Here is a 57,671-nt window from a genome sequence, read left to right on the forward strand (position 1 = left end):
TTCCATGTGCGTCGCAGTAGTCGATGCTGTCCTGGTCCTTGATTGAGCCTCCCGGCTGTACCACTGCGGTAATTCCTTCTTTCCCCGCAATCTCCACACAATCTGGAAAAGGGAAAAAAGCATCAGAGGCCATCACACTTCCTTTTAGGTCAAACCCGAAGGACTTTGCCTTTTCAATGGCCTGCTTTAAGGCATCCACCCTTGAGGTTTGCCCCACACCACTAGCAAAGAGCTGGTTGTCGTTGCTCAAAACGATAGTGTTGGATTTAGTATGCTTGCAAACCTTAAGCGCAAAGATCAAGGCCTGTTTTTCTTTATCACTAGGCGCCTTTTTGGTAGCCACCTTAAACTCACCCACTGTTTCTGTACGTAAATCCTTGTCCTGCTCCACGTAACCGTTGAGTAGGGTTTTTATCAGTTTTTTACCCTCCAGGTTGGTTTTTTGCTGAAGCAAAATCCTGTTTTTCTTTCCCTTAAGCAGCGTAAGCGCTTCTTCCTCGAAGCTTGGGGCGATTAGCACCTCGAAAAACAAGCCATGCATGGCCTCGGCAGCTGCAAGGCTCACCGGCTGGTTGGTGATCAACACACCTCCAAATGCAGAAAGGGTATCAGCCTGAAAGGCCTTTTCGTAGGCTTCCTCTACAGTCCCTCCAGTGGCTACGCCACAGGCATTGGTGTGTTTAAGTATGGCAAAGGCAGTTTCCCCTTCAAATTCCTCTATTAGGTTTACCGCAGCATCCACATCCACTAGGTTGTTAAAAGAGAGTTCTTTCCCGTTAAGCTGGGAAAACAAAGCCTCTATATCCCCGTAAAATGCAGCCTGCTGATGGGGGTTTTCCCCATACCGCAACACCTTGGATTGGTTTTCACTAACCTTGAGGGCAGGAATTTCCTCTTTTTCGTTAAAATATTGGAAAATCTTTGTGTCGTAATGAGAGGATACCTGGAAAGCCTGTGCTGCAAAATACCTTCGGTCTTCTATGGTGGAGCCCCCTTCGTTTTGTTCCAACCGTTCCTGCAATTCGCGGTACTGATCCTTGGATGCCACAATCAACACATCCTTGTAGTTTTTAGCAGCGGCACGAATGAGGGAAATTCCCCCTATATCAATTTTCTCTATCACCTCCTCCTCAGTACCTCCTGATGCCACCGTTTCCTCAAAAGGATACAAATCCACGATTACCAAATCAATGGCAGGGATTTGGTACTCCTTAGCTTGGGAAAGGTCATCTTGAAGATCCCTTCGATGGAGAATCCCACCAAACACCTTTGGGTGCAGGGTCTTGACCCTGCCGCCGAAGATGCTGGGGTATCCAGTAAGCTCTTCTACGGGGACCACACTGGCACCTCTAGACTCAATGAAGTGTTGGGTTCCTCCAGTGGAATAGATGGTAACCCCATGCTGCTGCAATAGGGAAATGATAGGCTCTAGATTGTCTTTATAAAAAACGGAAATAAGTGCCGATTGTATTTTTTTTATAGCCATTTTAGAGAAATCTTGAAGTGACGTTTTTGATGTAAAGCGCAAAGGTATAAAAAACGACTTATTTAAGCAGGTTTTCGATCACTTTTGGATAGTGTTTGTGTTCCAGTTCCTGAACCTTGGCTGCAATTTGCTCAGGAGTATCCCCGGGCGATAAATCCACCCTATCCTGAAAGATATGCTCTCCATCATCATAATGCTCGTTCACCCAATGTATAGTAATGCCTGATTGCTTCTCTCCGGACTCTTTTACGGCCTTATGCACATTAATGCCATACATGCCCTTTCCCCCAAATTTTGGAAGTAATGCCGGATGAATGTTTACAATTCCTCTAGGAAATCCTTGAACCAAATTATCCGGGATCTTCAACAGAAACCCGGCCAACACGATCAAATCAACCCGATTGATCATAAGCAAGGCCTTTACGGAACCGTTTTCTAGCTCCTTTTTATTAAAAGTAAAATGGGGGACCCCCAGTCGCTTTGCTCTTTCTATTACGCCTGCGTCTTCTTTGTTGGTGCCCACGGTAACTACCGAGGCTATTTTTGAGGAATTAAAATACTGGATGATCTTTTCGGCATTGGTACCGCTACCTGAGGCGAGTATGGCTATTCTTTTCAACGCTGTTTTTGGTTTTTTTTGTGTGGTAAAAATAACCATGATAATTCAGTAAACCATAAGGAGACGCGATAAGAACAGCGGCTGTTTGGGATTTGTGATGCCGAATGTCAACTTGGAAGGGTTTTAATTCCCTGAGACCGGAAAGAAAAAGAAGATCGCCAATTTATAAAGGTGGGGCTTTTCGCAAAAAATCAGGCCACTTCGTGGCAATGAAATCGGTGGGTTTGCAAGACTCACCTTAGCTTCAGGGCAGGCTACCCCTACCTGTGATACTGGGCAGGTTACTTCCGCTGAAAAGAAAAATATAAACACATAATTTTGAAAATTCCGAGAAGCACAGAAGCAGACTGTTTTTTCTACAAAAAAACCATACTAACTACCCCAGTAAGCATCAACACCTTGGACAAAGCACTTAGGCGGGTAAAATGGGCCTTGCGGTCAGCAATGTATATTTTATACATAAAAAACAGAAAAAAGAAACCCAATGCCCCGAAATAGTAAAACAAAAGGGAATCATTGATCTTAAAGGTCACCACTAAAATCGCACAAACAAAACATATGGCTATCAAAAAAATCACCTTTTTGGTGTTCCTGAAACCTATTACTATAGGCAAGGTTTTGCAGCCGTGTTTCCTGTCCCCCTGCCGGTCTTCTATATCCTTTATAATTTCCCTGATCAAGTTAATGAAAAAGGCAAAAATGGCATAAGTAAGCACCAAAAGCTCGGAGGTTTGATAGTAAATCCCCACAATCCAAATGGACAGGCCGGTAAGGGATGCAACGGTGAGATTACCGATAAAGGGAAGCCTTTTAAGGGAGTTGCTGTATAACCACAACAGAAAAGCCGCCACAAAGGTGATCGCACCGATCCTAGGATGCACCAAAACTCCTATGGCAATCCCCACAAAGTTCATGATGGTATGCAGAATCATCACCATCCTCCGTTTCATTTCCCTGCCTATCACCACCTTCTTTGGGCGGTTTACATAATCAATTTTCACATCGTAGTAATCATTGATCATATAGCCAGAGGCAGTAAGTATCACTGTGGAAATGATCAATAGATAGAGTTTTGGGTCCTGCCAAACCGGCAAACCCATCCTGGTCTCCCCTATCAGGAAAATAGCAGTCATCCACTGCGCAAAGGCAACCATCAACAGGTTGTTTGGCCGAATGATTTTTAAGAATCCCTTTACAGTAAAAATGGGGGAAGGTTTCACCTTATGCATACCCTAAAGTTAATACAAAGCGACCAATTCACATTAGGTATCCTACTAAAATTAATTCTCACTAAAAAGGATTTACAAAATTGAAAATCAGCCAAATACAACTAAAAGGAATCCATTATATCTTGAGAAACCACCCTATAAATTTCTGCAAACCCCTCATTATAGGACAGGAACTGATGATGGGATTCCAAGGTGCTAATGTCTCCCCGAGAAGCCGGCCCAGTCTGTGCCTGCCTCGCACCCATTTCCAGGCACTTACTCACCTGTTCTATAAGCAGGGGCTTTAGCATCTCCAAATCCAAACCCTGCCTATGCATCACTTCCTCAGCAATACGAACCATATGGTTGGTGAAATTGCTGGCAAAAACGGCTGCCACATGGATCGCCAATCTATCCCTGGAGTTCACTTCATGGCAAAAAGGAGAAAGCGTTTTTGCGAGTTTCTTTAGCCGCTGCATAACCTCCCTGTCTTCCGATTCTAGAAGAAACGGCACATCAGAAATATCCATTTTTCTGTGTTTGCTAAAGCTTTGCAGGGGGTAAAATATACCGGTATATTGGGCGGAACTATAGGAAAGCACATCCAATGGTACGGAACCGCTGGTATGTACCAGGATGGCTTTTTCCGGGAGGATTACGGCATCCGCCAAGTCCGGTATGGCTTCATCCGATACCGCCATTACAAAGATCTGGGCCTCACTTTCAGAAAAATCCAGCTCTTCGAGAGGGACTGTAGCATATAGCCTTTCGGATATGCTTTTGGCCTTGGCAAGCGTTCTTCCATATACCTCTGTAATGGTATGACCTGCATTTTCAAAGGCCTCTCCTAAATGCCAAGCCACATTTCCAGTTCCTATAATGGCAATTTTAAATTCCATATTCACCTAAAATGCGATCTTATGACCAAAGTTCCTGTCAATACCTATATCTCCTAGATTTATTCCAAGCCTTTATTTCTCATTTTCTGAAACTCATCATACCTTCTATAGATAGCCACCGTGAACCCAATAAGCATAATGATGGTCCCCACCCAAAGCACATTAATCATAGGTTTTACGGAGGCTTTCATGACCACATAATCCTTTTGATACGTGTTGTACTTAAAAACGAATTTGTTTTCCTCGGGTAAAATATTTTCTATTTCCACCTTGATGCCCAAATCATTGTCCACAGAAGGTATCTTTCCTACCTGGTTGCCTCTGATCAAGAATATAGGGGAAAGCTTCTTCTCCACATCATAGTCCATAATGGTTAAATTGGCCCTGACGGCAATATCGCCTTCTTGAAGCTCCACATCCTCCAATTCATTGACCACTTCTGCACCTTCGAAATAGGTAACAAAATCATTGATAAAAAACTGGTCCCCGGGACCTGCATTTTCAAACTGATCTTCCTTCCATTCGGGATCTTCGTAGTCGTTGATGGCCGATACGTGAGTATAGAGATCCCTTGTAAGATACCTCTTGGAATCGGGAGAGGAAATAAGTCCCATGGAAGGGTTTGGCTGGGACATGGGATACAAGGTGAATTTCAACTCATCTTCCTGGTAATACTCCACTTTAAAGTAGCTGTTTTCCTCCAAGACAATGTTTACAGTATCACCCCTGCTATAGAAAATTTTACCCCGCGCCTCAATATCCTTTAAGGCGATGGCTTTGTTCAGGCCATCTGTGGGTTCAAGTTTGTCTGCTTTTACATAGTCTGGAACCCCGGCCACTTTCTTATGCCTTCCTCGGTAAATCACCTCATAGTCCTTCATTTGGAGAGGTTTGTTAATCCAGAGAAGCACATTTTCCTTATTGAGATCGTCTTCCCAGTCTTTCTTGTAGGTCATACCAGACATGTTGATCGATATGGTATCGGAGTAGCCAGAGGAAAACATCACGCCTATGAGAATCATTCCAAGGCCGATATGGGCTAAGGAACCGCCTGTAAGTTTGAAGGTTCTCTTTTTCAGTAGTTTTATCAGAATAGTGGCATTGGCTATAACGGTAAATGCACCTGCCAACACCACCACCATGTAGTTGATATCGTAAACCTTACCCAAGGTGATAATCGCAGCTGCCACGACCAAGGAAATCACATAGGGAGTCACCAGGGAGTTTTTTAGGTCTTTTTTATCCATTTTATTCCACCAAAAAAATTGACCTATGCCGGTCAACAATGCCAAAGCTACAGCAAACCACAATTGAAACTTGGTATAAAACCCGACCTGATCGGCTGGAGGGGCCATATTGGAAATACCACCAAAGCTTTCGACAATAGCATTGTATACAGGTATGGATGTGGGTATGATCACCTGAAAAGCCATCAATCCAAGTGTGGTAGCACCGATAAAAATCCAAAACTCCCGAGAATAGACAGAAGCCTCCTTTTCAGAAGAGGGGATGTGTTTCCATTCTTTGACAGCAAGCACCACAGCCACCACCAGAAAAAACAGCATATAAATCAATAATTGCCCAGAAAGTCCCAAATCAGTAAAAGAGTGCACGGAAGAATCCCCCAATACCCCACTTCTCACCAAGAAGGTAGCATAAAGTACCAAAACAAAAGAGCTGATGACCAAAACGATGGAAGTCTTAAGGGCAGTACTACTTTTTTTATAGGTTATCATGGTATGAATGGAGGCCACCATGACCAACCAAGGCACATAAACGGCGTTTTCCACAGGATCCCAGTTCCAATAACCACCAAAGTTCAGTGTGACATAGGCCCAATAAGCACCCATTATGATTCCCATCCCAAGTACCATAGCGGAGAAGATCGCCCAAGGAAGGGCAGGTCTAACCCACTCTGCATATTTCTTCATGGCCAATCCCCCCATCAAAAAGGCAAAGGGCACCAAAGTGGAAGCATAGCCCAGGAACAATGTGGGTGGATGGATGACCATCCAGATGTTTTGGAGCAAGGGGTTTAAGCCGGTACCATCCTCTGGCACAAAATCGGGGTTGATTTGGAAAATGGGGGCTTCAGAAACATCCCTCAACAGCATAAAAGGTGAGCTTCCTATTTTCAGATCCCCAATCACCACTCCCAAAATCATGGAGACCAAAAAGGCCTGCACCAGAGAAAACACCACCATCACCGGTCCTTCCCAGAACTTATTGGTATGAATAAGCACCAAGCCAAGGACCACATTCCAGAAAAACCAAAGAATAAACGCCCCTTCTTGCCCCTCCCAGAAGCTGGAAATCATGTAGTGAACGGGCAGGGCTTTGGAAGAATGCGAGAAAGCATAAAAATATTCAAACCGGTGGTTATATATGATCTCAAACAAGGACACTGCCACCGCCACACAGGCAACGGCATGGATATAAAACACCGTCCTGCTGAAGTTCCTCCAGGAGGCTTTTTCCGAAAGGGGGGCTTTGATGTAGAAGTAATAGGAAATTGCGGTAATTATAGCTGTGACAAATGCCACTATGGCCATTAAGTGACCTAAATTACCCACGAAGGTATTAATCATTGTTTATGAGGTTTATCCGTAGATGAAATCGAGCATGACAAGCACGTCACACACCAGGACATCCCCCCGATAGCTATCGGGGTGTTGCGAGATTTCACCCCGACCTGAGGTGCGGGGCAAGTCATGACCGCTGAAAAGACAATTATAAACATATGAAATATCAAGAGTTAGATGCCTTTATATCTGTTTCCTGATATTTTGAGGGACATTTCATCAATATCTTATCCGCTACAAAAGTGTCCTCATCCTTGTAGGAACCAATCACCACCACTTGTTCTGATCTCACAAAATCTGCCGGCACCGGTTCGTTATAATATACTTCTTGCTCATAACCATCATTATCCACCATAATAAAGGTAAAAGAAGTTTTATCCTCATTTACCTTTAAACCTACTACGTTTCCGTGGTGGTCCTTTTTTAATTCACCCACCACATGTATAGCCTTTTCGTTCCCACTCACTGCCATTGCTTTGGCAGAGGAGAAATTCTCATAGGTACTGGCATCCCCAATGGAGGTAATGATGATGGTAATGGCAACGGCAATGATGCCCAAACCAATTATATGTCCTTTTTTCATTCTACTCTTGGTCTTTGAACTGTTCTTCTAACGCTGTAATCTTCCTGTCGGTATATACCACATAAACCAGAATTCCACCCAAAACAATTCCAATTATTCCAACTAATACATAGATTTTTCCTTCCGACCTCATTTTATCGGCCATTTCCACTTGTGTGTTCTGGTAATCCTCGCTCGTAATTCCAGTTTGATCCTGTGCTTTCAAACTCAGGCTGAGCATTAGCAAAAAACCCAAAATCCATTTTTCCATATTATTGATTGATCAATTTTTCTTCAAATTGCCTGGCTAACCTCCTGTACCTGACCCTAAGCGAGGCTATCCATGCGCCTAAAAGAGCCCATCCAAGAATTGCAGGGTAAAACACCTTCCTTAAATTACTATCCAAATCATAGGCATTGAAACCGGGGTTTCCCCCGCTACCCGGATGCAGGCTGTCTGTAAGCCTGGGAAGTATAAATATTAAAGGAATAAAAACCGCAAAAGCAAAAATGCTGTAAACTGCACTGATCCTGGCACGCTGGTAAATATCCGGTATGGAATTTCTAAGAACCAGATAAGCGAAATACATAAGGAGCCCTATTGCAGCCCCATTAAGTTTTGGGTCATTTGTCCAGAATCCCCCCCAAGTAAACCTGGCCCATAATGAACCCGTCACAATTCCCAACACCCCAAAGAGGATAGCGCCATTTGTACATTCCACAGAAATATCATCCTGCTTAAGGTCCCCTGATTTAAGAAATTTGACCGCATATATCACGGCTATAATCAGTAGAATGATCATCCCAAACCACATAGTGACGTGGAAGTAAAGGGCTCGGATTGTTTCGTTAAGTATAGGAAGCCTTGGCACATCCATCAATAGACCAGCCACCAAGGTATAGGCCAAAAGGAGTATGGCCAGGATTTTCCACCAATAAGCTCTCATAATTGTAGGAATTGGTAATCAGCATGCAAAAGTACGGCATAAATCACGATTTCTTCGCATTTATCGCTTTTATTTCAGGCCCATTAAGGAGGAGTGTAATAGCCTGCAACTTTTCGAGTAGGAACCTCGTTCCATTAACTTTTCCAGAGGTAAGGAAAAAGTATAAAGCCAACGGCAACTACAATAGCGTCTATGGCCAACAAGGTAATCAATTTGTCCAAACTGACACTCAAGTCAAGTCCGTCAATGCTGTTTTTTGATATTCTTATGGCCATTAATAGTATGGGAATCAAGATAGGGAAGCTTAGGATGGCCATAAGGGTTCCATTATTCCCTGCCTTACTGGCAATAGAAGAGACCATGGTAAGACAGGCTGAAAAACCAATTGCTCCCAACAAGAGGTTTAGCAAAAAAAGCCAAATATCCTGCACAGGGTTACCCATAATGATACCGAAAACCAAAAAGCCCAGCAAAGAAAGAAACAAGGTGAGAAAAGTGTTGTACACCACCTTCGATAAAATGATGGCCTCCGGGGAAGCTATCATATAATAGTAGAGAAGCCTTCCCTGATGCTCCTGAATGAAACTTTTGGCCACTGCATTAATTGCAGAAAACAGAAGTATGATCCAAAAAAGGGCATTCCAAGTAGTGACGGCTAAACTGCCTTGTCCCATCCCAAAACTTAGGTAGGTGATGAAGACCGCACTGACTACATAAAGCAGTATACCGTTAAGTGCATATTTTTGCCTCCACTCCAATAGGGCTTCCTTACGAATCAGTAGTAGCACTTCCTTCCACATGGGTTCAGTGGGTTAATCTATCCATTCGAACCCCAGATAAGGTACCAGCACCTCGGGCATTCGGATTCCTTTACTTTCCTGTCTGTTTTCTAAAATTGCTGCCACAATCCTTGGTAGGGCAAGGGCACTTCCGTTTAAGGTATGGGCCAGCACTGTCTTTTTATCCTCACCCTTAAACCTCAATTTCAGTCGGTTTGCCTGGTAGGTCTCAAAATTACTCACGGAACTAACTTCAAGCCACCTTGCCTGACCCGCAGCATATACTTCCAAATCGTAGGTAAGTGCCGAGGTGAACCCCATGTCTCCACCGCATAATTTCAGAACCCTATATGGCAATTCCAGTTTATCCAAAAGCCCCTTGACATAATTTTTCATTTCTTCCAATGTGTCATAAGAATGGTCTGGATGGGTGATCTGTACGATTTCTACTTTATCGAACTGATGAAGCCTGTTTAGGCCCCTCACATGTGCTCCCCAGTTTCCGGCCTCCCTACGGAAGCAGGGAGTATACCCCACGTTTTTGATTGGGAGTTCTCGCGCCTGAAGGATTTCATCCCGGTACATATTAGTGATAGGAACCTCTGCGGTAGGGATCAGATAGAGATTTTCCCCTTTACACTCATACATTTGACCTTCTTTGTCAGGCAATTGCCCTGTGCCATACCCACTGGCTTCGTTGACCAAGACAGGGGGCTGTACCTCCTGGTACCCCATCTCCAATGCCTGGTCCAAAAAGTAATTAACGAGGGCGCGTTGCAGCCTAGCACCTTTTCCCTTATAAACAGGAAACCCCGCCCCCGCAATTTTGGCACCTAATTCAAAATCGATGATGTCGTATTTTTTGATCAACTCCCAATGAGGCAAACCCTGACCTTCACTCAAACTCGGCAACTTCCCTACCTCTTCCATGATTTCGTTATCCTCAGCGGATCTTCCGGAGGGAACCGTGAAATGGGGAATATTAGGAATAGCGTACAAAAGTTGGGTAAGAGCCAGCTCTGCCTTATTGTAATTATCCTCTAAGTCCTTTACTTGAGCCTTTATGGCTGCGGTTCTTTCTTTGATAAGTTCGGCTTTTTCTTTTTGCCCTGACTTCATCAGCATCCCGATTTCTTTGGAAATTGCATTTGATTCCGCCTGCAACCCATCCCTTTCTAGTTGGATATTTTTCCTTTCATCGTCAATTTGGAGTACCTCCTTTAGGGTTTTTTCAGGTTCTTGGATGTTTCGCTTTTCCAGACCTTCCAGAGCAGTATCAAAATTTTCCCTAATAAAATTTACTTGGAGCATTTCAACGGTATGGTTTTTAAAGTGGAGTGCAAAGATAAGGAATAGTTCCCGTGGCCTGCATCACTTCTCCCTATAATTTGTCACGGCAAACATCAGGAAGAGATCTATCCCTTTATCAAGGTTTGGTTTTGCCTTTGTTCAAATGCAGTTAAGAAAATTCACTTTCATCCATAACAATTAGGCAAAAGTTTGCGTTTATGAGAATGTTACTGTAATATTGTAACGTCTTAGCCATCTAAATCCCATCCCTGGAGATTTTAGTGTCAGCAAATACCTTTTTATCCAATCAAGAGTTACACTACTGATTTCATCAAATAATCATTCGAAATTATCTTCATTTAGCTTTTTATGTACAACATAGAAGAATTAAGAGTTAGGCTGTTGTCTGAACTTAAAGAAATAGCCGAGGAGTTGGGCGTAAAAAATTTCAAGTCCTTGAAAAAGGATGAGCTTGTCTATGCCATTCTGGACCAGCAAGCCATCACCCCAGAGAAATCTCTTCCAAAGAAAAAACCAACTAAATCTGAGGTCCAAGAACCTGAATCTGGACCAGCTCCAGAAGGATCCCCTGATTCTGAGGACTCTAAGAAACAAAAAAACACGGAGGATGCTGAGAAATCAAAGTTCAAACGTCAAAATGTTACGGAAATCCCCAAAGAAAAAAAAGAGCCGGAGCTGACTGAGAATAAAAAGGACATAGAGGAAAAAAAGCCTGCAAGCAAACCCAAGACAGAAAGGTCTCCTACTGAAAAACAAACTGAGGCAAGTAACAAGGCTACTTCAACGGAAAAAAAAGAAGATTCGCGGGAGAAGGATGCGAAGGATACCAAACCAAAACCTAATCGCCCTGAAAGCCAGAAACAAGATCTAAAGAAAGACAAAAACGAAGAAGAAAACAGAACCAGGAGTTTCAGGCCAAGGAGAAGGGCAGTGGTCGAAATTGAGGACACCAAACCCAATCTCCCTCAGGAACAGGAAGCTGACTTACCTAAAAGGAAAAACCTCAAGGACTCTGAAGAGCCCTCCTCAGCATCCGGCAATCCCTCCCCTGATGCACAGCCATACATGTCCAAAAAGAAAGTAGCTGTCACTATTAAGGACTTTGATGGCATTATAGAAAATGTAGGGGTGTTGGAGATCATGTCAGATGGTTACGGTTTTTTGAGATCCCTGGATTACAACTACCTTGCTTCCCCAGATGATATCTACGTGTCCCCTTCACAGATTAAACTTTTCGGGTTAAAAACCGGAGATAATATCAAAGGACAAATAAGACCTCCAAAAGAGGGGGAAAAATATTTTGCACTTTTAAAGGTGATTACCGTAAACGGAAAAACCACTGATGAAATCAGGGACAGGATTCCTTTTGAATACCTTACTCCATTGTTCCCTGAGGAAAGACTGAAACTCACCACCAAACCCGACAATTATTCCACGAGGATAGTGGATTTATTTGCCCCCATCGGCAAGGGGCAAAGGGGAATGATAGTTGCCCAACCAAAAACTGGCAAAACAGTACTGCTGCAAAAAATCGCAAACGCCATCGCCGAAAATCACCCGGAAGTACACCTGATGATCCTTCTTATTGACGAAAGACCAGAGGAGGTGACCGACATGGCCAGGTCCGTAAAAGCAGAAGTGATCTCCTCCACCTTTGACGAGCAAGCCGAAAGGCATGTAAAAGTGGCCTCACTGGTACTTGAAAAAGCCAAAAGAATGGTAGAGTGTGGACATGATGTGGTGATATTACTGGATTCCATTACCAGGCTAGCCAGAGCCCACAATACGGTAGTACCTTCTTCGGGAAAAATCCTTTCCGGTGGTGTGGATGCAAATGCGCTTCATAAACCAAAGCGTTTCTTTGGAGCAGCAAGAAATGTGGAACACGGAGGATCTCTTACCATAATCGCTACGGCACTAGTAGAAACCGGTTCTAAAATGGACGAAGTAATCTTCGAAGAATTCAAGGGAACAGGCAACATGGAGCTTTCCTTGGACAGAAAACTCTCCAACAGGAGAATCTACCCTTCCATCGATGTACCAGGATCTGGCACCAGAAGAGAAGACCTGCTGATGGACAAAGAAGAAATGCAGAGGATTTGGATCCTTCGAAAACTAATGTCCGACATGACCTCCCAGGAAGCTATGGAATTTTTGCTGCAACGAATGCGGGGCACTAGAGACAACTCAGAGTTTCTCATCAGTATGAACGGATAAAAAAGACAAGACAATCAAAAACCCAAGTCATTCGCTTGGGTTTTTTTATGCGTTTTTTTAACTGTGAACAACTTTTTATTTAGGTATAAATTTTTAAACCCTTATTATTTGTATTTTGACACCTATTTAATGCATTTTGAACGATTAAAAAAATTGGTTCGGATGTGATTACGTAATTTTGAAGCAAATAAAGATTTTTATCCATATTTGCTATGACACACCGGATCATCAAAACAGCGAAACCTACTCCATTCAGTGCTATAATTATATTGTTTATTTGCAGTATTTTTTTATCCCAAATAGATGTTGCACATGCACAAACTTTTGCAAGCACAAAGAATGGAGATTGGCAAGACCCAAGCACATGGAGTGTTCCATCCAGTTGCAACCCAAATCCCAGCACAGGTTTTCCTCCTATATCCAAGGATTGGGGCTGTGGGGTGAAAGCCACTATTCTGCACGAAGTGACCTTTAACGGCAACGCTAACAATTTTGGCAATGGCGCATTCAATGAGGTGGAAATCAAAAATGGCGGAAACCTAACCTTTACAGGAAATATTACCGTGGAGGGCGGAGGTTCCATTCCAGTTTTTAAAATGGAAAATGGTGCATATCTCCAAATAAATGGAACTCTTACCCTTAATAGGGGCGTAAATATTGTTATCCCGAGTGGTGCTAAAATGGTGGTTAAAGACTTGGTTATTGGGGACAACAGGCCTACTATAACCGTGCAGGACGGAGGAGAACTTGTGGTTCTGAACTCCACTCAGCTAAGAGACAGAAGCACGCTGAACGTGGATGGTAAATTCGTTACGAAAGAGCTGCAGTTTACGTCTGGAGGAACCATAAATGGCAACGGCGGTAATTCTAGCATAGAAGTATTGGGAGATCTTGGTGTGACAAATGGTAAATTCAACTTGAGCAATGGAGCTAACCTTAAAGTCCAAGGAAAAACCGACGTAGGGCAAAGCGGGGAAATCAATTTAACACATACTTCCTCTGTCAATTTTGGGGATGATGTTCGAATCCCAAACGGAGCAAGTGTGAAAATGTCGAATAATAGCACCGTACTTATACAGGGGGACTTGGAGTTAGATGGTGGTGGACTATTTGAAATGAGAAACAATACAGAAAGTGTGATTACAGGAAACGTGACCTTTTCAAATGGAAAAATCAACACCTCCAACTTCGCAGAGATATTTGTGGGCGGTTTCCTATCTGCCTCAAATGGAGCCGAAGTAAATATGGGAAATAATTCCTCTGTAAACATATGCGATTATCAAAACTCAACCCAAGCCGATAGCCACCATATCAGGACTAGTCAAAACACCTACTTTGGACAAGGTTGTTTTACACTTCCTGTTGCCTGGGAAAAATTTGAGTCAAGTGTGGACAAGCAACAGAATATCATCCAACTGACTTGGACCACCACTAGTGAACGTGAAAACAGTCACTTCATCATAGAAAGATCTCCTAGCGGAGTAGACAAATTTGAAGAGGTTGGGGAGAAATTGGCAGCAGGCTGGTCATCAGAAACCCTATATTACAGCTTCAATGAAAGTCTGAACCAAGTAGCCAAATACGGTGGATCACAGGTTTTCTATCGAATAAAGCAGGTGGATTTCAATGGCCAATCTCAATACAGTCCAGTAATTAGGGTATCAATTCCTAAGGAAAAAACTGCAAAAAACCAATGGACCGTTTATCCAAACCCTACAAATGGCACTCAACTACACCTTGAAAGATTAAGTAAGGGTGAAACCAACAATGTGACTTTCTCGGCTAGGATAATCAATATCCCTAATTCCGAAAAATTAACTTCCAGTGACTTAAGTGTCTTGGAACTTCATTTAAAAGAAGAAATGAAGAAAGCACCAAAAGGCATATGCGTCATCGAATTGGTTTCAGGGGAGGAGATAAGCCATATCAAGGTATTGAAAAATTAATCTAGTGGATTAGGGAAAAAATTTTATATCATTAATCAGGGAAATTTATTGTATCCCATACTAGCCAAGATCTATATTTTCTATATTCAAAGATAAACTTTTACTATAAAAAGGGTCTTAGCAGACCATCCTCCCAATGTGAAAAACAAAGAGAGAAAAATAGTTTTTATATGAATTTCATTTTTTTATATTTGTATTACATTTATATTGATGCAAAATATATTCGCTCAGATGTTCCCTAGATTTCTTTTTTTGCTGATAGTCACTGGACTTACTTTCACTTATCCTCATTTGTTTGCGCAAGAATATATATTTGCAAAGGAACAGCAGGGATGTGATGGGGATTGGTATAATCCCAGTTGTTGGCAAATTAATTTGGAAAACTCTCCATCTGGGTGTACACCAAATGGGGATTTTCCAGCATTTAACCCGAGCGGTTGCCCCGTGAATGTCATCATAAATGACGACCTCACATTAGACCAATCTGTCACTCTTGGTGGCAGCTTCACTTCCATTGAGGTTAGAGATGGTGCTACTTTAACCTTTTCAGATAACCTAGACATAACCTCTGGAAACACAATTGAAATTATCACGGAAAATCACGGACAAGTAGAAATTAAAGGCATTGTGAACTTAGAGCAATCGACTAACCAAAACCCCAGAACAGTTTTAAAAATAAATGGAGATGGATCGGGAAGGGTTATTGTAAGCGAACTGGACCTGAACGGATTTAGTACACTAGAGGTAGCTGAAAAAGGCAATTTTATTTCGTATGATGAAATCCGTTATAATGGAAACAGCACCAAAATAGATGTCTATGGGAGCTTTAAGGCCAATAAACTAGATCTTCGAGGAGGAAATAACCAGTCCTTTAATGGATATGGAAATGCCCCAATCGTTATAGATGACGACGTTACTGTTGCTGGTAGTTCCGGCTTTAGTTTTGGAGGTGAAAGTAATATTGAATTTGGAGGAAACCTCAGAATAGATGGTAATGCAAAGGTAACCGTAGAAGAAAACGCACAGCTTTTCATTTGTGGCTCCATAATAGGAAAAGAGGTTGTGATAAAAGACAACGGGACAGTGGTGGAAAATGGATGCACCATACTTTCCATGGAAATTTTGGAGGTAGACCTGCAATACCTATCAGAATCAAATCACGTGAAAATTGAATGGACAATAGACAACATTCAGGATGAGGCTGAAATAATCTTGGAGAGAAGTCAAAATACCCATTTCGATGAAATGGAAGTTATTTTTTCTAAAAGGTTTCCTGAAACAAATAACATAATTTCAGGCACCTATACGGATACAAGATTGCCATTTAATACCAGTATGCTTTATTATAGAGTCAAGGCTCTCCCTAAAGATTCCGAAGATTGGATAGAAAGCGAAATCCAAAGAATCCCCGTTTCACAAGGAATAATGAAAACAGATACCTGGGCGCTAGCACCAAACCCCTCAGTAAACAGCTCTGCCAATCTAATTCTTATGGATGCCAAAAACTACACAGAAGGAGAACCAATTGGGGTTGAACTGACTACCAGTGAAGGAAAAAAAGTGCTTTCCATCCAAAGGAATTCCCTTCCTGCCATAAACGACTCCCTTAAATCGGCAATTTCCGGTCTTTCCCAATCTTATTTAATCGTACGGGTGAATTGGAGGGGCAGAAGTCAGGTTTTAAAATTGATCCTTTAGAAATAAGCCTCCAGTTTTATTTTAAAATTTCCCGTCAAAAATTTATATTTGGATTAACCCACCAAATACTTTTATGAAGCCAATAGACGTCCTGAAGGATTTTTACGGATTCAGCTCCTTCCGGGGAAACCAAGAAGCCGTTATTGCCAATGTTTTAGATGGCAAGGATACCATAGCCTTGATGCCAACAGGTGCCGGTAAATCGGTATGTTATCAAGTACCAGCAATGCTCCAATCGGGGGTAACTTTGGTAATATCACCTTTGATAGCTTTGATGAAAGACCAAGTGGATGGCCTTAACAACATCGGGATTTCGGCAGCATTCCTCAATTCCACACAGGCTCTCTATGAACAAAGAGCCATATCTGATAGGGTGCTATCGGGGGATATTAAGCTTCTTTACCTAGCCCCTGAAAGGCTGTTTTCAGAAAGCAACCAAACCTTGGACTTGTTGAAAAAATCCCAAATCTCTCTTGTTGCAATAGATGAAGCGCACTGTGTATCTCAATGGGGGCATGATTTTAGGCCAGAATACCTGAATATAGGAAAGCTGAGAGACGAGTTACAAAAGGTGCCTTTTTTGGCCCTGACTGCCACCGCGGATCAACTAACCAGAAAGGATATTGCCAACAAACTAAGGCTTCATGAACCAAAATGGTTTATTTCCTCCTTCGACAGACCCAACATCAGCTACAAGGTGGTTCAGAGAAGTGACGGTATCCATCAACTATTGGAATTTTTGGGCCAAAGAAGGAAGGAGACGGGAATCATTTACTGCTTGTCCAGAATGAATGTGGAAGAAACAGCTAAGGTGTTGCAAAATGAGGGGTTTCGAGCCTTGCCCTATCATGCTGGCCTCGAACGGGTCACAAGGCAGAAGCACCAAGAAGCATTTATTAAGGATGAAGTAAACATTATTGTAGCCACTATCGCCTTTGGAATGGGAATAGACAAATCCAACGTTCGTTTCGTGGTACATATGAATATGCCCCAAAACATCGAATCCTATTATCAGGAAACAGGAAGGGCAGGTAGGGATGGGCTGGCTAGTGAGGCCGTACTTTTCTTCAGTTTTGGGGACAATATCACCCTTTCTAGGATGATAGAAAAATCCGATAATCCCGCTTACATCAAAACCATGAAGACAAAATTGGCCACTATGGTGAGATTTTGTCAAACCCAACAGTGTAGGAGAAGGTTTCTGTTAAACTACTTCGACGAAAAAACCATAGAGGATTGTGGAAACTGTGATATCTGCCTTGACAAAGGCCATAAGGCCGATATGACCGTCTATTCACAAATGATGCTGTCTGCAATTGCAAGACTACAGGAAAGGTACGGATTGGGTTACGTGATTTTGATCCTCAGAGGCTCCAATGCGGCAAAAATAGCCGACAGGGACAAAGAATTATCTGTGTATGGAATAGGAAAAGATCAGCCTGAATCTTTTTGGAAAACCCTCGGCAATCAATTATTGGTAGAAGGTTATATTGAACCTAGGGACACGGAGTATCCCACTTATGCACTCACGGAATTGGCTTGGCAAAAACTAAAACAGAAAGATAAGATTTTTCTCTCCATGCAAAAGGTGGACCTAGGCGCCAAAAAATCCGAAGGGTATGACGCTAATCTCTTTGAAAGGTTAAAAAACTTAAGGTTTAGCCTTTCGAGAAAACTGAACCTTCCCCCCTACCTGGTATTCTCTGATGCCACTTTGACGGAGATGGCTAGGTATTACCCCTTGGACAAGACCTCCTTACTAGCGGTAAACGGTGTGGGCCAAACAAAAGCTGAAAACTACGGAGAGGACTTCCTTAAGGTGATCCATCAATATGTTGAGGAAAACGACATTCCTGTCACCAGTATCCGCGGTTCTTCGGAGGGGTCAGGAAGGTCCAGAACCCAAGACCATTTTGGAAAAGTGCGAAGTAAAGGCCTCGGGACCGCTACGGAAACCTTACGGCTTTTGAAAGAGGGCCTGAGCTTGGAGCAAATCGCAGAGAAACGGAAACTTGCCTCAACCACCATAGAATCCCATATCATAAAGCTGGTAGAAGCAGGTCTGATTTCCAGGACTTCCTTCATAGATCAGGGAAGCATTGATGAGATCATCAAGCAGCAAGAAATAAACCAGAATACATTCCTAAAACCCCTCAAAGAGCATTTTGGCGAAAAATATAGCTACTTTCAGTTAAGAATTGCCACTTGTAAAATTTGGAAAAGTGACGAAAAAGAGCATTCTGTTTAACCAAAAAAAGAAAAATATTAAACAAAATGGTAAAAAAATACCCCGATCGGGGTATTTTTTCTTATTCTCACATTGAATACCTTTGTTATGGGTGATTAAGCAACTTTTTCGACTTTTATTTTACAGCGAAAGCTATAAGGCCAAGACTCTCATTTTTTGGCCTTATTTTTTTGCTCAATCCCTTTAATTACTTCAACCAAGCAAGACTTATTTCGTCGGGAGTCTTCATCCTATCCGCAAGCCTCATATACCTTTGGGAAAGCCCTGCAAGATAATCTTGGGCCTTGGCAGCCACACCATTTAGGCCGGTTACCGTTTCCACTTTCCAAAGTTTTACCAGATGGTCTATAATTCTTGCATAATCCCATCCAGTATAAATGCCCACCTTTTGGGTAATTGCAGAAAACTGGTCAAAAATGGTTGGGTTCGGACCGCCTTTGCCCATCAAAACAGCAGGCATAACGATCTGCTTGCGCATCATTTTCTCGAAGGCCAGCATAGCACCCTCAGGGTCAATTTCAAAAACTCTCTGCATAAAAGATTTGTAGGCTTTCTCATGCCTAGCTTCATCACCAGCAATTTGTTTGCAGATCCTACCCAAAACAGTATCGCCAGCTTTGTCAGCCAACTTCCCTGTATTCACGTGGGAAATTTTAGTAGCCCTTTCCTGAAAAGAGGTATAGATAATAGCCTGATAGGGATCGCTTTCTGATCTTGGATCAAACCCATTATAAATTAATCTATGTATGGTTTGCTCCACTTGGCGCATATCCGCACGACCGGAAAGATAAAGATACTTGTTGAGAAGATCTCCATGTCTGTTTTCTTCCGCAGTCCATGCTCTGGTCCACCTTACCCACCCATTGGGACTGGTAAGGTTTTTATCCTCATTGACCCCCTCCAGCATATTGAAGTAAGTCTGATAACTGGGAAGAGCCTCTTCAGTGATCATGTTCCCAATAAGGGAGGTAATTATGGTATCTGGAATACCCTCTGCTCTTTCCCTAAGCAATTTCACCTGATCCAAAGCGTCAGGTTGAGCCATATCTGGTAAAAAGTCAGTTGGTTGCCAACAATCATCCGGATCCAAAAGCACAGTATCAACGGTGTTGCCTACAAATTCATTTAATTGGGAAATGACCTCCGCATTTTTTTCCAACTCGTAATTTATATTTTCTGAATTATTCATAACCAATTTTAGAAGTGATGATACTTAATCAGGTGTATTTCCCTAGGGTAATTTAGAAATCCACCACAAAAAGAAACCTTATTAATTAAGCCTACTATTATAACATCAAAAGTAAGCTTTAAATTCATTCCGATCCAGATCCACCTCTAAAAACAGGAATACCTGAAACAACTTAGCGTGGTTTCGTGACGGTTTGAATTTCAATATTCAAATTTAAAAGAAAAATCTGAAGTGTAAAGCCTAGTCACATCTTCTTTTGGCATCAGGGGCGGGAGTAGCCCCCACTATCTGGTTTCAAACTTGTCTTCCTTAAAAATAGGGGCCTTTTTGGGAGGTAGCATTAGGCTATTGTCCCAGGTAGGCACCACCTTCTGCACGTTTCGCTCATCCAGGGAAGTGGTTTCGATAAAGTACCAATTACTTCTTTGGTCAGTAGCCACGGCAATGAGTGTTGTCTCAGAAATGAGTATGCCCCCCGGAACCTTACTTTTGATGACTACGGGAACAAGGGCATGAATTTCTTCCTTTACCTTTACATGGTTTATTGGGAACCTTAATTCCAGCCCCTGAAAGACCTGACCCTTTTCAAGCTGGGTTTGCTGAATACCCTGAAGTATCCGTTTCATTGCAGGCCTACCTCCAGCTTTTTCCACCAAGGCGGGATAGGTAAAATCCAAGAGAACATCCTGATCATGATGCTTAAGTGCATATGCATAAATCTGCGCGGCGACCTTAATCTCTTCCTCCACTTGGGCAAGGCTTATGGAACCAGTGATAAGGATAATAATGAGCGAATGGGTAAAAATCTTGACCATATAAAAACAATTATTTTGGCTCTAAAATAGCCTATTCTTTGAAAATACACCTTACCTACCCACATAAAATTTTACTGCTCTATGGACAAAGCAGAAAAGGATATAAGTTCTCCATTTTCTAGGGTATAAACGATTTCAATAGGGTTGCAGCAAACCTCACAGTCTTCGATATATTCCTGATGCTGCACACTTGGGTCCAAAAGCATGGATATTTCTGAAAGGCAATAGGGGCAATGGAAAAAATGTGTCAACTCCATAATAGTAGGTTTCTTTGGTTTAGGCAATTTAAATATCATAATTTAATCAATGATTGCTAAGGCAACAGATGAGTTTAGCCATGGTTACGCAAACCGTTGGGTTGCGGAGGAGCGAATGGATGGTCTAAATATGCGAATAAATGAAGGAAAGGTAAAACAAAAGGTTGTCCAGCTGCAAAAAAAAATAGGGGCCATCACCATACTGATCAGTAATCCCCCATCTGTGCATCAGTAGCTCAAAATGCATTCTTCATTGGTAGAAAAAACAAACTTTTGCAACACCTATTTGTTTTCTTCCATGCCAAATTACCTATGCAATCATTTGTAGCAGGAGTGCCTTGGAGGGATGAGCGTGACCTTAGGACTCTCGTAGAAAACCGGACCACTTACACGCTGCAAGATTGTGAACTGAACATTTTTGAGACTCACCAGAGGGCCTCTGCGGTGAATTTAAGTTTTGGGGACTTGGTACTGACCACTATGTTAAAAGGGGAAAAGATCATGCATCATGCTGGAAAAATCTTATCAGCGATTGGCTAACAATAATGGAATAACCCACCTGTTAAGTTACATCAAAGAAAATATCCGCGAAACCTTCAACTTGGAGCAAATAAGTGAAAAGGCCTGCATGAGCAAGGCGCATTTTTGCAGGATGGTCAAGCAGGAACTAGGCATTACCCCCATGGTTTATATATTACAGGAAAGACTTACCCTGGCCAAAAAACACCTTCAAATGGGGAAGTACCAAATCCAGGAAGTTTGCTACCTCTCAGGCTTTAACAATCCCACCTAATTTTATCCGATCTTTCAAACAAGAATACGGAAAAACGCCCAAGGTATTTAAGGAGAGTTGGGGATGACCCTAAAAGAAGATTTATTATCTGTCCTAAGGGTCATCCCCATCTCCAATAAAACAATCAAAAAGAGAGAAGTACCTTTTTAAGCTATTTGGTTGTCACCAATTCGTAATGTTCAAGGCTTTGATAGAAATCTTCAATCACAGCGTCACGGTCGAAATTTTCCCACAAAAGGATTTTCCTGGAGTTTTCCGGTCTTTCCACCCATTGATTATCAATAAGTATAGGTGCGGAAATGGAGCGGCTCTCACCCCAATCGGGATTTTTTAGGATGGCTGCCGCCACCATGTCGAATAAGGCCCTTGAGGGTGGGTCACCGTGATAATCTATGTGTTCGAAAAGATTTACCGCATAATCTCCAAAAGTGTGGAATTCCCCACCATGGCGGCCAACTATCGGATCCTCTATCTTAGGTCCTTTTCCTGGCATGGTAGTGTTGATATCTTCTTGAGTGACCCTCACCGCGTCGGTACCACTAGGCTCTCCATACCTTACCGTCACCATCTCAAAGGGCACTTTGGTGTTTAATACATAATTCATGGAGACAGTGTCATTATCCTGATTGTACTCACCAGGTTTAGGGTAATTGGATCCCAACCAAACCACCCGCATTTTTTCAGAAATTCCAGGGTCCTTTTCCAAGGCCAGTGCAACGTTGGTCAATTTTCCTACTGCAAGCAGAATTAACTCCTCTTCATGATTCCTGTTGGCATGATCAATGATAAAATCCACCCCATCTTTACCGTCAAAATCAGCTGTTCCAACTTTTTCGCGAATGGTTTCAAAGTTTCCGTCTGCTCCTTTCAACAAGGGGATTTTCCCGTGGCGCTGCCCAAGTTGCAAAATACGCTTTGCTTCCTCATAGTGTTCATCGATGTTACCACCATTCCGGGTGGCATTTACCGTCACCCCTTCAAGGTCAAATACACCACCGTTTACCAACAGATACATCAGCGCAAACTGATCATCCAACTCATTATTGGCGTCTGTGTCGTAAATGAGCCTTACTTTTTGGCTTTGCTCCACTTGGCTTTCTACTTTTTTTTCTGTTTGGCAAGCCACCAAAAGGAGTATTGCCACCCCAGCAAGTAGTTGGGATTTGATCATTTTTAAGGATTCTTTTGTTAGTGTTTTCATATTTGAATTATTTTTTTGGGTACTACCTTGTTTCATTGGGCAAGCCTCATCGTATGAATGGACCTGTGAGCCAAATTTTTAGCCCAGGAAGCTGAAAAATTTTCTTTACTTAGATTTCCTCCACCCCCCATAAGGCCACCATGGGTTGTGGTAGTAGGGGGATTCCACGACGATTTCTTTTCCTTCCCAATTATAGGTCAGCCTTGCATTGATCCAATGGTCTGATTCAAGAAGCTTTTCATCCAATTTTAGAGAGGCAGGCACTTCTGTAAGTGTAGAGAAGGTTTGATGGTTAACAATCCATTCAAATTTACTTACTTCTATGGATTCAGGGCCTCCATCTATTTTCACCTCTATACTTTCCCCTATTTTTTCCGAAAAAATCAAGTCAATGGCTGGTGTCCCCACATGTCCCGTGATTTTAGCCAGTAGCTCAAAAAAGTCTCTTTTACGATCAGAGGAAATTTGCCAATTTACCGGTACCCCTTGATATCCTTGGTTGAATTCATAATTTTCCTCTGGTCTGCGGAAATCAAAAAAGCCCCAACCTGTATAGGATTTAACGCTAGCCACAAAATTATTCCCCGATTCATCCCATCCCTGATCTGGGTTTCTCCAAGGAATATCATCCTCGTTATTGACTAACGGCTTGGGAGTATAGACCTCCTTTTTCCGAATTTCCTCTGATATCTCTACAATTCTATCTGGCTCTTGTACACCGTTACCATGGATGAGCACAAAATCAGAAACCTCCACAATATTGTCTGTAGGGACCCACCCCCCCGCAAGGGAGGTAGATACATATAAGGATCGGCCATCTACCTCAATCCCTTTGGCCAATGCAATAAGCTCATGTACACGATCGCATTTTAAAATGGCGTGGTCGTATGCTCCTCCTGTACACTCATTGTTGATTTCGATCAACACATGGGTATATCCACGTAGGAGGACCCAACGGGTGGCATCGGCCACGGCCTTTTTTACAGCTTTTTCGTCCTGTAACGTGCCGTCCTCACCAAAATAAAACAACCCCAATATTACCACCATTCCCAATTCATCAGCCCTATCCAGGATTCGTGCTGCCCTTTGCATAAATGGATCCCTGAGTGAACCATCAGGGTTAAATGCTGAATTGTCCCATGGGAAACCGCTGCAATACCCATAAGGGCACCCCCCTTGTAGATTCAAGGTGAACCCTAACAGCCCATTTGCCCTCCAGGAGGCCATGGCCTGAACAAACTCATCTGTATTCCGGTCAGGGTCCCATTTTTCCGTATCTGGATAAGCCCATTGTGCCCGGGTAAGTGGATTCAAATCATCAAAGACACCCTGAACCATCCGGGAATTCATCAATAATCCTTCTATCGGATACTCTTCTCCATAAGAGGTTTTCCAAACCCGCCCCTCATAAGTAGGCGTACCATTGATCAAAAATTTTTCCCCATCAATGCTTACTGTTGTTTTTTTAGATGGGGATGAAGGTTCAATAGATTGCCCTAAAGTGGGAAGGACAGAACTAATTAGCAACAACACAATAACTATGTGTACATAATATCTGCTAAGACCAAAGATGAAATTGAATGCTACCATAACATTATTTATTCTAATTGAAATTTCTCAACGTTGATAGGTACTTGCTTTTTCGATAAAATCGAGCCTGCCTGGACGGCAGTCAGGCATGACGAGCACGTCACACACTGGGATGATTATAGACTGCGAGATTCCCCCGAAACGAGTTCCCCGAATCAAGTTCGGGGCAGGCAGGGGCAGGCTATCTGACCGCTGAAAAGAAATTATAAACAGATGAAAAGGAAAACAGGGCATAAATTGGCTATACGCACCTACCCCATCCTTCCTATAACTCCCTCCAAAAAGGAATGGAAGATTGGGCGCCCATTTTTGTGACCGTTTGAGCAGCAGCCTTATTGGCAAAAGCCAGGGCATCCTTGAGTGACCATTTTTTTGCAATTGCCACTGCTAAGGCACCGTTAAACGTATCTCCCGCAGCAGTAGTGTCCACTGCCTTTACCTTGGGTGCAGGAAGTTGGATTTCCTCATTCCCATCATAAAGAAAGGCCCCGTCTGCACCAAGCGTAATGATTACCACCTTCACCCCCTTCCTTAAGAACCATTCTGCAGCCATTTTTGAAGACTTCTCATCAGTTACCTTAATTCCTGTGAGGATCTCGGCTTCTGATTGATTGGGAGTGATCATGTATAGGGATTTATAAAGATCATCAGGGAGAGGAACAGCAGGAGCGGGGTTTAGTATGGTTTTTTTTCCCATTTCATAGGCCCTGGCTAATGCAAAAGAAATGGTTGATAAGGGGACTTCCAATTGTGCCAGCACTATTTCGGCAGATTCTATCAAGCCCATCCTTTTTTCCAGATCCTCCCGGCTCAAGGCCATGTTGGCACCCGGAGCTACTACGATGCAGTTTTCCGCAGACTTGTCTACCGTAATTTGAGCGACCCCGGAGGGCTCTTCTGGGTCAATTGCCACACCCGTGGTATCTATGCCTTCATTTTTAAGGTTTTGAATGGCCTGCTGGCCAAAAACGTCTTGCCCTACCTTGGAGATGAAAGCCACCTCACCCCCGAGTCGCGCAGCAGCTACTGCCTGATTAGCTCCTTTTCCACCGGGGTTCATCAAAAACGTGCCCCCAATTATGGTCTCTCCGGGTGCGGGAAAGTGATCAGCCACGATCACCATATCGGTGTTGGTACTTCCAATTATTAGAATTTTACCCATGATCAATGATAGTTAGAAACCTATTTTGAGAAAGTTAACCTAAGTTTTGATAGGATAGGAAACAATTTTAGATCAAATTTATGATCTTAAATTAAAAAATATGATCATAAAAAATTGAAAATTAGACACTTAAATATTTTTTTATTATGTTTATAAAACCTTATAAAGATGGCAACATTTCACACTATTGCTGCCCTGGTCAAAGGCCTTTCAAAGGCCGAGAGACGAAATATCAACAGGAACCTTGCTCTTCATTCTAAAGGCATATATGTCTGGATTTACCGATTCATTTCCCATCACCCGGATGACCTTGCCAAACTTAAAAGGGCTTTTAAAGAAAAATTTCCGGATAGTTCCTTGTCGATGGGCATAAATCATTTGTATGATCAATTGATGTATTTGATTGGAGGAATGGAAAAATCCAGCAATCCGGAGTCCAGGATCATATTTTATCTACAGCAAGTAAGGTTACTATATGAGCGTGGAATTTACGATGCTAGTCTTCAGATGGTGGCTAAGGCCATAGCACTGGGGGAAAAGCATGAATTATATGGCTGGCTTTTGATTTCGTTGCGGTTGAAACTGATGCTCACAACTACAACAAGATTTTATACATTAGAGGAAAAAGAACTTTTAGCACTTTACAATGATATACAACAGACACTTAATTACCTGCACACCCAAAGCCAACATGAATTGCAATATGAATTGCTTCATATGCGTAGGACTTCCTTAAATAGCAAAAAAGGAGTAAACCCTGAAGCTGCCATTGAGGACTTGGCCATGCACGAAAAAATGGTTTTTAGCACCCCGCGTTATCAAAGCCTGGAGGCAGAAAAATTACACCTGATGTTTCAGGTAGAATACTTTCTTACATCAGGAAATACAGCCACTAGTCTAAGGGTTGCAAGCAAACTCAATGAACATTTTGATCAGCACCATTCAGTGAATTTGCAAGCTTCCCTTCATTACATCACCCATATTTGTGGTGTTTTACAGAACCTTTCTCATGCGGGGGATTTTGGGGCAATGAGGGCCTATGAGGAAAAGCTTTATGACTATACCCAACGTAAAGGTCAGGTTCAGGGACTGGCAAATTATGCCTTACTACATTTCGGTTTGCAGCGGTGTATCACCTTATCCGAAATGGAGGAACTTGGCATACTCCTGGAGAAAGCCATGACCCAATTGGAAAAACCTATACCTTCATTTGCCTGGGAATATGAAAAACTCCTTACCCTTTCGGTTGGAATTGCCCATTTCCTAAGAAAGGATATGAAAAAAGCCAACAAATATTTAGGAGGACTAACCTATCAAAAAGCAAGTATGAACCTTGCCCCAGTGATATATACGGCTTTCATCGTTCAACTTTTAGCCTATTTTGAACAAGGGGAAATCAACCTCCTTGAATCTAAATCACGGGCTTTTCGTCATTTGCTGAAAAAAATCGGCAATTTTGGTGCCTCGGAAAAGGAATTTATAAACACATTGCTAGGTGCCTACCCGGATTTCAAGTCCAGGTTAGGTGCAATAGCCAAAAAAGCCTTGGATGCTCATCATACCCATGCTAAAAAGAGTCCTGTACAACAATCGCTGCTGTTTTTACGATGGGATAAAATCTGATATATATACCCGCTAATTTAAGCCTTTTCCACCTCCTGCTCCAGCTTTAGCACTTTGTCCCCATCATCCTGTTCTATCCATAGCGCCTTGTTTTTGGGCTCACCATTTCTTGTTATGCTTTTCCCCTTTATGGTTTTGGACACCTTCCCATTAAATGTCTCCAGAACCTTGCCACGGGCATATCCCTCTCCCCATTTCCACTTGACATTGCTTCCCTCCTTAATCATAGCTTTTTAAACTAAAAGCCCAAAAACTGTACCTGAAAATAGGCCTTATAAAAAATCAATGTCCACGTTAAAAGGGTACTTCATCAAAAATTGAAGGGCATGCTCCACTTTAAAATCTTCAAACAAAACCTTGTACAAATTTTCGGTAATAGGTGCCCTTAATTCGGTACTTTCCAGAAATTTGCGAACAAGTCTTACCGTATTGATTCCCTCGGCAACTTCCTCCATATCTCTAACGATTTCTTTCAAGTTCTCCCCTTTTGCCAAGCGATATCCAACGGTATAGTTTCTGGAAAGAGTGGAGTTGCAGGTAGTGACTAGATCACCCACCCCCGCCAAGCCTACAAAGGATTTGGTACTTCCCCCTAAGGCATTGCCCAAATAGATCAGTTCTACCATACCCCTGGAAACCAATAAACCCTTGGCGTTTTCACCAAGCCCCATTCCGGAGAGTGCACCAGCAGCAATTGCAATAATGTTTTTCAGAACCCCACAAAGTTCCACACCTATAATATCCGAGTTGCCGTAAACCTGGAAATTGTCCGACCTCAATAGCCGCTGTCCCTCCATAATTACCTCATTAAACCTGCTGGCCACTACAGTGGCAGCAGGCTGTCGCTGGGCAAGCTCTTTTGCCAGGTTAGGTCCAGCCAGACAGCCTACCCTGCGAACTACCGTTTCGTTATGGATCAACTCACTCATGGTACAGATGTTTTCCCTGGTAATTTTACTTACATTAGTCAAATCTTTTCCTTCGGGGAGGTTGAGGACTAGTCCCTTGGTACCATGAATCAAAAAATGGTAGGGGTGCAAAAATGGGGAAAACAGGGCCATTACCTCCTTAAATCCATTCGAAGAAATCATGGGAAAAAGGATTTGACACTTTTCACAAATCATCTCAGGGTCATTGGTAGCTAGTATCCTAATGTCAAGCTTTCTACCCCTGGCCATGTGGGTTTCGTTGATTTCATCCACTACCTCCGGATCCCTGGCATACACAATCACTGGGTTTTTTTCTGCCAGCAAATTCGCCACGGCCGCCCCAAAGCTCCCAATGCCAATAACCCCAACAGTTCCGTCCCTAGAATAACCTTTCCAATCCATATCCTTCCAGTCGATTATGATAAAAAAACAACAGGCTTGTGTCATGGGTCACGATCTCCCCTTTTCCATTGCGGATCAGGGGTCGCTTGGCATGGTACATACCCACGTTATCCAAACCATGCGAGATGATGCTTTCTATATCCTGTTTGAGGTGAGGAGCTATATGTACCTTTCCTTCCTTGCTCAATTCCTTTAACCTATCCAACACTTCCTGGCACTTATCCTTAAAGGACTCGTAATTAAGAGAAATATCTTCTTCTGGTATTTTGAGTAAATTAAAAAGATCCAGTTTTTTATTGGCCTTTTGGATCATCCGGAATGCCGTGTAAGCCACCAAGTGGCTGCTGAACACCCGGTTGATCTTGTGGAATTCTTCAACGATGCGTTCTCCCAAGGCTTTGGTATATTCTTCTTCCCTTTGGTGGTCCACCGTTACTTTTCCTTTGGACATAAAGTAATCCTTGCAATCTATTACACGCCCATGTTGGTCCCGGCTGTTGCCTTCCCTATCCACATAGTTTCCCATGATGTCCATGGCTTTGCCTATGGACACGGAAATATCCGATCCTTTGGTGAAAAACTTGACCAGAAATTTTGAGATTTTGTAAGAATTGGAAAACTCATCCATTTCTTTATAATAGCGTTCTTGTCCTGTAATATTAAGGTGTTCCTGTATCAAGCTTGGCGCTTCTAGCACAAAATGGTAATTGATAGTGACAGGCACGATGAATACCTTGCCCTCCACCCCACTGACACCATTCTTGTAGTGGTTCCGCTGAGCTTCCATGGCAGTACTCAGTAAACCGAGCTTTAGCTTTGCTTCTATCATACCGCTTCTAGACCTGGTTCCTCCAGGGAAAAACAGGCTATGGCAACCAAACTGAATGGCCTCCTTAGAGTAGGTTTTGAGGGATTCAATATATATGAGGTTTTTCTTTCTTCTATCCACCTTATAGGCACCTAGTGCATTCATAAAGTAAGCGAAGATTTGGATATTGAACAGATTGAGGCCTGCCCCATATATAAAAGGAGGTAAACCCAGCGTGCTGATGGTCCAGCCTATCAATATACTGTCTAGGTTACTAAAATGGGTAGGAACCATGATGATGGTCCCCTTTGATGCCAGGTCCCTTAATTGGTCGGTTTCACCGATGATTTGAATCTTGTCCTGAAGGGTAAATTGGTTGCTGAAAAATGATTTGAATCCCTTTACCCTTGCTGTATTCAGCAGCCTGCTGAATCCATAGGTGGCTATTCGCCGGGTCATTTTATAGTGGCTGTGCTTAAAATTACCAGCGATCTCCTCCACATATCGGGTCACGATGGAAGTAAGAAGTTGTATAAAAGCCGCTTTTCTTTCCGATTCCCCAAAATGGTTTTCTGCATTAATAGCCAACAATGAGGCCTTTACTTTAGACCAGAATTCCCTCTCATCGTCCGGATCCACCAGCCAGGGGTTTTGCTTTATCCTCATTCTTTCCCGGTAAAGGGTAGTTTCCAGTTCCTCCTTTAAAGCATGGGACTGGTTACCAGTAATCTGCAAAATCCTGTCAACACTTTCTTGCACTACTTGTTGGATAAAAGCCTTTCGGTCTTTACTCAGCTTCACCACTGGCCACTCATCCTTTCGGGGCAAAATCGGGGCATATTGGTGCTTAATGTAGTCGTCAGTCAATGGTTTATGGTTTAGAACTACAAAGATAAATAAAAATGTATGGCATTAGGGTGCTGAACACAATATTAGGGATTGTGGTTTTGTCAATGATTGGATTCATCGTATAATTGCAGCATAAAATCCCCAATGAAGCAAGATCTGAAGCAAATACAAGGACCAATAGCCACAGAGATGGAGGACTTCGAAAAGAAGTTCCGCACTTTTATGAAAAGCAAGGTTAAGCTTCTGGATCACATTACCCATTATATAGTAAGGAGAAAGGGAAAGCAAATGCGACCCATGTTCGTATTTCTTACCTCAGGTGTTTCTGGACAGATTTCAGAAGCCACCTACCGGGGAGCTGCATTGATCGAACTTTTGCATACCGCGACTTTAGTACATGATGATGTGGTGGATGATGCCAACTACAGACGTGGTTTTTTTTCCATCAATGCGCTTTGGAAAAACAAAATAGCAGTTTTGGTGGGGGATTATTTACTTTCCAGAGGCTTACTTCTGAGTGTGGACAATGGGGATTTCGAGCTGTTGAGGATCGTTTCCACTGCCGTTAGGGAAATGAGTGAAGGGGAACTCCTTCAAATCTCAAAATCCAGGAACCTGGACATCACCGAGGAGGTTTACTTTACCATTATTAGGCAAAAAACAGCTAGCCTTATTGCTTCCTGCTGTGCGGTAGGGGCTGCCACTTCCGGAGCAAATCCAGATACCATTGAAAAAATGAGATTGTTTGGGGAGAAGGTGGGTATGGCCTTTCAAATTAAAGACGATCTGTTTGATTATGGCCAGGATGTGGTGGGAAAACCCGTTGGAATAGATATCAAGGAAAAGAAGATGACCCTACCCCTGATTTATGCCCTCAATAATGCCTCTTGGGTAGACAAAAAAAGGATCATTTATTTAGTACGAAACAAGAACGAGGATAAAAAATCTGTAAATGAGGTCATCTCATTTGTTAAGAAAGCAGGGGGACTAGCCTATTCGGAAGGGGTGATGAACCAATATTTCCAGGAAGCACTGGCCTTGTTGGTGGATTTCCCTGAATCAGCATACAAAAGCTCTCTTGAGGACCTGGTGAGGTACACTATAGAACGGAAAAAATAACCTTTTTCCCCCATTTCTTCCCACTGCCGATCAATCCTGTGATTTTTATGGGAAAATCTCCCACTTTTCCTTATAGCATCTATTCATCCCTATATTTTATCAAAGCTCTAACAAAATCGGTTACTAATTGTCAAAACACGGCTTTTTAGTGGCAAACTATTGAAAGATAGTTTATTACTATATGTAGCAGGTACTATAATTTTTATTGAAAAACTTGTGTTTTTTCAAACTATTGAATACTTTTAAGCAAAAGTGGTAAAAAGTGGGACAAAGTGGTAAATTATGTTTTGCCTTTTATTACTTTTGCATGGTAAAGGATTTTTAAAACAGGTATGGCTATTTTCACTAGTGAATACGAGTGTAAACTTGACGCCAAGGGGCGACTGGTTTTGCCTGCCAAACTAAAAGCAGCTCTGCCGGAATCCCCCAGCAACGAACTTTTCCTTAGGAGGGGGCTGGAACCATGCCTGGTGCTGCGAACAATCCTTGAAGTAAAAAAGGAATACCATAAGCTGGCCAATTTGGATGATACCGATGAGGAGGCCAGAAGTTTTCAAAGGGCCTACTTCCGCAGAGAAGTGGTGATAGAGATGGACAATGCGGGAAGGATACTAATCCCAAAGTCCTTAATCAAATATGCCCAGTTGGACAAAGAGGCCACAATAGTGGGAGTTGGGAACCGCATAGAAATATGGAATCCAGACCTACTGATAGAGCACGACGAAAAATTGGAGCAGAACTACGCTGAGTGGAACAAAAAATATTTGTCAAAAGGTGAATGATCGTACGTACCATATTCCTGTGATGCTACAGGCTTGCATAGAGGGGCTTTCCATAAAGCCCGGGGGAACGTACGTGGACCTCACATTTGGAGGAGGTGGACATTCCAGGGAGATCCTGAAGAAGCTGGATTCCGGGCACTTGTTTGGTTTTGATCAAGACGAGGACGCTATGGCAAATGCACCGGAAGACGAAAGGTTCACCTTTGTACAGGCCAATTTCAGGGATTTGAAAAAATACCTAAGGCTTTATGGCATCACAGAGGTAGATGGTATTCTGGCAGACCTCGGTATATCTTCTCACCAAATCGATGAACCCAGCCGTGGGTTTTCTACCAGGTTTGAAGGTGACCTGGACATGCGAATGAACCAAGCCGATCCCCTTACCGCAGCAAAACTGTTGAATTCGGCCGAAGAAGGCGAATTGCACCGCATTTTTGGGCAATATGGGGAAATAAAAAACGCCAAAAGCCTGGCAAACGCGGTAGTAAGGAGCAGGGAGCTTTCCCCTATATTGAGAACAGAGGATTTTGTGGGCCTACTGGAAAGATATGCCCCGAGAGGAAAATCCCATAAATATTTTGCTCAGGCGTTTCAAGCACTACGGATAGTAGTCAATGATGAGCTGGGAGCCTTGACAGAAATGCTGGAACAAAGTTGCTCCCTCCTCAAAAAAGGGGGGCGCCTGGTGGTAATGAGTTACCATTCCCTTGAAGATAGGTTGGTCAAAAACTTCATCAACAAGGGAAAGTTTCATGGAGAGGTTGAAAAGGACTTTTATGGAAATCTGATAAGGCCTTTGCAACCGATTAGTAGAAAAGCTATAGTAGCAGAACCTACAGAAGTGGCCCAAAACAAAAGGGCCAGAAGTGCCAAGTTGAGAATAGCAGAAAAACGTTAGAAAATGGCAACAAATACTTTTAAAAGAAAGCTGGAGCAAACCAAGCCAGGCAAAAGAGGCAGATTTAATCCTTTCGCATTTTTGGAAAGGAAATTGGCCATGAGTGGGCTGTTTGGGGAAGGGATACCCGTACGGCTGGTCCCCCCATTTTTATATGCGGCACTCCTTGCCCTAGTGTATATTTGGAGCAATCACAAAACGGAAAGCACCATTAGAAAAATCAACCTGCTTCAAGAAGAGGTAGAAGACCTGAGAGCGGATGTCACCACCCTAGAGGCAGAATACATGTTTGCCAGCAAACAATCCGAAGTGGCGAAGAGAATCCAGCCCATGGGCATCAAAGAAATCGATGAACCACCTTTTAAAATCACGAAAAAGAAGTGAACATCAAAAGATCCATATTGCTGCGGGTAAGGTTGGCATTTTTGCTGATTGCCCTCTTTGCCGGAGGGATATTTTATCGTATCACACAGGTGCAATTTGCTGAGGGGGAAAAGTGGAGGCAGATGTCTGAGAATATTCATTTACAAACCCGGCCTGTGAAAGCCACTAGGGGAAACATCTATAGTGCTGATGGAAGCCTGTTAGCCACCAGTCTACCATTTTACAGAGTCGTCATGGACCCCTCCATTGCCAGGGATGACAGGTTCCAGGCGGGTATTGATTCCCTTTCCAGAAAGCTATCCAGCTTCTATAAGGACAAATCATCCACCGCATACGAACGCATGATAAAGGACGGTAGGGCTACCGGAAAAAAATACCTTATCCTAAACAGAAAACATATTGGCTACCAGGAGAAACTGGAAATGGAAACCTGGCCCATTTTTAGGGATGGTAGATTTGGCGGCGGGGTGATTTTTGAAAAAGTGGACAGAAGATACCGCCCCTTCCGTAATCTTGCAGGCCGTACCGTAGGCTTTCTCAACGAAGACCAGTATGGAGTGGGTGTGGAATATAGCTTCAACGATCACTTGGAAGGCAAAAACGGGGAGGCACTTTTTCAGAAAATTGCCGGAGGGGCCTGGAAGCCCATTCATGACACGGAAGACATCAAACCCACGGATGGTTTCGATATTGTGACCACCTTGGATGTGAACCTGCAAGATGTGGCAGAATCAGCACTGCTCAGACAGCTCATGAACAAGGATGCGAACTTTGGTTGTGTGGTGGTTATGGAGGTTGCCACTGGACATGTAAAGGCACTGGCAAATTTGGAAAAAAATAAAAACGGGAGTGGCTATGGGGAATATTACAACTATGCCGTAGGAGAGCAGGGACTTACTGAACCGGGTTCCACCTTCAAACTGCTTTCCATGATGGCCCTGCTTGAAGAAGGAAAAATCACCCTTGAGGAAGAGATAGACACAGGGAATGGGACTTATAAATTCTATGACCGCACCATGCGGGATGTGAAAATTGGAGGTTACGGCAAAATTTCCGTCAGGGAAGTGTTTGAAAAATCCTCTAACGTAGGGGTGTCCAAACTGGTAAACGAACATTTTGCGGTAAATCCCTCCAAATTCCTGCACTATGTCTCTAAGGCTGGGCTGGATCAGCCATTGGGCTTTCAATTGAAGGGAGAGGCGGTTCCCTATTTCAAGAAGGCGGGAAGCAAAAACTGGTATGGCACCACCCTCCCCTGGATGTCCATAGGTTATGAACTTAAAGTAACTCCATTACAGACACTTACCCTTTACAATGCTATTGCCAACAATGGTAAAATGGTAAAACCTATGCTGGTTCAAACCATCAAAATGGGCAATCAGGTTAAAGAAAGCTTCAGTACGGAAGTGATCCAAAAGCAAGTGGCATCAGCCAAAACCATAGCACAACTTAGGGAGCTACTGGAGGGTGTGGTCGAAAACGGCACCGCAAAAAACGTGAAAAACCAAAATTACCGAATTGCTGGAAAAACAGGTACCGCACAAAAATTGATCAACGGTAAATATTCTCAGTTGTACTACACCTCCTTTGTGGGCTACTTCCCTGCTGAAAACCCAAAATACAGCGCCATAGTAGTTATCGATAGTCCCAAGGGTTTCCATGCCTATGGCGGGGATATTTCTGCACCTGTTTTCAAGGAAATAGCCGATAAAATCCATGCACAGGATTTGAGCCTAAACCAAAATAAGGCCGATCCTAAAGAAAAATACGCCAATGACTTCCCATTTATCCAAGCGGGGCTTACCGATGAACTACAGATGATCTGTAACCAATTTGGGGTTTCTAACCATTACCAGGGTCATGAAAAATGGGTGAAGTCCAGCTTGTCAAATAAATCCATATTATGGGTATCCAATGAAACCGATGCCCCCAAAATCCCCGATGTTAAGGGAATGACCTTGAAAGACGCCTTATATATATTGGAAAATAAGGGTCTCAGGGTACAGTTTCGTGGCAAAGGAAGGGTGAAGAGCCAATCCATCTCCGCTGGAGTGCCCATTTATAAAGACCAAGTGATCAAAATTGAATTAGGCTGATGAAATCGAGCCTGCCTGGACGGCAGTCATGCATGACGCAAGGGACACACGGAGGGATGATTATCGTTGCGAGATTCCCCCGAAACGAGTTCCCCGAAGCGAGTTCGGGGCAGGCAGGGGCAGGCTATATGACCGCTAAAAAGAAATTATAAACATATGAAAATGCTCAAAGACATATTGTATAAGGTTTCCCTGGTCTCCACAAAAGGAGATATGGAGACATCTGTGCGTGAAATTGTCTTTGACAGTAGGGAATGCCAGCCCGGGGACTGCTTTGTGGCGGTGCCGGGTACTCAGGTAGATGGACATGATTATATTGAGACAGCTCTGGATAGAGGGGCAAGCAGTATTGTCTGCCAAACCTTGCCGGACAAACTAAAAGAAGGGGTCACCTATGTGAAAGTGACTCATACCCCCAAAGCCCTGGGAGTGATGGCGGCCAATTATTTTGACCATCCTTCAGAAAAGCTATCCTTGGTGGCGGTGACTGGGACAAATGGCAAAACTACAATGGTTACTCTACTGCACCAGTTGTTTGGTCAATTGGGTTACCTGTCAGGAATGCTCTCCACCGTAGAGAACAAAATCGGTGATGAGGTACTTCCTGCCACACATACTACCCCTGATGCAATAGCTTTAAATACGCTCCTGGACCGTATGGTGAAAGCAGGGTGCACGCACTGCTTTATGGAAGCAAGTTCGCATGCCATTGTGCAAGAGCGAACTGCCGGTCTAAAGTTTACCGGGGCTGTATTCACCAACATTAGCCATGACCATTTGGACTACCATGAGACCTTTGACAATTATATTAGTGCCAAAAAGAAACTCTTCGATGAGCTGCCTTCCGGCTCTTTTGCTTTGGTAAATGCAGATGACAAGAGGGGAAAGATTATGCTCCAGAACACAAAGGCAGAAAAGCACACCTATGCTCTTAGATACCCGGCAGACTTCAAAGGAAAAATATTGAGCAACACGCTGCAGGGACTGGAACTTGAGATCCAAAAGCAGTCCGTGTGGTTCAGGATGATTGGAGAATTCAATGCCTATAACCTGCTTGGGGTGCTGGGAACTGCCCTATTAATGGGGGAAGACGAGGAGGAAGTACTGATGCAGCTTTCCCAGCAGCCTGGGGCTCAAGGAAGGTTTGAACAGGTGGTTTATCAAGGGATTACGGCCATAGTGGACTATGCCCATACACCAGATGCCCTTGAAAACGTGCTGAAGACCATACAAAAACTCAGATCTGGTGGAGAGCAGTTGATCACACTAGTGGGTTGTGGTGGCAACAGGGACAAAGGAAAACGGCCAATTATGGCAAAAATAGCGGCTAAATACAGTAATAAGGCCATCTTAACCTCTGACAATCCCAGAAACGAAGACCCCTTGGACATCCTCAAGGACATGGAAGCCGGAATTAATCCTGTGGAACTGAGAAGGACTTTGACCATAGCAGACCGGAAGGAAGCCATCAAGGCCGCCTGCGCAATGGCCAAGAAAGGGGACATCCTACTTATCGCAGGTAAGGGACATGAGACTTACCAGGAAATCAAGGGGGTAAAACACCCTTTCGATGACAAGAAAATTGTTACTGAAATGCTTAAACTTATACACTCTACCTAATGTTATACCATCTTTTTGAATACATAGACCGTGTTTTTGATTTGCCAGGTGCAGGAGTATTCAGGTACATTTCCTTTAGGGCTGGAATGGCAGCATTATTTTCCCTAATCATTACCATTACTTTTGGAAAATCGATCATAAATTGGATCAGAAAAAAACAAATCGGGGAAACGGTAAGGGAGCTAGGGCTACAAGGGCAGTTGGAAAAGAAAGGGACTCCCACTATGGGAGGGCTGATGATCATGGCCGCTATAGTGATACCTACCTTCCTTTTTGCCGATGTTTACAATATTTACATCATCCTTCTGCTTGCAACCACCCTGTGGTTGGGTGGCATTGGCTTTTTAGATGACTTCATCAAAGTGTTTCGCAAAAACAAGGAAGGTCTTGCAGGAAAATTCAAGATCGTGGGGCAGGTGGTTATAGGAATAGTCGTGGGTACCACCCTCTATTTTCATGAGGATGTAGTGGTAAGGGAATTCCAAACCCCCGTGTCTGTGGAGGAGGGGGTGATAGAAACGACCCCTTTCCGGGATGCCAAGTCCCTGAAAACCACTATTCCATTTGTGAAAAACAACGAATTAAGGTATGATGTCATTTTCGGCTTTTTCGGCGATTTTCTCACCCCTATCCTTTTCATTGGACTGGTTATCTTTATCGTGACTGGGGTATCCAATGGGGCCAATATCACAGACGGTATAGATGGCTTGGCTGCTGGAACTTCCGCCATTATTGGCCTCACCATTGCCATCTATGCCTATATCAGTGGCAATGCCATATTTTCCCAATACCTGAATGTGATGTTTATCCCCAATTCCGGGGAATTGGTGATTTTCTGTGCGGCATTTGTCGGAGCTTGCGTGGGTTTCCTTTGGTACAACGCTTATCCTGCACAGGTTTTCATGGGGGACACAGGGAGCCTGATGATTGGAGGAGTTATCGCGGTCCTATCACTAACACTAAGAAAAGAGTTGTTGTTGCCCCTACTCTGTGGGGTTTTTGTAATAGAGTTGCTTTCCGTAATATTTCAGGTGAGCTATTTTAAATACACCAAAAGGAAGTACGGCGAGGGTCGAAGGATCTTTTTGATGTCTCCATTGCATCACCATTACCAAAAAAAGAATATTCCGGAAGCTAAAATCACCGTCAGGTTCTGGATTGTGGGGATCTTGTTTGCCATTCTTGCATTAGCCACCTTAAAACTCCGATAGCATGAAGAAGATAGTCATATTGGGAGCGGGAGAAAGCGGTGTGGGAGCAGCGCTTTTGGCGCGTGCAAAAGGATTTGAGGTATTTGTGTCAGATGCCGCAGAATTAGGCCAACCCCGCAGAGAAATGCTGCTGGAAAGCGGAATTGACTTTGAGGAAGGAGGACATTCCCCCGAGAAACTATATGCCGCTCACATGGTAATCAAAAGCCCCGGTATACCTTTTGGCTTACCCTTGGTTCAAGCCTTACTGAAAAGAGGAATTCCTGTGGAGGATGAATTGGAGTTTGGCTTTACCTTCAGTAAAGGAAAGATGATTGCCATTACCGGCACCAATGGAAAAACCACCACCACCTTACTGACTTACCATTTATTGAAGAGTGCAGGTTTGGATGTGGGACTGGCAGGCAATGTGGGTAAGAGCTGGGCTGGTCAATTGGTAAACGAAGACCACGACTGGTGGGTGGTAGAGGTGAGCAGCTTCCAAATCGAGGGATTTCGCACTATAAAGCCCAAAATCGCCATCATCCTGAACATCACGCCTGATCATTTGGACAGGTATAATTACAAGATAAAAGAATACGCACGGACTAAATTCAGACTGCTGGACCAAATGGACCAAAAAGACCATTTTATCTACTTCCAGGGAAGTCCCTTGGTCCAACAACAAGTGGAAAATATGGAAAGCAGCATGCAGGTACACCCTGTATCCCTGCAGCAAACCGAATCTTCGGATTACCTATCTTCCGACAAACTAAACGTAAAAGCTGGGAATCACACCTTACAGTTCCCCATTGAGGAAATTGTCTTAAAAGGGGACCATAACTACATCAACAGCCTTTGTGCCATCAAAGCGGCCTTGTTGGCCGGAGCCGAGGTGGAAGGTATAAGAAAAGGACTTAAAACCTTTAAAAACGCAGCCCACAGAATGGAGTTGGTACTGGAGGTAGATGGTGTTTCCTATATCAACGACAGTAAAGGCACCAACGTGGATGCTACTGCCTTTGCCCTTCAGGCTTACTCCTCCCCTATGGTCTGGATTGCCGGAGGAGTGGATAAGGGCAATGACTATGAACCCATTAAGCCCATGGTTCAGGGAAGGGTACACACCTTGATTTGTCTGGGTAAGAATAACCAAAAGCTTAAGGATTCCTTTTCAGGAGTAATCCCCGAAATCCTGGAAACTACTGAGGTGGTACAAGCTGTAGCTTGGGCACAAAACAAGAGCAACCCGGGAGATATTGTATTGCTTTCTCCTGCATGTGCCAGTTTTGACTTATTTAAGAATTATGAAGATCGTGGAGAGCAGTTCAAGGCTGCTGTATTGGCATTAACTGAAAATACTGAGGGATGAACAAGACGAAAATTTGGCTGGAGGAAAATCTAAAAGGAGACCCAATCATTTGGGGCATCGTAATCCTTTTGTCTCTTATTAGTGTGGTGGTGGTATATTCTGCCACTGGATCTTTGGCCTACCGTATGATGGGGGGAAATACTGAAGCCTACCTGATCAAACATGGGATGTTGGTAATGGTTAGTTTGGTGGTAATGTGGGGGATACATAACGTACCCTATAAATATTTTGCCAAATTAAGTTTACTCGCCCTATGGGTAAGTATTCCCTTGCTCATCTTTACTTTTATCTATGGTTCCAAGATCAATGAAGCTAGTCGTTGGCTTACCATCCCCATCATCAACCAGGCATTTCAGCCTTCCGATCTGGCAAAGCTTGCCCTGATTTCGGCAGTTGCAGGAATGCTTGCCAAAAGGCAACGAAGTATCCAGGATTTGATGACCACCTTTGTGCCCATAATGCTGTGGATCAGCATTATTTGCATGCTGATAGGGTTAGCCAACATGTCTACTGCTGTGTTGTTGTTGTCCACCTGCTTGCTACTGATGTTTATCGGACGGGTACCCATGAAGTTTCTTATGACCGTTGCTTTAGCAGGTACCTTGGGTCTTGCCTCCTCTATAATGATTGGTCAGAGAGGGGGAGTATTCCATTCTAGGATAGACAAGTTTCTAAACGCCGGACAAACAGAAATCCCCTATCAGGCCCAGCACAGTTATATTGCTATTGCCACTGGAGGAATTACGGGTAAAGGACCAGGCAAAAGTGAGCAAAGAAACGTACTCCCCCACCCCTATTCGGACTTTATTTATGCCATAATTATTGAGGAATATGGCCTAATTGGTGGTGCAACGGTACTTTTCTTGTATCTGGCACTACTATATCGTGGGATGAGGGTGGTAGCCATTTCTACCAGACCCTTTGGAGGCCTCCTATCTGCGGGGCTCAGCTTTGCACTGGTGATACAGGCCATGGTGAATATGGCCGTGGCGGTGGGCCTTATCCCCATTACGGGACTTCCTCTGCCATTACTAAGTATGGGTGGCACCTCCTTGATTTTCACAGGAATATCATTGGGGATTATTCTTAGCATCAGCCGGGGAGACCACGAAGATGGTTTTGCGGCAGAAGTGAATTCCATGAAAAGAATGGCAAAAGTAGCATGAGTCAAACTAAAAGGACATATCGCATCATCATCAGTGGCGGAGGTACCGGGGGGCACATTTACCCTGCTGTTGCCATTGCCAAGGCATGGGAAAAAAGGCACCCTGATTCAGCCATTCTCTTTGTGGGAGCCGAAGGGAAGATGGAAATGGAGAAAGTACCAGAAGCCGGGTTTGACATTAAAGGCTTGCCAATAGCGGGTTTACAAAGAAAGTTGACCCTGGCTAACCTATCCTTTCCTTACAAAGTGTGGAAGAGCCTTCGAAAGGCGAAACAAATCCTCAATGAGTTTGCGCCTGACTTGGCTTTAGGGGTTGGTGGATATGCAAGCGGCCCCATGCTCCGTGCCGCACAACAAAAAGGCATACCCACCCTTATCCAGGAACAAAATTCCTATGCAGGGCTTACCAACAAACTGCTGGCAAAAAAAGCAAATGCAATTTGTGTAGCTTATCCGGACATGGAAAGGTATTTTCCTAAAGACAAAGTCCAGTACCTGGGAAATCCAGTAAGAAGCGACATCATTGACCTGAGCGGCAAAAGCCAAAATGCCAAAGAGCATTTCGGTTTAGACCTGAGCCGGCCAATGATCTTGGTGTTGGGAGGAAGCCTTGGCGCAAGAACCATTAACCAAGCCATTCTCCAGCACATGGTGTTCTTCGAGTCGAAAGGGTATCAGGTCCTTTGGCAAACCGGCAAGTATTACGCGGATGAAATGAGGCAGGCTGTCACTACCTCACAGTTAAAGCATATCCATCCGAAGGAGTTTATCAAAGAAATGGATTTGGCCTATGCCTCTGCTGACCTGATTCTATCCAGGGCTGGGGCACTTTCGGTTTCGGAGCTGAGCCTGGTAGGAAAACCCGCCATCTTTATACCCTCTCCCAATGTAGCCGAAGACCACCAGACCAAAAATGCATTGGCCTTTGTAGATAAAGGGGCTGCCAAGATGATAAAAGACAACGAGGCTATAGAAAAAGTGGGGCAGGAAGTGGAAGAACTGTTTTCAAATCCCCAAACCATGAGGGTGTTGGGTCAAAACATACGAAAATTGGCCAAGCCCGGAGCAGCGGAAGACATTGTGAACGTAATGGAAAAACTGATGACATGAATTTAAAACAATTACATAGCGTCTATTTTCTTGGCATCGGTGGGATCGGAATGAGTGCCATCGCGCGTTGGTTTCACCATATTGGTGTGCCCGTGTACGGCTATGACAAAACCCCTTCCCCACTTACGGAAACCCTAAGTGAAGAAGGGATTCAAATCAATTATGAGGATAGTGTTTCTGCCATTCCTGAGGAATTTTTGAAAAGTACCGAAAACAGGCTAGTGGTCTGGACCCCGGCCATCCCCAAAGATGCAGTACAAAAAAATCACTTGCTAGAAAAGGGGTACCTGCTCAAAAAAAGGTCGGAAGTTTTGGGAATGATTACCGATGGTATGTACACGGTAGCTGTGGCTGGTACTCATGGAAAAACCACTACCTCATCCATGGTAGCCCACCTCTTGAAACATGCCGGAAAAAATATAGCCGCATTTCTTGGGGGACTTACCCAAAATTATCAGAGCAACCTCATCTTACATGATGAGGGAAGGGAAGAAAACCCCATCGTGGTGGTAGAGGCAGATGAGTTTGACCGAAGTTTCCTTACCCTTCACCCCAATATCAGCATCGTGACCAGTGCAGATCCTGATCATTTGGATATCTACGGGGATGGTGATCATCTTATGGAAGGCTTCAGAAGTTTCATACAACTTACGGACTCAGCAGGACAGCTTTTTATACAGAGCAAAGCTTTGCAGAAGCTGGATGCTACCCATTTTCCAAATTTAAAAACCACAGCCTATGGACTGGAGGAGGAGGCCATTAGGGCAGAAAACATCCAACCCGGGATCTTGGGGTTCACCTTTGACTATGTCAATCCGGAGAAGAGCCTGACTTCCCTTATTTTGCCTATACCTGGATTCCATAATATAGAAAACGCACTTGCAGCCATTACCGTAGCCTTGTCCTTTGGGGTGGAAGACGCAGCAATTAGAAAGGGACTGGCAAGTTACCGAGGGGTAAAACGACGCTTCGAGGTGATACATAACGAAAAGAACCGGGTTTTTATCGATGACTATGCTCATCACCCCGAAGAAATCAAGGCACTGCTGAACTCGGTTAGGGCCATTTATCCCGACAAAAAAATTACCGCTGTATTTCAGCCTCACTTATTCACACGAACCAGGGATTTTGCCCAAGGCTTTTCCGAAAGCCTATCCTTGGCCGATGAAGTGATATTGCTGGAAATTTACCCCGCCAGGGAATTGCCCTTGCCTGGAGTAAATGCAGAAATGCTGCTGGAGGGCATTTCCAGTGACAAAAAATGTGTGAGGTCTAAGGAATCCCTTCTGCCCTACCTACAGGAAACAGAACCGGAGGTACTGCTCACTATTGGAGCAGGTGATATCGATAGATTGGTGAACCCTATTGCTAATTGGTTGAAAAATGGAAAATAGAAGAAAAGTCAAAAAATCTATTGTTTTCGTGCTTTTGGCATTGGTGTTTTTGGTATATATAGGTTTTACCGAACACCAGAGTGAGCAAAAGCCCTTTGCCGGCCTGGAAATTTATGTGGAGGCGGTAAGTGAGGTCTATTTTGTGGAAGAAAAGGACCTGTTGGCAAAAATTCAACAAGCCTTTCCAGAGCTTCAGCCTGGTCATCCATTAAACAGTGTGAGCCTTCACGAAATCGAGAAACAGATATTAAACCACCCTTATGTGAAATCTGCGGATGTATTCACCGATTTAAAGGGAAAAATAATTGTCAAAGCCTCCCAACACATCCCCATTGCAAGGGTTGTAAGGTCTTTGGCGGCAGATGCTTATATCAGCACAGAGGGAAAGATACTTCCCACCCGCAGTAATTACACCTCCAGAGTGATTACGCTAGAGGGCAAAGGGGCAGAGAAATTGCTAGAAAAGGAGGAATTGGGAGAACCCCAAAGGGAACTCTTGGAACTGCTCACCTATATCCGAAACCACAAATTCTGGAATGCCCAAATCAGTGGTATGGAGATTTTGGGAGACGGCAACATTGTGATGCACCAGCAGGTAGGCAAACAACTTATCGAATTCGGCAAACCCGATCAAATTGAGGAAAAATTCAATAAAATCAATTTGTACTATCAAAATATTGTGCCCCAGAAAGGCTGGAATGCCTATGAAAGGGTAAATGTAAAATTTAAGGATCAGATCATTTGTGAATAATTGTCAGAGCTATGGATAACGAAAAACTAATTGTGGGCTTGGATATTGGCACCACGAAAATTTGTGCGGTTATAGGCCGCAAAAATGAGTATGGAAAACTGGAAGTCCTAGGAATGGGCAAGGCGGTGTCTGAAGGAGTAATCAGGGGCATCGTTACCAATATAGACAAGACAGTAAATGCCATTCAGAAGGCGGTAAACGACGCTTCGGAAATGTCAAGTGTAGATATTGGGGAGGTGATCGTGGGAATTGCGGGCCAGCATATCAGGAGCTCCATTCACCATGGAGTCATCATCCGCAACACCAAGGACGATGAGATCACGGTGGAAGATGTGAGGAGGTTGGCCAATGATATGGAAAATATTGTGGTGCCTCCCGGGAACAAAATCATTCATGTGATGCCTCAAGATTATACGGTGGACTATGAAGAGGGCATTAAGGATCCGGTTGGCATGTCTGGCGCAAGGCTGGAAGCAGATTTTCATATCATTACTGCCCAAAGCACCGCTATCAACAATATAAACCGCTGCGTGAAGCGGGCAAACTTGCATTCCACAGACCTCATTCTTGAGCCCTTGGCCAGTTCCCTCTCTGTTCTTAGCGATGAGGACAAGGAAGCAGGAGTTTGTTTGGTAGATATAGGAGGTGGCACCACGGATGTGGCCATCTTTTATGACAACATCATCAGACACACCGCGGTAATACCCTTCGGTGGGAATATTATCACCACTGACATCAAGGAAGGGTGCATGGTGATGCAACATCAAGCTGAATTGTTGAAAACCAAGTTTGGTAAAGCCATTTCAGAGGAGGCAAACCCCAATGAGATAGTTTCCATTCCCGGACTTCGTAACAGGCCTCCGAAAGAAATTTCGGTAAAAAACCTGGCATCCATCATTCAAGCAAGGATGGAGGAGATAGTGGAACTGGTACAATCCGAGATTGCTGCCAGCAACATTTATCAGAAATTGGCCGGAGGGATCGTCCTTACCGGGGGTGGATCCTTACTCCACGGAGTGGGCCCCTTGTTTGAATATATGACAGGGTTGGACACCAGGATTGGTTACCCGAACGAGCATTTGGGCAAATCAAAGGTGGATGAGATCAAGAGCCCAATGTTCGCCACCACGGTGGGCTTGGTGTTGGCTGGGTTTAAGGCCTTGGACGACCGAGAGGATGTGTACCGTGCAAAGGAAAGGTCACAATCTGGCATCAGCAAAAGCAAATCGCCAAAAATCGAGCATTCTGGTAAGGATATTTTCCATAGCATTACCAGAAAACTCAAGAATTTTATCACAGATGATATAGGGGACAGCGGCCACTATTAATCCTGATCCCCATAGTTCTATCCATTCCATAGCACCAAAATAATTGAAATACATTCACCAATTCGAGGAAAATAAAAGTCAGAAAAAATGAAAGATTATCAATTTGACATCCCTAAAAACCACAAATCCATCATCAAAGTGATCGGTGTGGGAGGAGGTGGTTCCAATGCCGTGAACCATATGTTTAACCAAGGCATCAAAGACGTGGAGTTCGTTGTGGTCAACACAGATGCCCAAGCTTTAAAAAGCAGCCCAGTACCACTGAAGCTGCAAATAGGCACTACCCTTACCGAAGGACTGGGGGCAGGAGCCAACCCTGAAAAAGGAAAACATGCCGCCTTAGAAAGCAAGGAGGAAATCAGGGACCTATTGGCCGACAATACCCGGATGGTGTTTATCACCGCAGGGATGGGAGGCGGCACCGGCACTGGTGCAGCTCCGGTAATAGCCAAAATCGCCAAGGACATGGATATCCTTACCGTGGGTATTGTCACTGCACCTTTTGTCTTTGAAGGGCGCAAAAAAATGCTTGCTGCACAGAACGGAATAGACACCTTGAGGGCCAACTGTGACACTGTCTTGGTGATCCTCAATGACAAATTGAGAGACATATATGGAAATCTACCCATAAGGCAAGCCTTCGGAAAGGCCGATAACATCCTTACTACCGCAGCCAAATCCATCGCCGAAATCATTACCGTACACCAAGAAGTGAACGTGGATTTTGAAGATGTGAAAACAGTAATGAAGGATGCTGGTGCAGCAGTAATGGGCTCTGCCACAGAAGAAGGAAAGGAAAGAGCCATCAAGGCGGCAGAAAATGCCATCTCCTCTCCCCTTCTCAACAATGTGGATATCAAAGGAGCTCAGAAAATTTTGCTGTCCATCATGTCGGGAGAGGAAGAGGAACTCTCCATGGACGAACTCAGCGAAATTACCGAATATATCCAGGAGCGATCCGGGGACATGGCCGATGTGATTTTTGGTCAGGGCATTGACCCAGATCTTAAAAAGGGTATCAGGGTGACTGTCATTGCAACGGGATTTGAGGAAGATTCCATTACCGAAAAACATGAGATCATTTCCAAAAAGGAAAATGAGGATACCAAAAAGGTGATAGACCTGGAGTCCGGAAAAACTTCTAAAGTGGATCCCGAGGAAGAGGCAAAGGCAGGCCAAACCTTTACCTTTACTGTACATCCTCCAAAAAAGCCGGAAAGCAATACTATCTCTCAAGATACTCCTGAAACTGAAAAACCAACAATTCCAGAGGTACCAGCTTCCTCCCAGGAGGAGGCCGAGGAGGAGTTTATCTTTGAAAAGCCTGAACCAAAACCAGAGCCTAGAAAGGTACTTACCCTCTTTGACAAGCCCGAAGAAAATCCACGGAAAGAAGAAGAAAAAACAACCTATGGGCAAAGCGATTATTATGAAGAAATAAAGGCCAAGGCCATGCGAAGGGCACACGAACGCTTTGAGAAATTAAGGCAAAAGCGATCCATCCATCAAACCCCTGAGGAATTCAAGGAAAAGCTGGAAGTCCCTGCCTACCAGCGGAAGAACGTGAAGCTCCAGGATATAGCTCACAGTTCTGAGAGAAACCTATCCAAGTTTAACCTGAACGACGAGAACGAAATCATCAGCAACAACAGGTTTCTCCATGACAATGTGGACTGAGTAGTGTCCAAAAAAAAATTACATGTATCCCCTGCCTGACCTCCTCAGATTAAGTGAGGGGGAAGGAAAGGCTAACCCTTAAAAATCAATTAAAAGCTGTGCTTGTTCCTTCAGTAAGTCCAGGTATAACCTGTTGGTGAGCAGGTCTTCTGACATATTTTCCTCGATCTTTGCCAGTCTTGGCTTGAAGGCAAGCACATGCATTCCCAAATAATTAAAAATATCGGTAAGGTGACTCATGGCAATAGCCCCACCCCCTATCCCCGATGAAAGACCTACCAAAGCGCATTTTTTGGCCCTAAAGCTATTGGGGTAGGTCATTCCATCAATAAAGGATTTTAGTATTCCAGGAAAGGAACCATTGTACTCAGGCACAATAAACACAAATTTCTTCCCTGTCTTTACTTGGTCGTGGATAACATTGAAGTCCAAATTCTTTCCGTTGAATTCGTAAAGTGCGGTGAACACAAAATCATCCGGCAACTCATTCAGGTTAATGATCTCGGAGGTTTCACCTAGGGACTTTAATATTTCCTGGTAAATATTGGCGATTTTTTCGGAGTTGGCATTTATGCGGTTTGTACCTATAATAATTTTGATCATGAAGGATGTTTTCAGATTTTTATATCTTCATAAATACAATGGTAACCCCAATTAAGTTTCTGCAAAAAGAACATATTTATAGGTGTATGGTCATTACTCAAAATTCTGACATGATTACGGGAAGGATACTAGAAACAAATCGAGGGATTATTTTCATATTATCCGAGATTCTCCAGAAACAATCCTACCTATCTGACGGCAGTCAGGTGTGACCGCTGAAAGACAATTATAAGCAAATGAATAAAGAACAACTCAACACGTATTCAGAGAAGATATCCCTTGCCCATCAGCACCTTTTAGCGGCCATCCCCTTCCCTCCCGAGGTAGGAATTATTCTTGGCACTGGTTTGGGAGGCCTCTTGGCTAATATTTCCATTTCCATGGAAGTAGATTATAGGGACATTCCCTTTTTCCCGGTTTCTACAGTAGAATCCCATGCAGGCACCCTGGTTTTTGGCACCTTGGGAAATAAAAAGATCGTGGCTATGAAAGGGCGGTTTCATTATTACGAAGGCTACAATATGAAAGAGGTCACTTTTCCGGTTCGGGTTATGAAAAAATTGGGGATTTCCCATCTTTTTATTTCCAATGCGGCTGGGGGGTTGCATCCCGATTTCAAAGTGGGGCAAAGTATGATTATCAATGACCATATTGACCTCTTCCCAGAAAATCCCTTAAGGGGAGCCAACTTAGAAGATTTTGGGCCACGATTTCCCGACATGAGCGAACCCTATGACGAACTCCTAATACAGAAAGCCCTTGACATCGCCAAGGATGAAAACATCCACACGGCTGTAGGAGTTTATGCAGGCTTACAGGGTCCTAACCTTGAAACCAAGGCTGAATACAAGTACCTAGGAAAAATTGGGGCAGATGCCGTAGGTATGAGTACGGTTCCAGAGGTAATCGTTGCAAGACATATGAACCTTCCTGTGTTCGCCATTTCGGCGATAACCGATCTTTGCGCGCCTGGAAAAATTAAGAAAATTACCATTTCAGAAGTTCTCCAAGCTGCTGCCATGGCTGAACCAGGTATGACGACCATCCTCCGAAAACTCATTGAGAGCCTGTAGAAAACTCTAAACTTCAATTTATTGAAGTAATTTCCATCCATGCCCGAAATTGCTTATATTTATCCTCTACCCAAAAACCTTGAAACTATGCATGCATTCTTGTTTTTTATTCTTCTCTTTCTTTTACCCTCAAATGATCCCCCAAAAAACCCTATTTTCGAAGAACAGGTCCTAGATGACCAAGTAGCCATAGGGTATGGACTTGCCATCGGTGATGTGGATGGGGATGGGAAACCCGATATACTCTTGGTGGATAAAAAGGAATTCGTTTGGTATAGAAACGGTGACTGGAAAAGGTTTGTGATGGTAAAAGACCTTACCGAATATGATAATGTGTGCATAGCTGCCCGGGACATCACGGGAGATGGTAAAGTGGAAGTGGCAGTAGGTGCCCAATGGAACCCCGGTGAAACATCCGACATGGCAAAATCCGGATCCGTGCATTACCTACAAAGACCAGAAGACCCCACCCAACTCTGGACCCCCATTGCTTTGCCACATGAACCCACGGTACATAGAATGGCCTGGGCAAAGACTGGAGATGGAAAAAAACATCACCTTATCATGGTTCCTTTGCACGGTAGGGGAAATAAGGGAGGAGAAGGCGATGGGGTCAATATTATTGCCTATGAGATGCCAGATAACCCCGAGACACCTTGGAAAACCATGGTTATAGACCAATCCATGCACATGACCCATAACCTGGACGTCTATGAAGAGGGAAATGGAGAAGCCGTTTACATAGGTGGAAAAGAAGGGGTAAAAGTGCTCACCTACCAAAATGGAGAATGGAAGCCCCGTCCTCAAGGTGCTTGGTTAGTTGAAGGGCATGGTTTTGGAGAACTCCGAATTGGCAAGAACAATATTGGGAAAAGATTTTTGACCGGCATTGAGCCCATTCACGGCAACTTGCTGACCACCTATATGCCAAAGGGAGAAAACTTTACAAAAGGGGAACTTGAGCGACAGGTGCTCTCCGACCAACTTAAGCAGGGACATGGTTTAGCCACAGCGGACCTATTGGAGCAGGGGACTGATCAAATTGTGGTAGGCTGGAGGGACCCCAATGATGCCGGCGAACTTGGCGTTCAGCTATATAGTCCCCAAGGTGATGGAAATTGGGAAAAAGTATGGATAGACGAAAACGGCATGGCCTGTGAGGACTTGAAAGTGGCAGATTTAGATGGGGATGGAAAGCCGGACATCATTGCGGCAGGTAGGGAAACCAATAACCTTAAGATCTATTGGAATAAAAGCAATTAACACCCCGAAAATCCAGATAGCCATGAAGCAACACTGTATTTTATGGAGCATATGCCTCCTGTTTGCCTTTCCCTTACTAGGGCAGGACTTATCCCAACGGGCCGGGGAGTTTCTAAATTCCCTGTCTTCTGAAATTAAGGAAAAAGCTACTTTTCCTTTCGATCATTCAGAGCGCTTCAATTGGCATTTTATTCCCAGAGATAGGAAAGGCGCCAACTTTCATGATTTTAATGAAAAGCAGCGTAAAGCGGCTCTTCGCTTATTAAAAGCTTCCATGGGTGATCCTGGTGTAGAAAAAACGGAGGCCATATTTGAGCTGGAAAAGGTGTTGCGGGTTGTGGAAGACCGACCGGCCAACGACAGGTACAGAGATCCTGAAAACTATTATTTTTCAATATTCGGGGATCCATCAAGCGACAAACCTTGGGGATGGAGGCTGGAAGGACATCACGTTTCCTTGAATTTTTCCTCTGCAAATAATAAAATCATTTCCTCCACGCCCACGTTTTTGGGAAGTAACCCCGCAATTGTCCCAGGTCATGTGGATTTACATACCGGTATGCAGGTATTGGTAAAAGAGACCAATGGAGGTTTCGAACTCCTTCATTCCTTGGACAAAGGTCAATTGGAACTGGCCATTTATGATGACAAGGCACCGTATGACATCATCACCGGAAATGACCGTAAGGTCTCCTTGCTCAGCCCCAAGGGAATATCCTATACCCAGCTTAGCCCTGATCAACAGCGGAAACTATTGGAGCTGCTGGGAGTTTATCTAGCAAATTACTCAAAGGAAATAGAGAATAATATGTGGGAAAAGATAAAGCAAGACGGATACGAGAGTTTACATTTTGCATGGGCCGGGAGCACAAAAAATGCCATCGGTGAACCCCATTATTACCGCATACAATGTCCTTCCTTACTTATCGAATACGACAACGTACAAAACAATGCCAACCATGTACATACAGTGGTGAGGGATCTCAGCAATGATTTCGGTGAAGATGTGCTGCGGAATCATTACACTTTCGGACACTCACATAAAAAACGCAATCAAACTAGTGAATAACCTTTACCAAACCACTCTCCTATAATGAAGAAGAACAACCTTATTATCCTACTTCCGCTGCTACTTTTCATGAGCTGCGAGCAACCTGGTTCATCCCTAAATGACAGCCTTCCCCACAAAGTGGCTAAGGCATATGGTATTGAAAAAATGGAAGATGTACGAGAAATGGCCTATACTTGGAACGTACGGCGGGACAGTGTGACGGTTCTAAGCCGAAACTGGAAATGGAACCTGGAAAAAGGGGAGGTTGCCTATGCAGGGCCTGATACCACTGCTACTTACATTCTGACAGAAAAAACAGAGGCTCACAATAGCCTGGACCAAAAGTTCATCAATGATAAATATTGGTTGATCTTCCCTTTCCAGTTGGTTTGGGATACAGGGTATAGCTACGAGGAGGTTGCGGATCAATCCAGCCCCATTCAAGGGATTCCCACCACCAAACTGATCATCCGCTACAATGAAGAGGACGGCTACACCCCCGGCGATGCCTATGACCTCTACATCGATGAGGACTATATGATTAAGGAGTGGGTGTTTAGACGAGGAGACGGGCCGGAAGGAAGGGCAATGACCTGGGAAAATGAAAAGGAGTTCGACGGGATCAAAATAGCCATGGACCATAAAAATGAGGAGGGGGAAAAAGTGTTGTGGTTTACGGATGTGAATGTAGTGAAGAAGTGATTGGATCGGTAAATATCCATTACCAGCTCCATCCGAAAGTGGTCTGAATTAGGTAGTCGGTCTGTCGCCCCCCTACCATCTTTCGAAATCGCCCCCGGACTTCGTTTCGAAGCCTTTGATCCTTGAGGGATTATTTATACAGTTATTGCCGTTTCAGTGTCCTCTGCCTGGAAGAACAGATGTTGATCAGTTCTATTTGCCCCTTCCGCGGCCTGATACGGTAGGTTAAAATGGTGTGCCTGTTGATCGGCCCTCTGTGGTGGACATGTTTTTACTTTTTCGTGCCCGCCAACATTTCGGTATACTTGCCGAGCAACTCAAAAAATTCATGGGACTGACGGACAAAGTCCCGGATTTCCTTTTCTGTAAAATGGGTTTCCAAGTACTCGATAACCCTGGCGTAACCTGTTTGGGCACGCCTGGTCCAAACGATTTCTAGAGCCATTTCTTATACTTCTGCATGGCCTCCTTATAGGGGACCACCTCACCCCTGTCCGCCTGGGCAAGGCCCTCTTCTATTTCGGTCCGCTCTTCCGCACTGATTCCGTCCCACCAGTCTACTTCATTTCTTTTTGATGAACAAATAAAAAGGATTATGACTTCGAGGGAGGTTAGGAATATTAGGGTGTAGTGGGAAATGTGAACCTTTGTGGGGTCTTGCTCCGATTGGCCGAAAGATTAATCCACAGATCGGTTTTCGTGACCTACCCAACCTAGGGTCATACATCATAAATGTATAGTTGTATGAGTTTCTCCTATCCTTAATCTCATCATCCATCTCCTGTCCCTGGAACCCGTAACGGTAGGCGTCTGCACAACATTTTCAGGTGTTTTTCAAGCTTCCCTTCACAACTTTAAAGAACGTTTTTGTTTCCCAATACACAGCCTCCAAGATAGTGTAATATCATCAAGACTGTTTCTTGTTGCCGGGCTTAAAACCTATTTGATCCCGGGGCTCTACCGCAGGGTTTAAAAGCTGTTTTAGGTACTGGAAGATGAGCTGTATGTCTTCTTCTTGTTTGTCCTGACGATGATCTTGCTTTAACAGGTTTTTTTCCAGTTGTTCAAGCTTTAATAATATGTCTTTATTGTTCTGGAGCATTTCGCGTATTTTTGTAAACACACGGATGATCTGGATATTTACCTGGATTGCGGTTTCACTGTTCAATACACAGGATAACATAGTTACCCCTTGCTCTGTAAAACAAAATGGCACATAGCGGAGCCCCTGAAGGTCTCCTTTGGAGGACGCAAATTGCGTCCTCCAATTTTCGAGTTCCTCCTTGGTCATTTCAAACATAAAATCTTCCGGGAACCTGCTGATATTGCGCCTTACCGCTTCCTTTAACCGTTTAGTCTCTACTCCGTAAAGCTCTGCCAGGTCTCTGTCAAGCATTACTTTGTGGCCTCTTACCATATATATTTTACTGGTAATTACTTCCTCTGGTAAGAGAGATTGCCCTTTGCCCATAATTGCTGATTAAAATTCTAAAGGTATATTTTTGTCTGATAGGGTGATGGCATGGCAATTTCAGGGCTTCTACATTCGCTTGCTTTTACTTTTTCGTTGTACTTGGATATTTGTAGCCGGCAGAAATATGGACTATCCAACTTTAAGTTCATCCAACCACTTTGAATGTTAAAAAAACAGGCATCTCCTGATCTCTGATTTGGTAAGCCTCTCCCATAGCTAAAAATAGGATATCCGCACAGAAATTACAAATGAATACAGGGAGATCAATGGACAAAGGAATGGATGGTTTTGATGCCTTTTTTAAACCTCAGCCAGACAGCGTTCAAACTTTGGACAATTGTTTTCTAAGAGGTTCTTTTGCAAACCATTGCAAATGGCATAAAGAGGATTACAACTTCCAGGGAGCGTAGGAATATTAGGATGTAGTGGATAGTCAAGTAGGCAAGCGGAATTTCACCCCAAGCCTCTCACAGAACCGTACGTGAAACTCTCGCTTCATACGGCTCTTGTCATACGAATTATATCCAATTGTAAAAATATCTGGAAAATAAGTCATGTTTTAACTTAAAATAGCCAGTCTGAGAGGCATAGTTAACAAGGCCGAGTCGGGAACTACCGTAGATCGACTGCTCCTTTAACTCGTTGTCTTTATAAACAGCCATAACGTTACCGCTAGCATCCCTTACATAGATAGTTGTACACTACCTGTAATCTTTGCTATCCCCTCCCCTGCAGCCTGGCCCCTCCCTAAAACAGTCCACAGGACTGTTTCTTTACGGTCGGTCTTCAGAGGCATCATAGCGGAAGCTAACCTCGATATTATCGTCTTTGACAACCTTCCTGACTTTTCCGTACGGTGTCCATTCAATATTGGTAATACCTTCCTCTATATCACTGACTCTCCCGCACGGCCTGGCTCCTCGCTAAAACAGTCCACCGGACTGTTTTTTAACGCTCGGCCCTCAATCTCATCCTAGGTATAGTTTTCTGTAGCTGAACCATCTACGTTCTTGAGTTTGTTGCTCTCTTCGTAGTAGCTGTATGTCAAATCATCCTGGAGAGACGTGTTCTCCCTTCGTCTTTGTAAAGCTAACAAATTTTCGTTATCGTCGTAGCTATAGTCCGCATCATAGTTGTCGTCGGGGTTGTTTCTCGATAGCCCGTTCTGGTCAAAGGTACTCAGGCTCCTGGCTCGGACTATCCGGTGGAGCTACGTGACCGTACGCCATTGCATCCTCTGTTTTCTTTACCGATCCGGAAGGACGGATGTGGGGAAAATATCACTCAATCCCGTTTTCTGGTGTTATCCAAGTTTAAGGAGACTGACATGGATAACACCTTATCCTTAACCAACTCGCGCATCGCTATTAGGGAGGTTTATATTATTATGTCATGAAAAACAACCCTGCTACCCGATGCTTTCAACTTCCGATATAGATTTTGATTATACTCAAACGTTGTAAAGCTAAATGTAATCAACACTAATCCCTTTAACTTGAATTATTTCAACTATTTCAAAATCAATTTTAAAATTTGATGATGGTGAAGATATGATATGGGTATATTGTCTTATTTCTTTGATAAAAGATTGGGCATCTTCAACACATGAAAACAAATAATTATTATTGAGTTTTTTTATGTATGTTTCGTATAATCTTTCGAAACCTCCACCTTTGTTTCTTAACCAATAATGAATCATTGAAGACTCATTGCTTGCGATAACCTCATAACCAAGGCTATCAAACAATATATTTTCAGGTATATCTTCTAATGTACTTTTTATAAGTATTAGCTCAAAAGGTTCAGTTGACAATTTTGTGAAAACACTGGTTATTTCGAGCATGTCAGATACTGGCATCTGTTTACTATCGGATGAAAGGAGTGACACATACAAGTTTTCTAAAAAATCAATTTTGGACTCTTCCTTGAATTTAGATTCAGGGATTTCATTTCTGCAAATTCCTCGATAAGTATCGCTTATATTAAACTCTTCCCTTTTAAAGGGAAGCCCTAGTATTTTGTATTCCATAAACTTTAATCTAAGATTGGAATATGAGCCTGACCTTTATCTCCGACATTCAGGTCAAACGGAATAGACGGAAAAAAGCGGATCCGTGATCCCGAGGGTAGGGGCATCGGACGAGGGAGTCTATGGGAGCGAGGGGGTCATCTCTTGTTTTTCCAGACCCTTGGGTCCCTGCTGGTGTGCGTGACGGCAAAAACAACAATCAATCTGTCCGGTTCCTCTATCCTGTAATGGACCTGGTAGGGGAAGCTGTCCACCAAAATGTTTCTTACATCCCGGTAGCTAACCTGACAATGCAGCGGATACTTCCGGATATAAACAAGTCTTGATTTCAAAGATTCATAAAACCGCCTACCCAATCCCAGCTTTTCTTCATTGTACCATTCCATGATTTCCTTGATGTCCAAACGGGCTTCCGGTAGCAGCTTTATCCTATAGCTCATAGATCCTTTTCAAGCTCTTTCATCACGTCATCCCAGTCCAACGCTTTGCCAGGGTCTTTTTCATAGGAAGCTATCCGCTCATCCAACAGTGCTTTGTGGGTCTCACTTAACCCTTCCTCCTGTCGGTGTTTGAAAGCCTGCAGCTGTTCCAGGATTGTCCGGTCCTGTAGCTCCGTGAGCCAGCGTATAAGGTCGACTTTAATTGTTTGGATATCCATTCTTATCAATTTATATGTTCCATAAAGTTAACGGTTTTTATTTCAAAAAATGGACGAGGGCACCAAAACCTTTCGTTAAACGGCATTGAAAACTACAACCAGAATTTTAAGACTTAACAGGCTTTTGTGAAATCCTAAAGTATAAACAAAATAACCTTTACTTTATTCTAATGCCCCATAAACCGAAAAATCCTCATTAGCATCGTAGCTGTAGTCCGCATCATATTTGTGATTGGGGTTGTTTCTTGATAGCCCGTTCTACTCAAAGGTACTCAGGATTCTCGCCCGGACTATCTGGTGAAGCGGTCGTAGCTGTACACCATACCCTGCATAAAAAGGTAGGATGAAGATGGTTAAAAGGGGTTTCTAGCTAATATGAACATCGTTAATTCCCAGTCTTCCCTACCTAAATGCCAGGGACTTTACCCCCCCCATTCTTTCAAATCTCAAAAAAAAACAAAGATGGATAACAAATTTTTAATAGTTTGCCAGTCCAAATCAAATCCATTATCCACCACTACTACCACATATGAACTACCAACTCTTTCTATTTCTTCCAATTCTGGTTTCCTTTCAGCTTTTCTCCCAAGAGTACCCAAGGCTTGACGAAAAGGCTTGGCCAGAGAAGGATACCAGCCAACTCTTCTACACCGTAAAAGGGGAACGGCACGGAATCTCCTTTTTTAAAAAGCATCAATTCCCGGAAGTGGAATATGAACCGGGAGAAACCCTAACCTTTGACATTTACCACACCCCTGAGGTGATGTATCACTGGTACCAAAAGTGGTCGGAGCAATACCCCGAAATCGTGGATCTGTACCAAGTAGCCACCTCCTATGAAGGAAGGCCCATCCTGCAGGTGACCCTTACCAATAAATCAACCGGAAAACACACGGACAAATCGGCAGCCTATTTCGAGGGAGGAAGGCACGGGGGAGAAGTGACGGCCAGCGAAGCAGTGCTCTGGCTCACCAAACACCTGCTGGAAAATTATGGCAAAGACCCCGAAATTACTGCATTAATTGACACCAAAACCATCTACCTCAGGCCCCAAAACAACCCGGACGGCAGTACCATGTACCTCTACACTGCACAACGAAACAGAAGTACAGTACGGCCCTATGACGTTGATCAAGATGGATTAATGGATGAGGATCCGGAGGAAGACCTTAATGGGGATGGCATCATTCACCAAATGCGGAAAAAAGCAATCACAGAAGAGGATAAAGAAAAAGCCAATTATGTACTGGACCCCAGGGACGATTCTGGAAGATTGATGAAAAGGGTATTGGATGGCAAGGGCGACTACCTCGTATGCACGGAGGGCATAGACAATGATGGCGATGGCAAATACAACGAGGACGGCATTGGAGGCCTTGACTTGCACCGCAACTATCCCGAAAACTGGAGGCCAGATCAGGGAGGCGATGCCACCGAAAGGGGATTCACCCAATTCGGAGCCGGTACACACCCACTCAGTGAAATCGAAACCCGGTCAACGGTACTTTGGTTGCTTTCCCATCCCAATATTTCAGTGGTCAACTCCTTGGATACCCGCGTTCCCATGCACCTACGGCCACCCTCCACTTCTACCTCCGAAGAATCCATGTTTGAAAAGGACAGGTTGCTGTACGAACACTATGACAGCCTGGGGCAAAGCATAACCGGGTACCCCTGGGCCGGGGATGTGTACGAAACCTATATGACCCGGTACAAAACCAACCGCCTCACCGGAGATCCCCTCAAGCCTATGCCCCTCTTTGGGCACGGCCCGGACTTTGGCTATTTTTACTATGGGGCCATCTGGTATGG

52 protein-coding genes (2 of these 52 running past the window's edge) are annotated in these 57,671 nt (G+C 43.7%); 27 read left to right on the top strand and 25 right to left on the bottom strand.

What is annotated here, in order from left to right; translation table 11 throughout:
• From purH to serS, 10 genes are all read right to left on the bottom strand, one after another.
• Nucleotides 1–1,486, bottom strand: partial view of a bifunctional phosphoribosylaminoimidazolecarboxamide formyltransferase/IMP cyclohydrolase gene (purH, locus tag DB520_RS09895; RefSeq protein WP_114749563.1) — the 5' portion only. The gene continues 41 nt to the left of window position 1, outside the view; the window shows 1,486 of its 1,527 coding nt (coding positions 1–1,486); the start codon lies at nt 1,484–1,486; the stop codon falls past the left edge of the window.
• Nucleotides 1,487–1,544: 58 nt separating this feature from the next.
• Nucleotides 1,545–2,105 carry a phosphoribosylglycinamide formyltransferase gene (gene purN / locus DB520_RS09900; protein ID WP_114749870.1) on the bottom strand — a complete coding sequence of 187 codons (561 nt, stop codon included), beginning with the start codon at nt 2,103–2,105 and terminating at the stop codon, nt 1,545–1,547.
• A 356-nt stretch (nt 2,106–2,461) separates the two neighbouring features.
• Nucleotides 2,462–3,334 (bottom strand): geranylgeranylglycerol-phosphate geranylgeranyltransferase, encoded by an 873-nt coding sequence (locus tag DB520_RS09905; protein WP_114749564.1) that lies wholly within the window; start codon nt 3,332–3,334, stop codon nt 2,462–2,464.
• A gap of 101 nt (nt 3,335–3,435) precedes the next feature.
• On the bottom strand, nt 3,436–4,212 hold the full coding sequence (locus tag DB520_RS09910; RefSeq protein ID WP_114749565.1) for a Rossmann-like and DUF2520 domain-containing protein: 777 nt from the start codon (nt 4,210–4,212) through the stop codon (nt 3,436–3,438).
• 59 nt (nt 4,213–4,271) lie between these two features.
• A complete protein-coding gene (gene ccsA / locus DB520_RS09915) occupies nt 4,272–6,800 on the bottom strand; it encodes a cytochrome c biogenesis protein CcsA (protein WP_114749566.1) in 2,529 nt (842 codons plus the stop codon).
• Between the two features lie 160 nt (nt 6,801–6,960).
• Nucleotides 6,961–7,377 carry a cytochrome c maturation protein CcmE domain-containing protein gene (locus DB520_RS09920; RefSeq protein ID WP_114749567.1) on the bottom strand — a complete coding sequence of 139 codons (417 nt, stop codon included), beginning with the start codon at nt 7,375–7,377 and terminating at the stop codon, nt 6,961–6,963.
• A gap of 1 nt (nt 7,378) precedes the next feature.
• On the bottom strand, nt 7,379–7,627 hold the full coding sequence (locus DB520_RS09925; protein ID WP_114749568.1) for a CcmD family protein: 249 nt from the start codon (nt 7,625–7,627) through the stop codon (nt 7,379–7,381).
• A gap of 1 nt (nt 7,628) precedes the next feature.
• On the bottom strand, nt 7,629–8,303 hold the full coding sequence (gene ccsA, locus DB520_RS09930; protein WP_114749569.1) for a cytochrome c biogenesis protein CcsA: 675 nt from the start codon (nt 8,301–8,303) through the stop codon (nt 7,629–7,631).
• Between the two features lie 134 nt (nt 8,304–8,437).
• Nucleotides 8,438–9,103, bottom strand: coding sequence for a heme exporter protein CcmB (locus tag DB520_RS09935; RefSeq protein ID WP_114749570.1), 666 nt, complete (start codon nt 9,101–9,103; stop codon nt 8,438–8,440).
• Nucleotides 9,104–9,115: 12 nt separating this feature from the next.
• Nucleotides 9,116–10,393: a serine--tRNA ligase gene (gene serS, locus DB520_RS09940; RefSeq protein ID WP_114749571.1), complete on the bottom strand. Its 1,278-nt coding sequence runs from the start codon at nt 10,391–10,393 to the stop codon at nt 9,116–9,118.
• Between the two features lie 348 nt (nt 10,394–10,741).
• Between serS and rho the strand changes: the two genes are divergently transcribed.
• The 4 genes from rho (at nt 10,742) to recQ (ending at nt 18,502) form a co-directional block, all read left to right on the top strand.
• Entirely contained in the window at nt 10,742–12,610 is a 1,869-nt protein-coding gene (rho, locus tag DB520_RS09945; RefSeq protein ID WP_114749572.1) for a transcription termination factor Rho, read from the top strand.
• A 212-nt stretch (nt 12,611–12,822) separates the two neighbouring features.
• The gene (locus DB520_RS09950) at nt 12,823–14,556 is read left to right on the top strand and encodes a fibronectin type III domain-containing protein (protein ID WP_114749573.1); all 1,734 of its coding nucleotides are present in this window, start codon (nt 12,823–12,825) and stop codon (nt 14,554–14,556) included.
• Nucleotides 14,557–14,766: 210 nt separating this feature from the next.
• On the top strand, nt 14,767–16,254 hold the full coding sequence (locus tag DB520_RS09955) for a hypothetical protein (protein ID WP_157972004.1): 1,488 nt from the start codon (nt 14,767–14,769) through the stop codon (nt 16,252–16,254).
• A 73-nt stretch (nt 16,255–16,327) separates the two neighbouring features.
• On the top strand, nt 16,328–18,502 hold the full coding sequence (gene recQ / locus DB520_RS09960; RefSeq protein WP_114749575.1) for a DNA helicase RecQ: 2,175 nt from the start codon (nt 16,328–16,330) through the stop codon (nt 18,500–18,502).
• 187 nt (nt 18,503–18,689) lie between these two features.
• Here recQ and DB520_RS09965 read toward each other — a convergent pair whose 3' ends face one another.
• From DB520_RS09965 to DB520_RS09975, 3 genes are all read right to left on the bottom strand, one after another.
• Complete coding sequence (locus DB520_RS09965; RefSeq protein ID WP_114749576.1) at nt 18,690–19,691, bottom strand: acyl-ACP desaturase; 1,002 nt, start codon at nt 19,689–19,691, stop codon at nt 18,690–18,692.
• Between the two features lie 284 nt (nt 19,692–19,975).
• Nucleotides 19,976–20,506: a hypothetical protein gene (locus tag DB520_RS09970; RefSeq protein WP_114749577.1), complete on the bottom strand. Its 531-nt coding sequence runs from the start codon at nt 20,504–20,506 to the stop codon at nt 19,976–19,978.
• Nucleotides 20,507–20,577: 71 nt separating this feature from the next.
• Nucleotides 20,578–20,763, bottom strand: a complete 186-nt coding sequence (locus DB520_RS09975) for a CPXCG motif-containing cysteine-rich protein (RefSeq protein WP_114749578.1) — start codon at nt 20,761–20,763, stop codon at nt 20,578–20,580.
• A gap of 49 nt (nt 20,764–20,812) precedes the next feature.
• On the opposite strand from DB520_RS09975, the gene DB520_RS09980 reads away from it, so the two are divergent.
• From DB520_RS09980 to DB520_RS27545, 3 genes are all read left to right on the top strand, one after another.
• Complete coding sequence (locus tag DB520_RS09980) at nt 20,813–20,998, top strand: hypothetical protein (protein ID WP_114749579.1); 186 nt, start codon at nt 20,813–20,815, stop codon at nt 20,996–20,998.
• Between the two features lie 77 nt (nt 20,999–21,075).
• Entirely contained in the window at nt 21,076–21,303 is a 228-nt protein-coding gene (locus DB520_RS27540) for a hypothetical protein (protein ID WP_317047754.1), read from the top strand.
• Nucleotides 21,272–21,556: a helix-turn-helix transcriptional regulator gene (locus DB520_RS27545; RefSeq protein ID WP_317047755.1), complete on the top strand. Its 285-nt coding sequence runs from the start codon at nt 21,272–21,274 to the stop codon at nt 21,554–21,556. Before DB520_RS27540 ends, DB520_RS27545 begins: the two co-directional genes overlap by 32 nt.
• Before the next feature lie 151 nt (nt 21,557–21,707).
• Here DB520_RS27545 and DB520_RS09990 read toward each other — a convergent pair whose 3' ends face one another.
• The 3 genes from DB520_RS09990 to rbsK form a co-directional block, all read right to left on the bottom strand.
• Nucleotides 21,708–22,757: a nucleoside hydrolase gene (locus DB520_RS09990; RefSeq protein WP_232834909.1), complete on the bottom strand. Its 1,050-nt coding sequence runs from the start codon at nt 22,755–22,757 to the stop codon at nt 21,708–21,710.
• A 105-nt stretch (nt 22,758–22,862) separates the two neighbouring features.
• On the bottom strand, nt 22,863–24,347 hold the full coding sequence (locus tag DB520_RS09995; protein WP_198675287.1) for a hypothetical protein: 1,485 nt from the start codon (nt 24,345–24,347) through the stop codon (nt 22,863–22,865).
• A 265-nt stretch (nt 24,348–24,612) separates the two neighbouring features.
• Entirely contained in the window at nt 24,613–25,509 is an 897-nt protein-coding gene (gene rbsK / locus DB520_RS10000) for a ribokinase (protein ID WP_114749580.1), read from the bottom strand.
• Nucleotides 25,510–25,677: 168 nt separating this feature from the next.
• Between rbsK and DB520_RS10005 the strand changes: the two genes are divergently transcribed.
• A complete protein-coding gene (locus tag DB520_RS10005; protein WP_114749581.1) occupies nt 25,678–27,132 on the top strand; it encodes a hypothetical protein in 1,455 nt (484 codons plus the stop codon).
• Between the two features lie 17 nt (nt 27,133–27,149).
• On the opposite strand, the gene DB520_RS10010 is transcribed toward DB520_RS10005, so the two are convergent.
• From DB520_RS10010 to DB520_RS10020, 3 genes are read right to left on the bottom strand one after another with little or no spacing between them, the layout of a single operon-like run.
• Nucleotides 27,150–27,359: a hypervirulence associated TUDOR domain-containing protein gene (locus DB520_RS10010; RefSeq protein ID WP_114749582.1), complete on the bottom strand. Its 210-nt coding sequence runs from the start codon at nt 27,357–27,359 to the stop codon at nt 27,150–27,152.
• Nucleotides 27,360–27,404: 45 nt separating this feature from the next.
• Nucleotides 27,405–28,463: an NAD(P)H-dependent glycerol-3-phosphate dehydrogenase gene (locus DB520_RS10015; protein ID WP_114749583.1), complete on the bottom strand. Its 1,059-nt coding sequence runs from the start codon at nt 28,461–28,463 to the stop codon at nt 27,405–27,407.
• Nucleotides 28,441–30,138, bottom strand: a complete 1,698-nt coding sequence (locus DB520_RS10020) for a 1-acyl-sn-glycerol-3-phosphate acyltransferase (RefSeq protein WP_114749584.1) — start codon at nt 30,136–30,138, stop codon at nt 28,441–28,443. Before DB520_RS10020 ends, DB520_RS10015 begins: the two co-directional genes overlap by 23 nt.
• A 126-nt stretch (nt 30,139–30,264) precedes the next feature.
• On the opposite strand from DB520_RS10020, the gene DB520_RS10025 reads away from it, so the two are divergent.
• The 14 genes from DB520_RS10025 (at nt 30,265) to ftsZ (ending at nt 47,006) form a co-directional block, all read left to right on the top strand.
• Nucleotides 30,265–31,239, top strand: coding sequence for a polyprenyl synthetase family protein (locus tag DB520_RS10025; RefSeq protein ID WP_114749585.1), 975 nt, complete (start codon nt 30,265–30,267; stop codon nt 31,237–31,239).
• 332 nt (nt 31,240–31,571) lie between these two features.
• Nucleotides 31,572–32,021, top strand: coding sequence for a division/cell wall cluster transcriptional repressor MraZ (mraZ, locus tag DB520_RS10030; RefSeq protein WP_114749586.1), 450 nt, complete (start codon nt 31,572–31,574; stop codon nt 32,019–32,021).
• The gene (gene rsmH, locus DB520_RS10035) at nt 32,014–32,919 is read left to right on the top strand and encodes a 16S rRNA (cytosine(1402)-N(4))-methyltransferase RsmH (protein ID WP_114749587.1); all 906 of its coding nucleotides are present in this window, start codon (nt 32,014–32,016) and stop codon (nt 32,917–32,919) included. The genes mraZ and rsmH overlap by 8 nt, the downstream gene beginning before the upstream one ends.
• A gap of 3 nt (nt 32,920–32,922) precedes the next feature.
• Nucleotides 32,923–33,303, top strand: a complete 381-nt coding sequence (locus tag DB520_RS10040) for an FtsL-like putative cell division protein (protein ID WP_114749588.1) — start codon at nt 32,923–32,925, stop codon at nt 33,301–33,303.
• Nucleotides 33,300–35,399: a penicillin-binding protein gene (locus tag DB520_RS10045; RefSeq protein WP_114749589.1), complete on the top strand. Its 2,100-nt coding sequence runs from the start codon at nt 33,300–33,302 to the stop codon at nt 35,397–35,399. The genes DB520_RS10040 and DB520_RS10045 overlap by 4 nt, the downstream gene beginning before the upstream one ends.
• Before the next feature lie 156 nt (nt 35,400–35,555).
• Nucleotides 35,556–37,019: a UDP-N-acetylmuramoyl-L-alanyl-D-glutamate--2,6-diaminopimelate ligase gene (locus tag DB520_RS10050; RefSeq protein WP_114749590.1), complete on the top strand. Its 1,464-nt coding sequence runs from the start codon at nt 35,556–35,558 to the stop codon at nt 37,017–37,019.
• Complete coding sequence (mraY, locus tag DB520_RS10055; RefSeq protein WP_114749591.1) at nt 37,019–38,230, top strand: phospho-N-acetylmuramoyl-pentapeptide-transferase; 1,212 nt, start codon at nt 37,019–37,021, stop codon at nt 38,228–38,230. The genes DB520_RS10050 and mraY overlap by 1 nt, the downstream gene beginning before the upstream one ends.
• Before the next feature lies 1 nt (nt 38,231).
• A complete protein-coding gene (gene murD, locus DB520_RS10060) occupies nt 38,232–39,581 on the top strand; it encodes a UDP-N-acetylmuramoyl-L-alanine--D-glutamate ligase (RefSeq protein ID WP_114749592.1) in 1,350 nt (449 codons plus the stop codon).
• Nucleotides 39,578–40,747, top strand: a complete 1,170-nt coding sequence (locus DB520_RS10065) for an FtsW/RodA/SpoVE family cell cycle protein (protein WP_114749593.1) — start codon at nt 39,578–39,580, stop codon at nt 40,745–40,747. Before murD ends, DB520_RS10065 begins: the two co-directional genes overlap by 4 nt.
• Entirely contained in the window at nt 40,744–41,856 is a 1,113-nt protein-coding gene (murG, locus tag DB520_RS10070; protein WP_114749594.1) for an undecaprenyldiphospho-muramoylpentapeptide beta-N-acetylglucosaminyltransferase, read from the top strand. Before DB520_RS10065 ends, murG begins: the two co-directional genes overlap by 4 nt.
• Nucleotides 41,853–43,250 (top strand): UDP-N-acetylmuramate--L-alanine ligase, encoded by a 1,398-nt coding sequence (murC, locus tag DB520_RS10075; RefSeq protein ID WP_114749595.1) that lies wholly within the window; start codon nt 41,853–41,855, stop codon nt 43,248–43,250. The genes murG and murC overlap by 4 nt, the downstream gene beginning before the upstream one ends.
• Nucleotides 43,240–44,001, top strand: a complete 762-nt coding sequence (locus tag DB520_RS10080; protein WP_114749596.1) for a cell division protein FtsQ/DivIB — start codon at nt 43,240–43,242, stop codon at nt 43,999–44,001. Before murC ends, DB520_RS10080 begins: the two co-directional genes overlap by 11 nt.
• Before the next feature lie 11 nt (nt 44,002–44,012).
• Nucleotides 44,013–45,329, top strand: coding sequence for a cell division protein FtsA (gene ftsA / locus DB520_RS10085; protein ID WP_114749597.1), 1,317 nt, complete (start codon nt 44,013–44,015; stop codon nt 45,327–45,329).
• Between the two features lie 87 nt (nt 45,330–45,416).
• On the top strand, nt 45,417–47,006 hold the full coding sequence (gene ftsZ / locus DB520_RS10090; RefSeq protein WP_114749598.1) for a cell division protein FtsZ: 1,590 nt from the start codon (nt 45,417–45,419) through the stop codon (nt 47,004–47,006).
• Nucleotides 47,007–47,084: 78 nt separating this feature from the next.
• On the opposite strand, the gene DB520_RS10095 is transcribed toward ftsZ, so the two are convergent.
• The gene (locus DB520_RS10095; protein ID WP_114749599.1) at nt 47,085–47,609 is read right to left on the bottom strand and encodes an NADPH-dependent FMN reductase; all 525 of its coding nucleotides are present in this window, start codon (nt 47,607–47,609) and stop codon (nt 47,085–47,087) included.
• Between the two features lie 236 nt (nt 47,610–47,845).
• On the opposite strand from DB520_RS10095, the gene DB520_RS10105 reads away from it, so the two are divergent.
• From DB520_RS10105 to DB520_RS10120, 4 genes are all read left to right on the top strand, one after another.
• The gene (locus DB520_RS10105; RefSeq protein WP_114749601.1) at nt 47,846–48,682 is read left to right on the top strand and encodes a purine-nucleoside phosphorylase; all 837 of its coding nucleotides are present in this window, start codon (nt 47,846–47,848) and stop codon (nt 48,680–48,682) included.
• Nucleotides 48,683–48,769: 87 nt separating this feature from the next.
• The gene (locus tag DB520_RS10110; protein WP_114749872.1) at nt 48,770–49,945 is read left to right on the top strand and encodes an FG-GAP repeat domain-containing protein; all 1,176 of its coding nucleotides are present in this window, start codon (nt 48,770–48,772) and stop codon (nt 49,943–49,945) included.
• Between the two features lie 22 nt (nt 49,946–49,967).
• Nucleotides 49,968–51,014, top strand: a complete 1,047-nt coding sequence (locus tag DB520_RS10115) for a DUF3500 domain-containing protein (RefSeq protein ID WP_114749602.1) — start codon at nt 49,968–49,970, stop codon at nt 51,012–51,014.
• Between the two features lie 24 nt (nt 51,015–51,038).
• Nucleotides 51,039–51,698 (top strand): hypothetical protein, encoded by a 660-nt coding sequence (locus DB520_RS10120; protein WP_114749603.1) that lies wholly within the window; start codon nt 51,039–51,041, stop codon nt 51,696–51,698.
• Nucleotides 51,699–51,969: 271 nt separating this feature from the next.
• On the opposite strand, the gene DB520_RS26585 is transcribed toward DB520_RS10120, so the two are convergent.
• The 5 genes from DB520_RS26585 to DB520_RS10140 all read right to left on the bottom strand — a co-directional run bounded on the left by DB520_RS26585 (nt 51,970) and on the right by DB520_RS10140 (nt 55,859).
• A complete protein-coding gene (locus DB520_RS26585; protein WP_157972006.1) occupies nt 51,970–52,143 on the bottom strand; it encodes a hypothetical protein in 174 nt (57 codons plus the stop codon).
• A 462-nt stretch (nt 52,144–52,605) separates the two neighbouring features.
• Nucleotides 52,606–53,169 (bottom strand): ORF6N domain-containing protein, encoded by a 564-nt coding sequence (locus tag DB520_RS10125; protein WP_114749604.1) that lies wholly within the window; start codon nt 53,167–53,169, stop codon nt 52,606–52,608.
• Between the two features lie 1,468 nt (nt 53,170–54,637).
• Complete coding sequence (locus DB520_RS10130) at nt 54,638–55,201, bottom strand: hypothetical protein (RefSeq protein ID WP_114749605.1); 564 nt, start codon at nt 55,199–55,201, stop codon at nt 54,638–54,640.
• A 137-nt stretch (nt 55,202–55,338) separates the two neighbouring features.
• On the bottom strand, nt 55,339–55,641 hold the full coding sequence (locus tag DB520_RS10135) for a type II toxin-antitoxin system RelE/ParE family toxin (protein WP_114749606.1): 303 nt from the start codon (nt 55,639–55,641) through the stop codon (nt 55,339–55,341).
• Entirely contained in the window at nt 55,638–55,859 is a 222-nt protein-coding gene (locus DB520_RS10140) for an addiction module protein (protein ID WP_114749607.1), read from the bottom strand. Before DB520_RS10140 ends, DB520_RS10135 begins: the two co-directional genes overlap by 4 nt.
• A 529-nt stretch (nt 55,860–56,388) precedes the next feature.
• On the opposite strand from DB520_RS10140, the gene DB520_RS10145 reads away from it, so the two are divergent.
• On the top strand, nt 56,389–57,671 hold the 5' portion of the coding sequence (locus DB520_RS10145) for a M14 family metallopeptidase (protein ID WP_114749608.1). 631 nt of this gene lie beyond the right edge of the window; 1,283 of the gene's 1,914 nt are visible here — the first part of the coding sequence; the start codon lies at nt 56,389–56,391; its stop codon lies beyond the right edge, outside the window.

This window comes from Pleomorphovibrio marinus (assembly GCF_003347495.1).
GTDB lineage: Bacteria > Bacteroidota > Bacteroidia > Cytophagales > Cyclobacteriaceae > Pleomorphovibrio > Pleomorphovibrio marinus.

Excerpts from the sequence above, each read along its gene's own strand:
- DB520_RS09905 (WP_114749564.1), bottom strand. The coding sequence starts at position 3,334 with ATGCATAAGGTGAAACCTTCCCCCATTTTTACTGTAAAGGGATTCTTA.
- DB520_RS09910 (WP_114749565.1), bottom strand. The coding sequence starts at position 4,212 with ATGGAATTTAAAATTGCCATTATAGGAACTGGAAATGTGGCTTGGCAT.
- ccsA (WP_114749566.1), bottom strand. The coding sequence starts at position 6,800 with ATGATTAATACCTTCGTGGGTAATTTAGGTCACTTAATGGCCATAGTG.
- DB520_RS09920 (WP_114749567.1), bottom strand. The coding sequence starts at position 7,377 with ATGAAAAAAGGACATATAATTGGTTTGGGCATCATTGCCGTTGCCATT.
- DB520_RS09925 (WP_114749568.1), bottom strand. The coding sequence starts at position 7,627 with ATGGAAAAATGGATTTTGGGTTTTTTGCTAATGCTCAGCCTGAGTTTG.
- ccsA (WP_114749569.1), bottom strand. The coding sequence starts at position 8,303 with ATGAGAGCTTATTGGTGGAAAATCCTGGCCATACTCCTTTTGGCCTAT.
- DB520_RS09935 (WP_114749570.1), bottom strand. The coding sequence starts at position 9,103 with ATGTGGAAGGAAGTGCTACTACTGATTCGTAAGGAAGCCCTATTGGAG.
- serS (WP_114749571.1), bottom strand. The coding sequence starts at position 10,393 with ATGCTCCAAGTAAATTTTATTAGGGAAAATTTTGATACTGCTCTGGAA.
- rho (WP_114749572.1), top strand. The coding sequence starts at position 10,742 with ATGTACAACATAGAAGAATTAAGAGTTAGGCTGTTGTCTGAACTTAAA.
- DB520_RS09950 (WP_114749573.1), top strand. The coding sequence starts at position 12,823 with ATGACACACCGGATCATCAAAACAGCGAAACCTACTCCATTCAGTGCT.
- DB520_RS09955 (WP_157972004.1), top strand. The coding sequence starts at position 14,767 with ATGCAAAATATATTCGCTCAGATGTTCCCTAGATTTCTTTTTTTGCTG.
- recQ (WP_114749575.1), top strand. The coding sequence starts at position 16,328 with ATGAAGCCAATAGACGTCCTGAAGGATTTTTACGGATTCAGCTCCTTC.
- DB520_RS09965 (WP_114749576.1), bottom strand. The coding sequence starts at position 19,691 with ATGAATAATTCAGAAAATATAAATTACGAGTTGGAAAAAAATGCGGAG.
- DB520_RS09970 (WP_114749577.1), bottom strand. The coding sequence starts at position 20,506 with ATGGTCAAGATTTTTACCCATTCGCTCATTATTATCCTTATCACTGGT.
- DB520_RS09975 (WP_114749578.1), bottom strand. The coding sequence starts at position 20,763 with ATGGAGTTGACACATTTTTTCCATTGCCCCTATTGCCTTTCAGAAATA.
- DB520_RS09980 (WP_114749579.1), top strand. The coding sequence starts at position 20,813 with ATGATTGCTAAGGCAACAGATGAGTTTAGCCATGGTTACGCAAACCGT.
- DB520_RS27540 (WP_317047754.1), top strand. The coding sequence starts at position 21,076 with ATGCAATCATTTGTAGCAGGAGTGCCTTGGAGGGATGAGCGTGACCTT.
- DB520_RS27545 (WP_317047755.1), top strand. The coding sequence starts at position 21,272 with ATGCTGGAAAAATCTTATCAGCGATTGGCTAACAATAATGGAATAACC.
- DB520_RS09990 (WP_232834909.1), bottom strand. The coding sequence starts at position 22,757 with ATGAAAACACTAACAAAAGAATCCTTAAAAATGATCAAATCCCAACTA.
- DB520_RS09995 (WP_198675287.1), bottom strand. The coding sequence starts at position 24,347 with ATGGTAGCATTCAATTTCATCTTTGGTCTTAGCAGATATTATGTACAC.
- rbsK (WP_114749580.1), bottom strand. The coding sequence starts at position 25,509 with ATGGGTAAAATTCTAATAATTGGAAGTACCAACACCGATATGGTGATC.
- DB520_RS10005 (WP_114749581.1), top strand. The coding sequence starts at position 25,678 with ATGGCAACATTTCACACTATTGCTGCCCTGGTCAAAGGCCTTTCAAAG.
- DB520_RS10010 (WP_114749582.1), bottom strand. The coding sequence starts at position 27,359 with ATGATTAAGGAGGGAAGCAATGTCAAGTGGAAATGGGGAGAGGGATAT.
- DB520_RS10015 (WP_114749583.1), bottom strand. The coding sequence starts at position 28,463 with ATGGATTGGAAAGGTTATTCTAGGGACGGAACTGTTGGGGTTATTGGC.
- DB520_RS10025 (WP_114749585.1), top strand. The coding sequence starts at position 30,265 with ATGAAGCAAGATCTGAAGCAAATACAAGGACCAATAGCCACAGAGATG.
- mraZ (WP_114749586.1), top strand. The coding sequence starts at position 31,572 with ATGGCTATTTTCACTAGTGAATACGAGTGTAAACTTGACGCCAAGGGG.
- DB520_RS10040 (WP_114749588.1), top strand. The coding sequence starts at position 32,923 with ATGGCAACAAATACTTTTAAAAGAAAGCTGGAGCAAACCAAGCCAGGC.
- DB520_RS10050 (WP_114749590.1), top strand. The coding sequence starts at position 35,556 with ATGAAAATGCTCAAAGACATATTGTATAAGGTTTCCCTGGTCTCCACA.
- mraY (WP_114749591.1), top strand. The coding sequence starts at position 37,019 with ATGTTATACCATCTTTTTGAATACATAGACCGTGTTTTTGATTTGCCA.
- murD (WP_114749592.1), top strand. The coding sequence starts at position 38,232 with ATGAAGAAGATAGTCATATTGGGAGCGGGAGAAAGCGGTGTGGGAGCA.
- DB520_RS10065 (WP_114749593.1), top strand. The coding sequence starts at position 39,578 with ATGAACAAGACGAAAATTTGGCTGGAGGAAAATCTAAAAGGAGACCCA.
- murG (WP_114749594.1), top strand. The coding sequence starts at position 40,744 with ATGAGTCAAACTAAAAGGACATATCGCATCATCATCAGTGGCGGAGGT.
- murC (WP_114749595.1), top strand. The coding sequence starts at position 41,853 with ATGAATTTAAAACAATTACATAGCGTCTATTTTCTTGGCATCGGTGGG.
- DB520_RS10080 (WP_114749596.1), top strand. The coding sequence starts at position 43,240 with ATGGAAAATAGAAGAAAAGTCAAAAAATCTATTGTTTTCGTGCTTTTG.
- ftsA (WP_114749597.1), top strand. The coding sequence starts at position 44,013 with ATGGATAACGAAAAACTAATTGTGGGCTTGGATATTGGCACCACGAAA.
- ftsZ (WP_114749598.1), top strand. The coding sequence starts at position 45,417 with ATGAAAGATTATCAATTTGACATCCCTAAAAACCACAAATCCATCATC.
- DB520_RS10095 (WP_114749599.1), bottom strand. The coding sequence starts at position 47,609 with ATGATCAAAATTATTATAGGTACAAACCGCATAAATGCCAACTCCGAA.
- DB520_RS10105 (WP_114749601.1), top strand. The coding sequence starts at position 47,846 with ATGAATAAAGAACAACTCAACACGTATTCAGAGAAGATATCCCTTGCC.
- DB520_RS10110 (WP_114749872.1), top strand. The coding sequence starts at position 48,770 with ATGCATGCATTCTTGTTTTTTATTCTTCTCTTTCTTTTACCCTCAAAT.
- DB520_RS10115 (WP_114749602.1), top strand. The coding sequence starts at position 49,968 with ATGAAGCAACACTGTATTTTATGGAGCATATGCCTCCTGTTTGCCTTT.
- DB520_RS10120 (WP_114749603.1), top strand. The coding sequence starts at position 51,039 with ATGAAGAAGAACAACCTTATTATCCTACTTCCGCTGCTACTTTTCATG.
- DB520_RS26585 (WP_157972006.1), bottom strand. The coding sequence starts at position 52,143 with ATGGCTCTAGAAATCGTTTGGACCAGGCGTGCCCAAACAGGTTACGCC.
- DB520_RS10125 (WP_114749604.1), bottom strand. The coding sequence starts at position 53,169 with ATGGGCAAAGGGCAATCTCTCTTACCAGAGGAAGTAATTACCAGTAAA.
- DB520_RS10130 (WP_114749605.1), bottom strand. The coding sequence starts at position 55,201 with ATGGAATACAAAATACTAGGGCTTCCCTTTAAAAGGGAAGAGTTTAAT.
- DB520_RS10135 (WP_114749606.1), bottom strand. The coding sequence starts at position 55,641 with ATGAGCTATAGGATAAAGCTGCTACCGGAAGCCCGTTTGGACATCAAG.
- DB520_RS10140 (WP_114749607.1), bottom strand. The coding sequence starts at position 55,859 with ATGGATATCCAAACAATTAAAGTCGACCTTATACGCTGGCTCACGGAG.